Origin of the sequence: Pseudoalteromonas sp. SMS1, from assembly GCF_021530565.1 — a bacterium.
Lineage (GTDB): Bacteria > Pseudomonadota > Gammaproteobacteria > Enterobacterales > Alteromonadaceae > Pseudoalteromonas.
Window position 1 is genome coordinate 1 of sequence record NZ_JAKGBI010000013.1, and the last position, 57671, is coordinate 57671.

Annotated in this window: 40 protein-coding genes, 1 tRNA gene, 1 pseudogene and 1 riboswitch (1 of these 43 running past the window's edge); of the genes and pseudogenes, 34 read left to right on the forward strand and 8 right to left on the reverse strand. The window is 40.6% G+C overall.

The features are described 5' to 3' along the window. Window positions 1-137: 137 nt before the first annotated feature. Window positions 138-228 (forward strand) — tRNA-Ser (locus L1286_RS13965). Window positions 229-744: 516 nt separating this feature from the next. Here the strand turns inward: L1286_RS13965 and L1286_RS24300 are convergent. Then, window positions 745-1776 (reverse strand): annotated as a pseudogene (locus L1286_RS24300) (recombinase family protein); the annotation flags it as partial. A gap of 49 nt (window positions 1777-1825) precedes the next feature. Between L1286_RS24300 and L1286_RS13970 the strand changes: the two are divergent. The 23 genes from L1286_RS13970 (at window position 1826) to L1286_RS14080 (ending at window position 39217) form a co-directional block, all read left to right on the forward strand. Beyond that, on the forward strand, window positions 1826-2206 hold the full coding sequence (locus L1286_RS13970; RefSeq protein ID WP_235407671.1) for a nuclease-related domain-containing protein: 381 nt from the start codon (window positions 1826-1828) through the stop codon (window positions 2204-2206). 430 nt (window positions 2207-2636) lie between these two features. Further along, entirely contained in the window at window positions 2637-3860 is a 1224-nt protein-coding gene (avs1a, locus tag L1286_RS13975) for an AVAST type 1 anti-phage system MBL fold metallo-hydrolase Avs1a (RefSeq protein ID WP_235407672.1), read from the forward strand. Window positions 3861-3865: 5 nt separating this feature from the next. Then, window positions 3866-9670, forward strand: a complete 5805-nt coding sequence (locus L1286_RS13980; protein ID WP_235407674.1) for a serine protease — start codon at window positions 3866-3868, stop codon at window positions 9668-9670. Between the two features lie 9 nt (window positions 9671-9679). Beyond that, window positions 9680-9949 carry an AVAST type 1 anti-phage system protein Avs1c gene (gene avs1c / locus L1286_RS13985; RefSeq protein WP_235407675.1) on the forward strand — a complete coding sequence of 90 codons (270 nt, stop codon included), beginning with the start codon at window positions 9680-9682 and terminating at the stop codon, window positions 9947-9949. Between the two features lie 499 nt (window positions 9950-10448). Next, complete coding sequence (locus L1286_RS13990; protein WP_235407676.1) at window positions 10449-10820, forward strand: hypothetical protein; 372 nt, start codon at window positions 10449-10451, stop codon at window positions 10818-10820. A 127-nt stretch (window positions 10821-10947) separates the two neighbouring features. Then, window positions 10948-11406: a GAF domain-containing protein gene (locus L1286_RS13995; RefSeq protein WP_235407677.1), complete on the forward strand. Its 459-nt coding sequence runs from the start codon at window positions 10948-10950 to the stop codon at window positions 11404-11406. Beyond that, complete coding sequence (locus L1286_RS14000; protein ID WP_063356000.1) at window positions 11407-11685, forward strand: hypothetical protein; 279 nt, start codon at window positions 11407-11409, stop codon at window positions 11683-11685. Window positions 11686-11697: 12 nt separating this feature from the next. Further along, window positions 11698-12357 (forward strand): RNA chaperone ProQ, encoded by a 660-nt coding sequence (gene proQ / locus L1286_RS14005; RefSeq protein ID WP_235407678.1) that lies wholly within the window; start codon window positions 11698-11700, stop codon window positions 12355-12357. Between the two features lie 10 nt (window positions 12358-12367). Then, window positions 12368-14401 carry a carboxy terminal-processing peptidase gene (gene prc, locus L1286_RS14010; RefSeq protein ID WP_235407679.1) on the forward strand — a complete coding sequence of 678 codons (2034 nt, stop codon included), beginning with the start codon at window positions 12368-12370 and terminating at the stop codon, window positions 14399-14401. 298 nt (window positions 14402-14699) lie between these two features. After that, window positions 14700-16148: a Na+/H+ antiporter NhaC gene (gene nhaC, locus L1286_RS14015; protein ID WP_235407680.1), complete on the forward strand. Its 1449-nt coding sequence runs from the start codon at window positions 14700-14702 to the stop codon at window positions 16146-16148. Between the two features lie 236 nt (window positions 16149-16384). Beyond that, window positions 16385-18973, forward strand: coding sequence for an aminopeptidase N (gene pepN, locus L1286_RS14020; RefSeq protein ID WP_235407681.1), 2589 nt, complete (start codon window positions 16385-16387; stop codon window positions 18971-18973). Further along, window positions 18974-19195 carry a DUF2835 domain-containing protein gene (locus L1286_RS14025; RefSeq protein WP_235407682.1) on the forward strand — a complete coding sequence of 74 codons (222 nt, stop codon included), beginning with the start codon at window positions 18974-18976 and terminating at the stop codon, window positions 19193-19195. Between the two features lie 237 nt (window positions 19196-19432). After that, window positions 19433-21550: a DUF1302 domain-containing protein gene (locus tag L1286_RS14030; protein ID WP_235407683.1), complete on the forward strand. Its 2118-nt coding sequence runs from the start codon at window positions 19433-19435 to the stop codon at window positions 21548-21550. A gap of 11 nt (window positions 21551-21561) precedes the next feature. Next, window positions 21562-22929 carry a DUF1329 domain-containing protein gene (locus tag L1286_RS14035; protein ID WP_235407684.1) on the forward strand — a complete coding sequence of 456 codons (1368 nt, stop codon included), beginning with the start codon at window positions 21562-21564 and terminating at the stop codon, window positions 22927-22929. A gap of 124 nt (window positions 22930-23053) precedes the next feature. After that, window positions 23054-24046 carry a WD40/YVTN/BNR-like repeat-containing protein gene (locus tag L1286_RS14040; protein ID WP_442961736.1) on the forward strand — a complete coding sequence of 331 codons (993 nt, stop codon included), beginning with the start codon at window positions 23054-23056 and terminating at the stop codon, window positions 24044-24046. Then, window positions 24046-26376: an efflux RND transporter permease subunit gene (locus L1286_RS14045; RefSeq protein WP_235407687.1), complete on the forward strand. Its 2331-nt coding sequence runs from the start codon at window positions 24046-24048 to the stop codon at window positions 26374-26376. Before L1286_RS14040 ends, L1286_RS14045 begins: the two co-directional genes overlap by 1 nt. Before the next feature lie 202 nt (window positions 26377-26578). Continuing rightward, window positions 26579-31414, forward strand: coding sequence for an NAD-glutamate dehydrogenase (locus tag L1286_RS14050; protein ID WP_235407688.1), 4836 nt, complete (start codon window positions 26579-26581; stop codon window positions 31412-31414). 81 nt (window positions 31415-31495) lie between these two features. Next, window positions 31496-32506: a quinone-dependent dihydroorotate dehydrogenase gene (gene pyrD, locus L1286_RS14055; RefSeq protein WP_235407690.1), complete on the forward strand. Its 1011-nt coding sequence runs from the start codon at window positions 31496-31498 to the stop codon at window positions 32504-32506. A 121-nt stretch (window positions 32507-32627) separates the two neighbouring features. Next, window positions 32628-33158 (forward strand): cell division protein ZapC domain-containing protein, encoded by a 531-nt coding sequence (locus L1286_RS14060; protein ID WP_235407883.1) that lies wholly within the window; start codon window positions 32628-32630, stop codon window positions 33156-33158. Window positions 33159-33222: 64 nt separating this feature from the next. Further along, window positions 33223-35334: a bifunctional 23S rRNA (guanine(2069)-N(7))-methyltransferase RlmK/23S rRNA (guanine(2445)-N(2))-methyltransferase RlmL gene (gene rlmKL, locus L1286_RS14065; RefSeq protein ID WP_235407691.1), complete on the forward strand. Its 2112-nt coding sequence runs from the start codon at window positions 33223-33225 to the stop codon at window positions 35332-35334. Continuing rightward, window positions 35327-35572 (forward strand): glutaredoxin family protein, encoded by a 246-nt coding sequence (locus L1286_RS14070; RefSeq protein ID WP_235407692.1) that lies wholly within the window; start codon window positions 35327-35329, stop codon window positions 35570-35572. The genes rlmKL and L1286_RS14070 overlap by 8 nt, the downstream gene beginning before the upstream one ends. After that, window positions 35559-37475, forward strand: coding sequence for an ATP-binding cassette ATPase Uup (gene uup / locus L1286_RS14075; protein WP_235407694.1), 1917 nt, complete (start codon window positions 35559-35561; stop codon window positions 37473-37475). The genes L1286_RS14070 and uup overlap by 14 nt, the downstream gene beginning before the upstream one ends. An 8-nt stretch (window positions 37476-37483) precedes the next feature. After that, window positions 37484-39217, forward strand: a complete 1734-nt coding sequence (locus L1286_RS14080) for a DUF3466 family protein (RefSeq protein ID WP_235407696.1) — start codon at window positions 37484-37486, stop codon at window positions 39215-39217. Window positions 39218-39274: 57 nt separating this feature from the next. On the opposite strand, the gene L1286_RS14085 is transcribed toward L1286_RS14080, so the two are convergent. After that, complete coding sequence (locus L1286_RS14085; RefSeq protein ID WP_235407698.1) at window positions 39275-39787, reverse strand: DUF2062 domain-containing protein; 513 nt, start codon at window positions 39785-39787, stop codon at window positions 39275-39277. Between the two features lie 24 nt (window positions 39788-39811). Between L1286_RS14085 and L1286_RS14090 the strand changes: the two genes are divergently transcribed. The 7 genes from L1286_RS14090 to tcdA all read left to right on the forward strand — a co-directional run bounded on the left by L1286_RS14090 (window position 39812) and on the right by tcdA (window position 47201). Continuing rightward, on the forward strand, window positions 39812-42031 hold the full coding sequence (locus L1286_RS14090; protein ID WP_328284235.1) for a DNA internalization-related competence protein ComEC/Rec2: 2220 nt from the start codon (window positions 39812-39814) through the stop codon (window positions 42029-42031). A 63-nt stretch (window positions 42032-42094) separates the two neighbouring features. Then, a complete protein-coding gene (msbA, locus tag L1286_RS14095) occupies window positions 42095-43831 on the forward strand; it encodes a lipid A export permease/ATP-binding protein MsbA (protein WP_235407702.1) in 1737 nt (578 codons plus the stop codon). 2 nt (window positions 43832-43833) lie between these two features. Further along, window positions 43834-44817: a tetraacyldisaccharide 4'-kinase gene (lpxK, locus tag L1286_RS14100; protein ID WP_235407703.1), complete on the forward strand. Its 984-nt coding sequence runs from the start codon at window positions 43834-43836 to the stop codon at window positions 44815-44817. Next, the gene (locus tag L1286_RS14105; RefSeq protein WP_023399430.1) at window positions 44807-45004 is read left to right on the forward strand and encodes a Trm112 family protein; all 198 of its coding nucleotides are present in this window, start codon (window positions 44807-44809) and stop codon (window positions 45002-45004) included. Before lpxK ends, L1286_RS14105 begins: the two co-directional genes overlap by 11 nt. Further along, entirely contained in the window at window positions 44992-45747 is a 756-nt protein-coding gene (gene kdsB / locus L1286_RS14110; RefSeq protein WP_235407704.1) for a 3-deoxy-manno-octulosonate cytidylyltransferase, read from the forward strand. Before L1286_RS14105 ends, kdsB begins: the two co-directional genes overlap by 13 nt. Then, window positions 45740-46405, forward strand: coding sequence for a TIGR01621 family pseudouridine synthase (locus L1286_RS14115; protein ID WP_235407706.1), 666 nt, complete (start codon window positions 45740-45742; stop codon window positions 46403-46405). Before kdsB ends, L1286_RS14115 begins: the two co-directional genes overlap by 8 nt. Window position 46406: 1 nt before the next feature. After that, the gene (tcdA, locus tag L1286_RS14120) at window positions 46407-47201 is read left to right on the forward strand and encodes a tRNA cyclic N6-threonylcarbamoyladenosine(37) synthase TcdA (RefSeq protein WP_235407707.1); all 795 of its coding nucleotides are present in this window, start codon (window positions 46407-46409) and stop codon (window positions 47199-47201) included. Between the two features lie 22 nt (window positions 47202-47223). Here tcdA and L1286_RS14125 read toward each other — a convergent pair whose 3' ends face one another. From L1286_RS14125 to L1286_RS14150, 6 genes are all read right to left on the reverse strand, one after another. Further along, window positions 47224-47631: a SufE family protein gene (locus L1286_RS14125; RefSeq protein ID WP_235407708.1), complete on the reverse strand. Its 408-nt coding sequence runs from the start codon at window positions 47629-47631 to the stop codon at window positions 47224-47226. 2 nt (window positions 47632-47633) lie between these two features. Beyond that, window positions 47634-48845, reverse strand: a complete 1212-nt coding sequence (locus L1286_RS14130) for an aminotransferase class V-fold PLP-dependent enzyme (protein WP_235407709.1) — start codon at window positions 48843-48845, stop codon at window positions 47634-47636. Window positions 48846-48968: 123 nt separating this feature from the next. Next, window positions 48969-49520 (reverse strand): DUF4136 domain-containing protein, encoded by a 552-nt coding sequence (locus L1286_RS14135; protein WP_235407711.1) that lies wholly within the window; start codon window positions 49518-49520, stop codon window positions 48969-48971. A gap of 110 nt (window positions 49521-49630) precedes the next feature. Further along, window positions 49631-52411 (reverse strand): ATPase, encoded by a 2781-nt coding sequence (locus L1286_RS14140; protein ID WP_235407712.1) that lies wholly within the window; start codon window positions 52409-52411, stop codon window positions 49631-49633. Then, entirely contained in the window at window positions 52408-52959 is a 552-nt protein-coding gene (locus tag L1286_RS14145; RefSeq protein ID WP_235407714.1) for a condensin complex protein MksE, read from the reverse strand. Before L1286_RS14145 ends, L1286_RS14140 begins: the two co-directional genes overlap by 4 nt. 11 nt (window positions 52960-52970) lie before the next feature. Next, complete coding sequence (locus tag L1286_RS14150) at window positions 52971-54224, reverse strand: hypothetical protein (protein WP_235407715.1); 1254 nt, start codon at window positions 54222-54224, stop codon at window positions 52971-52973. Between the two features lie 158 nt (window positions 54225-54382). Between L1286_RS14150 and nhaD the strand changes: the two genes are divergently transcribed. The 3 genes from nhaD to L1286_RS14165 all read left to right on the forward strand — a co-directional run. Beyond that, window positions 54383-55630 (forward strand): sodium:proton antiporter NhaD, encoded by a 1248-nt coding sequence (nhaD, locus tag L1286_RS14155; protein ID WP_235407716.1) that lies wholly within the window; start codon window positions 54383-54385, stop codon window positions 55628-55630. A gap of 122 nt (window positions 55631-55752) precedes the next feature. Beyond that, a riboswitch (Lysine riboswitch) is annotated at window positions 55753-55926 on the forward strand. Window positions 55927-56014: 88 nt separating this feature from the next. Continuing rightward, window positions 56015-57361: a lysine-sensitive aspartokinase 3 gene (gene lysC / locus L1286_RS14160; protein ID WP_235407717.1), complete on the forward strand. Its 1347-nt coding sequence runs from the start codon at window positions 56015-56017 to the stop codon at window positions 57359-57361. Window positions 57362-57533: 172 nt separating this feature from the next. Next, window positions 57534-57671: the beginning of a DUF924 family protein gene (locus L1286_RS14165; RefSeq protein WP_235407718.1), read on the forward strand. 393 nt of this gene lie beyond the right edge of the window; the window shows 138 of its 531 coding nt (coding positions 1-138); it begins with the start codon at window positions 57534-57536; the stop codon falls past the right edge of the window.

A 57671-nucleotide genomic window follows, 5' to 3' on the forward strand; every position in this document is an offset into this window, starting at 1 on the left:
ATGGCTGAGTGGTTGAAAGCACCGGTCTTGAAAACCGGCATACGTTAATAGCGTATCTAGGGTTCAAATCCCTATCTCTCCGCCACTACAATAAATAGTGCATTGCTTCGATTCATTGCATTGTTTTAAAAAACTTAGGAGAGATGGCTGAGTGGTTGAAAGCACCGGTCTTGAAAACCGGCATACGTTAATAGCGTATCTAGGGTTCAAATCCCTATCTCTCCGCCATTTAGTGACGAAAACGGGCACTCCTGATGGAGTGCCCGTTTTTGCTTTTGAGGCTAGCTCAATTAATTGATATTTTGAGCCTTTTAGTTTTACCTCTCCAGTGCACACTTTTATTTCACGCACACAAGCTAGTAATAATGATTTTAGAACTTCATCATTAGCTTTTTTAAAATAGTCAGCGATAGTGTTGCAAAAGTGTTCTGCTTTATCTTTCCCAAATTTAAAAATTTTTTGTTCTAAACGCTTTTTAACATGCTTCAAGTCGGTTTCGATAGACTTTAGTTCAAGTCGCTGCTGTGAAAGGTGTTGCTTTAAACTAGAGTCCATTTCAATTACGCCATCACCGATTTGGTTATATAATGTTGAAAGTCTTTGCTTCAGCTTTATGCATTTCTTTTGTTTTTTGGACAGTTCATTTTTATCAGTTTTTGCTAGCTTTCTACAAATATCTTTTAGTTCGTCGTACGTACTAAAAATATGGTCAACCGTAAAAATTTTTTCTAGCAAAACAGATTTTATAGCTTCTTCTACTTTCTCTTTAGGTAAATTAGGGCATGTACAGGAATCGTGACCTCGATTTTTTTTGGAGGTGCATTTGTAATATTTGTATTGGCCACTTTTTCCGTGGTCAATGGCGAGATTTAATCCGCACTTTTCACACTTTAACAATCCCGTTAATAGAGTTTTAGAACGAACTCCTTTAGATTCCGTATTTTCCAACTGTCTGTCTGTTAACCCTTCCGCAATCTGATCAAATACTTCCTCTTTAATTAATGAAGGTACAGAGACCATTACTTCATTAGGTTTACCTTTTCTATAGAGAAATTGGCCAATGTAAGTAGTATTTCTTAAAATTCGATTTACTTTGTTTCGATCCCATTTTTTTCCCCTATTTAACAACCCTTCATTATTTAATTGAGATGCTATGGAGAGGACTCCCATAGGTTTACCATTTTGCCCCTTTGACGCTAGTTTAAAAATTTTTAGCAATGTGCTTTTTTCATCTTCATCAACTACAAGTTTTTTACGCGTTTTGTTTTGATCATCTTTTACTTCTATTGTTTGGTAGCCAAATGGTATTGCTCCACCAGTGTAATATCCTGCCATAGCAGTGTCAGTAAGTCTGTTTTTGACATCCTCTGATGTTTGTGCACTTTGATATTCGTTTGCGCAACCTAACATGTTCATTACAAAGATTGAGGTAGGGTCATTACTGTTCAAATTTTCACTAATCGTAATTGTGGAAATGTTATGTTGCTTGAGCTTATTGATCGTTGAAGCGGTGACAGCTACATTTCTACCCATTCGACTCGTAGTGTAAAATACAGCGCCTTCAGCATCTACATACCCATTGCATAGCTCTGTTACCATTAGATCATATTGAGAACGTTTACTGAGGGTTCCAGATTTAGAAGTACTACAAAGAATGAAGAAGCATTTGCACCAGCAAAGGTTAGATAATAGTAATGAATCTTTTTTAAGCCCATATTCAGGCGTGAAAGAGCGATTTAAGGGAAGTTTTATTGTATTGATGCACAGGATAAGGATGACAAGCCGATTTGCTTATCTGCCATGGAAATAAAGGAAACAATGTTAAATGGATTCATCAATTTACCTCAACATGATGATTAGTGCCGCTTGGTATTTGATACCGATCTTCATATTTGCTGTCATCATAAAATCTGCATGGTTCAAAGGTGTATTGGGTGAATGGCAAGTTAACTTGCTCATTAAGATTTTCTTAGACAAGAATAATTATCACCTAATTAAGGATGTAACACTACCAACTGAGGATGGAACCACTCAAAATGACCATATCATCGTTTCTAAATTTGGCATATTTGTGATTGAAACAAAGAATATGAAAGGTTGGATATTTGGTAGTGAGCGTCAAAACCAATGGACACAACAAATCTTTAAACACAAATCAAAATTTCAGAACCCACTTCATCAAAACTATAAACATGTAAAGCCTTAGAGTCTTGTTTGAACGCAAAGAAAGGTAGTATATTTTAGGTGATAATCTTTATTGGTGATAGTACCTTTAAAACTACAATGCCTGAGAATGTAAGGTCGGCTCGTCGAGGTATTGAATATATCAAGAACAAAACAGAAATTGTTTTAATTCAAAAGAGGTTGCGTGTGTTATTGAACAGATTGAAAGCGGTAGATTTGAGCGTAGCAATAAAACTAACCGACAACACATAAAGCATGTACGAAAACTTATAGAAGAAAAAACTGAACCTAAATCCTGTTATAAGTGTGGTGCTGAAATGGTGTTACGTAAAGTAAAGAAGTAGGTAATGAGTTTTGGGGATGCGCTTCATGTCCTACTTGTAGAAATGTGACAGAAATAACTAAATAAATTCATTATGGATTATTTAACTCATATGCTTCAAAGGTAAAAAATGACAATTAACTCTCATGTTAAAACTCTAGACATAACTATGTTTCCTGCATCTTTTGGCGATAGCTTTTGGGTTTCTGTAGAAGAAGATAATTTAGATATTTTGATCGATACTGGGTTTAAAAGTACTTATGAAGATCATATCAAACCAAAGTTAGCTGAACTTAAGAGAAAGAATAAATCTCTAGATTTCTTAATTGTTACCCATATCGATTCAGATCATATTTCTGGAGCATTATCCTTGCTAGAGGCTAATGAATTATCTAAAGAATTTGATATTAAAAACATTTGGCACAATAGTTATCGGCATATTCAAAATAGTCCCATTAAAGAAAGCGAACTCTCGTTAAAAGATCAAAGGATACTTCAGCAAATAAATGTTAACGGCTATAAAAAAGATGAAACAATTGTTCAAAACCATATTAAAAATATCAGTGGTAAACAAGGCTCATCTTTAGCTTCTCTTATTTTTAAAGGTTGTTATGACTGGAATGAACAATTCGACCATGACGCAGTTTGTGTCGAGAATGGTACAGATATAGAACTTTCAAAAAACGTTAAATTAATTCTTCTTTCTCCAAACAAGTCTAAACTGCAAAGACTAATGATATCTTGGAAAAAGGAGCTAAGAAAGCTAGGTGTTAGTAGTTCTGCAATAGATAATCGATTTTTCGACGATGCATTTGAGTTTTTAGTTTCACATGAAAAATCGATAAAAAAGAACATCAACAAAAATATATCTAGTAAAGGAATTACTATAGAAACATTGATGGCAGATGTATTTGAAGAAGATGAGAGCCCTTCAAACGGTAGTTCAATTTCGTTTGTTTTGGAGTATGGAAATAGAAAGATTCTTTTTTTAGGGGATTCACACCCATCAATAATAGAACGAGCGTTAAAAAATAGATATCAACAAGAACAATTGTGGTTTGATGCAATTAAAGTAGCTCACCATGGCTCACATAAAAATACCAGTCCAAGTTTATTAAGCCTCATAGATTCAGATACATACTTTATTTCAACTAACGGTTCTATGTTTGATCACCCTGACTTAGTCACTATTGCTAGAATTATAGGCCGAAAAACAAGTGTCAATCGAAAGGTGATTTTCAATTATGAAACTGACACATCCAATTATTTTGATAACGAAAATTTAAAAGAAACATACAATTACAGCGTCTATATTTCAGGTGCAGACGAAATATTTACTTTTATGAAGGACTAATTAAATTGCAAAATTATTTGGAAAAGTATGTAGGTAGAGTTTATTGCAATAACGATGTAGGAACAGCTTTTCTTGTTTCAAACAAAGAACTTTTGACAGCGCATCATACAGTCGAAAATATAGAAGAAAATGCTACTTCAATTTTCGTTGAGCTAGATGAAATATCTAGTGAACCATTAGAAGTCATATTAAAAGACTTCGATGAAAGCTTAGATATTGCCATTTTAGAGTTAATACAACCGTTAGATATAGAGTACTTTTTAAAATTATCCAATCAAGTCATTAGGAGTAACTCTACCTGGAGTACTTTTGGTTTTCCAAGGGGGAAATTGAATGCCGGCGCTAAACTTGATGGAACAGTTGCTAGGTCTAATGTGAATATTGAAAGGTCGAATTATGAGTTAGATTTAGAATACAACCAGAGTAATGAGTTCATAGAGGGTCTATCGGGTGCCCCTTTGATTGTTAGTGATACTGCCATTGGCATAATTACAAAAGAACTAGATGGTACGTTAGGAGCTATAAGCATTTGCAAAATAGCTACGTTACTAGATAAAAATGATATTACATATGAATCTCTAGAAGAAAGTTCGAAATATGAGAATGGCTTTGAATTAAATACCCCTGTTGTCGATGAGTTAACGGATAAAATCACTTCTTTAGATTCAGGCTATCTCTTTCTTAAGGGACATCCTGGTTCTGGCAAAACAACTCTTGTTGAGTCAGTAGATTACGCTCAAAGTGACATTGCAGTTCTTGGGAAGTATTTTTTACTTGAAAAAGGTAAAGAGAATCTTCTTTCGCTGAGAATGAGTCACTTAAATTTCCTAGAATGGCTAGAAGATTTAATTGTAGCGGATTTGTATAACGCTGTACCTCAAAAATCAGAGCGGGATATAAACCAGTGGATAACAACGATATTAGATTTATTACAAAAGCTGTCAGACAAATATGCTACAAAACAAACTAAATGCGTTATTTTCGTTGACGGTATAGATGAGCTATTCAAATCAAAAAAAATAGAAGAGTTTTTTTCTGCTTTACCAGTTGATTTACCTAAAAATATTATTTTCGTAATTGTCGGCCAAAATGAAAACACACTTCCTCCTAAGCATATAATTCAAGGAGGTAAAAACATAATATTTGTAACTCCATTACCTGAAAATACATGCTTAAGGCTAATTAACAAGGAACTACCAGAATTATCATATGAACTAAGTAATAAAATAGGTAAATGCTCTGAATATCATCCACTCTATCTTCGTTATTTAGTTGAGTATGTTAAAGCCAATATGCAAGTTGGTAAAGAACAAGAAATCAATGATTGGCTAGATCAGCTGCCTCAAGTTAGCGGAGAGATTGAGGTCTATTATGAAAGCCTCTGGAAAGACATTGTTAAGAAAGACGAACTTCTTTATTTAGTGTCATTAATCAGTCGTTTTAGGGAATCTATATCTTATCAATCGCTTCTTGATACCGTTCCATCGAGTATGAGGGTGTCTGTAGATAAAAACCTTGATTTAATCAGCCACTTTTTAACGAGCAAACAAGATATTTTTGCATATCATTCATCGCTTATATCCTTTGTTAGTAAAAAGACAGAAGCTCTTGAAGAAGATTTTCAATCGCAAATATCTCTTTTTTGTAAAAAGAATATCGATATATCCTATTCTCAAAGGAATATAGTTCATCACCTTTTAAGAGCAACAGCTGATGTCAGAAACGAAACCATAGACTTTTGTAATCAAAAATGGGCCGATAATTGCTCCCAGAACTTTGTTGAGCCTGATTTGATTCTAGCTGATCTAAAAGATGTACTTTCTTTTTATTTGCAAAAAGGTTGTTTTATATCTGTCATCAAATTGCTTTTGCTCTCACAACGGATCAAATTTCGATATAACAATGTATTCGCCTTAAATGCAATGGAATTAGCCGAATACTTAATAGCAATGAAAAAGCCTAAAGAAGCTCTACATCATATATTCCGAGAGTATATGCCGTTAGTTTCATTGAAAGATCTTATTTATCTGCAATATAAGCTGATTATTGAAAATAACGCTGAAGAAGCAGAGTTCATTCATTCGGCTATACATAGTTATTTCATGAGTGAATATGAAAAAGGCTCAATTGCATCTACGGATCTCGTGGATTTCTTTACTTCTGCTTCATTAAACAACTGCCTACTCTCCAATACACCAATGAAAAGCTCTTCGAAGGTCATAGAGTTTCTTTATAAATTCCTAATTAGTTCAAAAGATCAAAGTGAAGAACAACAAGAGCAGAATAGAAAAATATTTTTTTATATTCTTGGACATAACACTGCGCTATTATTACTCCATCACAATATATACTTAACTATAGAAGAGTTAGAAAAAAGAGAAATACCTGTTGATAATTCTATTACCATGGCACTAATTCAGGCGTATAGCCATGTAGGGTACTTCTCAGATATTTCAGGAGAGCAAGTGGATCTTGATAATATTGTTCAAGATATAGAGTACGGCCTAATAAAATATAAACCTGATGAAGAAGATTCAGCCACCGTTTTGCGATTATTAGATGGGATATCGATAAAATATGAACTATTGGAAGGCTTAATTAGTAAGTGTAATTCTAATGATATACCTATTTTTAGGGAAAGTAATGGGGTTGACCTAAATCACAACTGGTTTCTAAGTTTACTATCAAATTTTAAATATAAAGGTTTTCTAGATGAACTTTACTGTCCCCCAGATTTGAAATTTTTCTCCGAAACAGAATGGGAAAAGTCATTAGAAAGTATTGTTTCTTATATTGGTTACCTTTTAGGTTTCGCATGGAAATTAAAAGTTATTTCCCAAGAATCAGAACAATTGTCTGTAGACATGTTAGAAAAGGTTTTACCTCTTCTTAAGTTTGATTTGCTAACACGTTCACAATTTGAACGTTCATACATGCTAGTAGAGGAGGTTCTTCCTTTTATTTATAATTCTATCTTGGAGTTTTTCTCTTTATATTCAAAAGAAAATTTGAATAAGTATTTAAATTTTATATATGAACATTCAGATAAACAATTAGGAGTATATTCTGAAGGTTTTAGAGAAACTATTCACACAATAGCAAAGAGCTTGCTCCTCCGACAAGAGTATAAAAAGCAATTATTCCATTTACTAAAAAAACTTGAAGGGCATGTTTTATTAGGTGTTCAAAATCGTTGGGATAGATGTCGAGAATTACTCTTATTAGCCACGCATTATAGAGCATTAGGTAGTAGTCGTGCTGACGGGTGTTTTCAAGAGTTACTAAATTCTTCGATGGGGCCATCATGGTATAAAGAAGATCAGTTAGGATTAATTAATTCTTCTTTAAGTATGCTTAAACGCCACAACGCTTCATGGTCACCTAAAGAACTGGCTCCTATTTTAGATTTTTCCGCAGGTGAAATGACCTTCCAACGTTATATACGGATGGAAAAGGAAGAATTTATTGGCTCTTTATGTTCATCAGGAAAGTTATCTACAGCTATAAAGTACTTCCAAGATGAGACTATTCCTCTTAAGCCTAATTTAATTTTACATAGGGCTGAGTCGAATCAAATTGATAGTTTATATAAAGGAGCAAGTTACGATACTGGAGTAAGAAAGATTGATGAACAAAGTGGAATACTAAACATATTAGAAAATACAAAGGGCATTCAACCTAGCTTGCAATGGGCTATATGTGAACTATTCCTTATTGGAGATGTTAGGTATATCAATCGCTTCTCTGAAATTTTTGCTAAAACTATTAATAATAGCAACACAATCCATTCAAATTTCTATATGAATAGAATTATTCGAATTTTGAATACTGATATGGAATTCACTATAAGAAATCAATTTATTAGTGGGCTTAATGAGCATCTTGAACAGCGTTATTTTGATGAATTGATAGTACAAATCAATAAGAACAAAATTGATGTGGAATTTCCAACAATACCTGAATCTACAACTACAGAAATTGAGCATGAAGATGCGACTCTCGTTGACAGGGGAGAAGATGACATTGGTAATTCAATTTACCTACCCGGAACTTTTGGAACATCCCAAGGGTTAAAAGAGTTTGATATTCACTTTACGCTTGCCAAAGAAGCATCAGATATCGAAGACGAAAAAACAAGCAAGCAAGAATTACTATTGTCTTTAAGAGCGATACAGGACTCAGGGTGGGGTGTGTGGTCGAGAAACCTTGGTCAAAATGATCAAGCATTTTCAGAGCTTTCTAAATTATGTGATGAAAATGAATTATTGGAAATATTAACGCCTCTGATTATCGATGAACCACATGCAACAGACTGGCTAATAGTAGATAAACTAATTTCAAAGTTTAGCAATGTATTGTCTCATGAAAAGGTTAAAAAGTTACATGAGTGTATTATTGAACATATAAAAATTATGGTATCCCCACCAAACCATGTTGTTGAAGGTTTTGAGTGGATGGACCTTGAAGATTCAAAAACTATCTCTAATGATCAAGAATTAATGATTTTTTTGCTTAATTTCATCGATCATCCATCTCCATCCATATATTCAAGAGTACCTAGCATAATAAAATCTATTTCGAGATTTGACCCAGATATTTATCTACCTATTTTAGCTGAGCACTCATTAACTGGTAACCAAGCACTATCACCAGAGATTGCTGTTGGAATAATTTATTCATTAGTAATCGAAGATGTTAGCCTAATCAAATCTCATTTAAATATTCAGTCATTATTTAGCAAAATCGAAAACTGTAAACATTTAGTAATAAAACATACATGGTCTCTTATAGTGGCACGTATAAACAATCTTGATAGTTCTTTGTTGGATGAGGATGTATCTCTAGATAACGCAATCTTTAATAGTAAACCTGTAGATATAAATGGAAAAGTTGAAATTGGAATAGATATTAATGATTTAGGTGATTCTCTAGGTTATATCTTATCTAGATTAACAAAAATTGGAGTATGGAAAGATTCAGATCTTCTTTCGCTAAACAAGTTACTGATTCAATCTAATCCATGCTTAGGGTTCGATGAAATCTTCAGTATTAATGATAAAATTCAAAAGGGGTATAACTTAGGTGAAAATAAAAAATTTATAAATGATCAGTTAATGCCAGTAATAAACCAAATTGTTCAAGATAGAGTTACCGAAGAAAATATTAATTCTGTTGTCTCTGCATTAAGACAATTTAACCCTAACTTTCCAGATGAAAGCGTACAGAGTAATAGTCAAAGTAGCTTAAATGAAAAAATAATTGAATTTCTTTCTAGGTCTTCACAAAACCCCATGGACTTCCTTAAGGAAGGTGATAATGAATATTTGCATTATTTTGAGGTGATTGTGCCTCATGATAAAAGCCCTAAGATGATTGAAATATCAATTTTCCTCATAAAATCAAAGGTTTACCTTGAGCCTTCAGAATTTCAAGCAAATCAACACCCAATGATTAAAGATATTCACGATCTTAAAAAAAGAAAAAGCGAGTGTTTCTTATTTAATTGCGCTCCAGGAATAAATTATGCCGGAGGAAGGGTAAGCCCATCATTAATTAATTTAGGAGTTCAAGGTTTTGCAGGTAAAGTCAAACATAGTGATATTAGTGAGAACCATTGGATTGAAGGACGTAGTTGGGATTCAGAACAATTGGGCAGACCTATTCGGGAGGGGAATCGATTGATGATGACAAGTGAAAAATTGGATCTTTTATCTCAAAATGGTTGGGAAATATTTTGGCGTGTAGACTACAACTTTACGTCACAATTTGTCATTAACCGTAAAACCCTAGAAGTATCGATGATTAATTAGGAAGTAGAAATGAGTAAAATGACAGACATGAAGACGCCTAGAAATAGATTGGAATTTGAGCGTAATTTCAATTTACTTAAAGAACAAGGATATCAAGGAAAAATGCACTTTATGCAGGGTACATCACATGTAATTGATAGTTTAAACAAAGTAAAAATGCTTCCAAACGGGAGAATTGATCTTTTAACTATTAACGAAAGTGCTCGACTTCAAGCCAATATGATGAATAGTTTCGCTAATATGTTTGATGTTTCTTCCTCTGAAGTAGAAACAGAATAAACAATAAAAAGCTATTTTTTGGAGGAGTTACAGCAGTTACAACCTTATAGACACTCTAAAAAATAGTCGTAGATTAAAATTGCAGCTAAATAAATTAAAAATGGCTCGTATGAGAAGGTGACTTTTAATCCAAAGCCTTGTACTCGCTGACCTAAGGAAGCAGTGCATTGTTTAGCGGCCAAACTCCATTGGTATATCTTGAGAAATGTATGCGCTATTACTAAATTACTTTAGTGGTAAATTTATTGAATAAAACCAGTGCCCATATTCGTCCCATTCTGCCCGCCATATTTAAGGCCAAGCTAAATTTAGTTTGGCCTTTTTTGTGCTAGGCGCACTCTTAACATGTATACACACGAATATTTATTTGTGGTCTTGCGCTAATAAGTTGCTGACTTACGGGACATATATCGTTGCGATAGAGCGACTAAAGTCTCATTGACCAAAAGCCCCTTTACTCAAAAACTTAACGATGACTTAATTTTGTAAGGTGTTTGACATGAAGAATGTGGCTATCGCGATAGGGGTGTCATTGTTTTCCCCGGTGATTATCGGAAGTCTTTTAGGCATATACTTTTTTATTGCTTATGGCGAAAGTGAGTTGTTTTGGCAGTTATTGATGACCGCAGTAGCCAACGCGCATATTGTCGGCATTGCGATGGCAATTTGTGTTTTACCTACTTACCGTTTTCTTTATATGCGTAATAAAGTGAGTTATTCGGCAGTCATGACTAGCGCGATGCTAGGCGGTGCAGCTTTGACGTATTTATTCTCTGTGAGTGGCGGGCCTATAATTATTGCCAATTCAATTATGTGTTCTTTAGGCGCAGCCCTGTTTTTATACAGTTTAAGACGACATAGCGCAGCTTGATGAACGTTAATTGTACAGATATCTGCGGATTAATCGCAAATTCTTACTTTTTCATAGTAAAAGGTTTCATTTGTTAGCGCGAAAGAGTACCTTTACTGCTTATATGTAAGAATGTTCAGTATCGACAATGCAAAAGCAAAAATTTTATGATCTGTTAAATCAACAAGCCCAAGGGTTAATTGGCGGTGAAAGCAACTTTATTGCTAATATGGCGAATTTAAGCGCGCTTTTATTCACTAATATGGAAGACATTAACTGGGCGGGTTTTTATATTATGGACTCAGAACAAGAGCTAGTTCTAGGCCCATTTCAAGGCAATCCTGCTTGCATCCGAATTCCCGTTGGTAAAGGCGTATGCGGTACAGCTGTTTCAGAGTTAAAAACTCAGTTAGTAGAGGATGTACATGCATTTGCTGGACACATTGCCTGTGATGCTGCTTCTAATTCAGAGATAGTTATTCCTGTATACAAACAAGGCAAGATTTTTGCTGTTCTGGACATTGATAGCCCGAGTTTGGCAAGGTTTGATGAACAAGATAAAATTGGGCTTGAGGCCATTGTAAAAAGCTTCGAGGAAACACTTTAAATGAAAGATATGCTTAATGTACAAGACTACCTGTTTTCAACCTTTGATGTGGGAGACTGGGAGGGTGATGAAGAGCAAGTTGCTGAAACGCTTAATGAATTGATCCATTTTGCGTGGGAAAAATTACCAGAAGATCTTGGAAGTGAGCAAATCGACCACATTATTAATGGTATTTGGGAACATCTACGCGGAGATATGGCACTCATAGACACCGAATTAGATGAACTCTTAGACTGGGTTACACACTACATCAATTCATCATTAGATGAGAGTATTTAAATAGGTTTAGACATGGAAACCACAAACAAGCTAAAAGATATTAATGAGGTACTCGAGTTCCTATACTCTGAGTTTCCTCAGTGTTTTAAACAAAAGGACGGTATAAAGCCGCTTAAAGTTGGCATTTTCAAAGACATCGCTGAGAAGATCGAAGGCTCTGAAAAAGTAAGTAAAACGCAAGTAAGGCAAGCGCTGAGAAAGTACACCTCTAGCTGGCGTTACTTAGAAGCTGTAACCAAAAATGAATTCCGTGTGGATTTAGAAGGTGCTCAAGCTGAAAAAGTAGAACAAGAGCACGTTGAGCATGCTCAGAAAGCGCTTGAAGAAAGTCGCGCTAAAATGGCGAAACGTAAAAAGCCGCAAAGACCTCGTAACGACGGTGACACAAAATCTTACAAATCAAAAGGTCAAGGCCACCCTCGCCATGCTAATAAAAAGGCTAAAGTTAATAACAACAAGAAGCCTGCACCTCAGCAACAACAACGAAGAAGTTCAGGAAAAGTTGAACCTCTTCCAGCAAATGAGGTCAAGGTAAATAACAAAGTTAAAGTTAAACTTGGCCAAGCGCTGGTAAATGCAACGATTACTGAAGTTAATAAAGATGAAGTACACGTTGAACTCGTTACCGGTATGCAGGTTAAGACTAAGGCAGATAGCCTATTTATTTTATAAGGAGTAGTGTATGAGTAAGAATTTACCACTCATCGGGGCAGTTGCACTGTTTGTTTCCAGCACTTGTTTGGCGTCAAATGGAGCTGTAACAGAAAAAGACATACCAGTGCTTAAACCTGAAATACAGCACGCAACCGCTACAAAGAGAGTGACAAGTAAATTTACTCGTGAACACTACAAGCGTTTCAAATTAAACGAGACTCTTTCTGAAGAAATATTTGCACGATTTGTTGAAAATATCGATTACAACAAGTCTCTTTTCCTTCAGTCAGAAGTTGACGCGTTTGAGCGCCATAAGGCAAAGTTTGATGAAGCACTGGTCAGTGGTAAATTAAGCTTTGCCTTTGATATGTTTAATGAAAGCATGAAGAAGCGTTTTGAGCGTTTCGAATATGCAATTTCATTGCTCGACAACGAAATGAAATTCGACAAACCTGATGAGTTTTATTTTGACCGCGAAGAAGCCAGCTTCGCTAAGACCCAAGCTGAGTTAGATGAGTTTTGGAGACAAAGGGTTAAATCAGATGCTCTAAGACTCAAACTGACGGGTAAAGATTGGGCTGGGATCAAAGAAGTACTGACTAAGCGATACAAAAACGCGCAAAAACGTTTGGTTCAGACAAACAGTGAAGATGCATTCCAAATTGTGATGAATGCGTTTGCGCGTAGCATTGAAGCACATACGTCATATTTGTCGCCTCGCAGGGCAGAGCAATTCAAGATGGATATGGAACTTGAGCTTGAAGGCATTGGTGCTGTCCTCGGCTATGATGAGGATTACACAGTCATACGTAGTTTGGTGCCAGGCGGACCCGCTGATAAGTCTGAAAAAATCAAAGCAGATGACAAAATTATCGGTGTTGCACAAGATGGCGAAGAGTTTGTTGATGTGATTGGCTGGCGACTAGATGATGTTGTTGATTTAATTAAAGGCCCCAAAGGTACAAAAGTTCGCTTACAGTATTTAAAAGGCAGTGATTCACACGGGACGCCAAAGGTCGTCGAAATCACTCGGGACAAAATTAGACTTGAAGACAGAGCGGCCAAGTCAACTGTGTTTGAGGCAAATTACTCAACTTTGACAAGCAAGATCGGTGTCATTGAAATTCCAAGCTTCTACAACAACCTCTCTAAAGATGTGTTAAAAGAGATCAATAAACTGAAAGCTGAAAAAGTGGATGGTATTATTGTTGATTTGCGTCAGAACGGTGGTGGTTCGTTACATGAAGCAAGGAACTTAACGGGTCTATTTATTGATAAAGGACCGGTTGTTCAAATTCATACTGCAAATAATCGTGTTGATATTCTGAAAGATCTAGATGGTGTCACTCACTATGATGGTCCATTAACCGTATTGGTTGACCGTTACAGTGCATCCGCCTCGGAAATTTTCGCTGCGGCAATGCAAGACTATGGTAGGGGTGTCGTAATTGGTGAGCAGACGTTTGGTAAAGGCACTGTTCAGCAACACCGAGGGCTGAGAAAAACATATGACTTATTTGACAATCCGATTGGTAGCATTACGTACACAATTGCTAAGTTTTATCGAATCGATGGTGGTAGTACTCAAAACAAAGGTGTGATACCAGATATTTTACTACCTTCTTTTATCAACCCAGAAGATTGGGGTGAAAGCCAAGAAGATAATGCGTTGCCATGGGATAGTATTGTAAAAGCACAATACAGAGCGGTTGAAGATTTGACCCCTAAAATTAACTATCTCAATGAAATGCATGCGAAGCGCGTTAAATCAGAGCCTGAATTCAGCTATGTGATGAGTGATATTGCACGCTATAAAGAGCAAGAAAACGAAGTCTCTATCTCGCTTGTTGAAGCTGAGCGCAAAAAAGAACGCGAGGAGCGGGATGCACGATCGCTAGCCAGAACAAATGAAAGACTAGCACGGTTAGGGCTTGAAAAAATCGAGTCGTTGGATGATGTGCCTGAGATTATTTCTGATCTAGACCCCTATCTAGAAGAAGCGGCACTGATCACTCAAGATGTGATTAACTACGGCAGGTTAGTTAAAAATAACATCAAGTAAGCACCGCAAAACTTTGTAGGACTAAAAAGGCGCACAGGCGCCTTTTTTCGTTACTAGTGTGTGCAAATTTGTTATCATCGCCAGTCGCAACAAGACAACATTGACTAGTTTTATCAATCCGTATTAATAATAGGGACCAAGACTCACGCGTATCTTCCGTTGCCTAGGTGAGGCAATACAATGTTACGTTTAGCTCGTGAACCCAAGAATATTATTAAACCGGATTGGTATAAGAATCGTGTTTCGCACCTAGTCGAATAATAATACGCACTAAAATGAGTGCGAGGGGTACAGTGATTTGAAACAACCAAAAACGGCATCTTCATGGGATGCATTCATACCAATTATCGTATTAGTGAGCCTGCTTGGTGCGGCTGTCTATTTGTATGGCGATAATTCCTCTTCTGGACCAAACCAAATTGCATTGTTATTTGCTACGTTTACAGCGGCGCTAATTGGCCTTAAAAACGGCTTCACGTGGAAAACCCTTGAAGAGGCAATGATTAAAGGTATCACAATATCTTTGGGTGCCATCTTGATCTTACTCATGGTTGGTGCGCTTATAGGGACCTGGTTACTGTCCGGTACAGTGCCGACCCTCATCTACTATGGTTTGCAAATTATTAATCCGTCATGGTTTTATGCCGCGAGTTGCTTGATATGTGGCATTGTTGCCATGAGCATCGGAAGTTCTTGGACGACTGCGGCCACGATAGGTGTTGCTTTACTCGGTGTTGCTAACGGCCTTGGACTTGACCCTGTTGTTACTGCTGGCGCTGTTATTTCTGGCGCGTATTTTGGCGACAAATTGAGTCCTTTATCTGAAACAACGAACTTAGCCCCAGCCGTTGCTGGCAGTGATTTGTTTGATCACATTCAACATATGCTTTGGACGACAGTGCCAAGCTTTGTGATTGCATTGATTATTTTCATTGTGATGGGATTTAATGCAGATGTGTCAAGTGATGCAGGTAAGATCGACGCGATGAGCACCATTTTACAAGCCAACTTCAACATCAATATTTTAATGCTAGTACCGCTGATTATTTTGCTTGGTCTTGCAATTAAGAAAATGCCAGCGTTTCCTGCGATTTCAATTGGTGCAGTTGTAGGTGCCGTTTGGGCACTTTTATTTCAGGGTGATTTGATATCTAGCCAACTGGACGACAGTCAAGGGCACATTGTGGGTCAATTAAAGCTTATATGGGCCACCTTTTTTGATGGGTTCAGTGTGCAAACTGGAGACGCAAAAATGGATGACCTGCTAAGTGGCGGTGGCATGTCAAACATGTTAACGACGACATGGCTTATTATGACGGCTCTGATGTTTGGCGCGATTATGGAAAAGACGGGCCTATTAGAAGTGTTCGTTCGTAGCATTCTTAAAATAGCAAAAAACACGGGCTCTTTAATTGCCTCGACCATTGCGACTTGTTTTGGTACCAACTTAGTGGCGGCAGATCAGTATATCGCGATTGTTGTGCCTGGGCGTATGTTTAAAGAAGAGTATAAAAAGAGAGGCTTGCAAAGTGTAAACCTTTCTCGAACGCTTGAAGATGGTGGCACGATTACCAGTCCGTTGATCCCTTGGAACACGTGTGGTGCATATATGCACAGTGTTTTACACATCAACCCACTAGACTATGCAGTTTACGCGTTCTTCAATTTAATAAACCCACTTCTAGCCATCGTTTACGGCTATTTGGGCGTAAAGGTATTGCGCTTAAAACCACCCGTGCAAGAATAAGGCAAAAGCCCCGCTCTGGTGGGGCATTTTTATAGTTTAAACCGCAACTTATGTGGTCTAAACTTATTTACATGCAACTCAGCCCTAATTTAATATTATAAAATCCTGTCCAATAATATGACTGAGCAGTGAGATCTGGTTTCAGGGTTAACTTTACTCAGACACGAAAGGCTTCACAAGTGGGTGGAGCTTTCAGTTTTTCGCTCTGAGCACGCTTATGTTATGAAGGAATTTAAATGACGCATAAACCACAAGCAAAATACTTAAAAGATTATCAATCACCTAGCCATCAAGTTGAACACATTGATTTAAAATTCGACTTGTCACCTAAAAAAACGATTGTAACAGCAAAGTTTACCTTAACCTCAAACAGCCAAACTAGTTTTGTCGAGCTGGATGGGGTAGATCTCACGTTGCTTTCTTTGAAAGTTAATGGAGAAGTACATCACGATTATGAGGTGACAGAGTCAAAGCTTAAAATACAAGGCATTCCCGATTCATTTGAAGTCGAAATTCAGACGGAGATTGCGCCTGAACTAAACACTTCTCTTGAAGGCCTTTACCTGTCAGACGGCGCGTATTGCACGCAATGTGAAGCGGAAGGATTCAGGAAAATAACCTATTTCTTCGACAGACCAGATGTACTTGCTACCTATACGGTGACAGTCATTGGTGATGAACATTTTCCATATTTGCTATCAAATGGCAATAAGGTAGACAGTGGTAAACTAGATGGTGGAAGACACTTTGTTACATGGGAAGACCCTTTTAAAAAACCTGCTTACCTCTTTGCTTTAGTCGCAGGGGATTTTGATTTACTCGAAGACGCGTTCAAAACCAAAAGCGGTCGGGATGTAAAGCTACAGATTTTCGTAGATAAGGGGAATTTGTCCAAAGCACCTCATGCCATGGATTCGCTGAAAAAGGCAATGAAATGGGACGAAGAACGCTTCGACCTTGAATATGATTTAGATATTTATATGATTGTGGCAGTTGATTTCTTCAATATGGGCGCGATGGAAAATAAAGGCTTAAATGTCTTTAACAGTGCTTGCGTGTTAGCCAATCAAGAAACGGCTACCGATAGGGATTACCATGTTATAGAATCGATTGTTGGGCATGAATATTTTCATAATTGGACAGGTAATAGAGTCACTTGCAGAGATTGGTTTCAGTTAAGTTTAAAAGAAGGCCTAACCGTATTCAGAGACCAAGAGTTTAGCAGTGATTTAGGCTCAAGGGCGCTAAACCGTATTGATGCGGTTAATGCGATGAGAACGCATCAGTTTGCAGAAGATGCCGGACCTATGGCACACCCTATTAGACCTGAAAAAGTAATAGAGATGAATAACTTCTATACGGTCACAGTCTACAATAAAGGTGCTGAGGTGATCCGTATGATGCACACTTTGTTGGGTGAACAAGGGTTCCAGCAAGGAATGAAGTTGTACTTCGAGCGCCATGATGGGCAAGCAGTGACCTGTGATGATTTTGTTAACTCAATGGCTGATGCCACTAACACAGATTTAAGTCAGTTTAAATTGTGGTATAGCCAATTTGGTACACCTAAACTCAAAGTCAAAACGCAATATTTTGCTGACGACAGTTTATATCAGGTTGAAATAGAGCAGGTTCATGCTGAGCAAGACCCCGTTGAATCTGCATTACACATTCCTGTCGCAATTGAGTTGCTGACTCCGCAAGGTCAGCGTATGGAAGTCACGCATCCTGACATGCGTGATGGACGAGTAATAGAGTTAAAGACTAATAAGCAGACTTTCGACTTTAAAGGTATCACTGAAGCGCCAATTCCAGTCATATTGGAAGATTTTTCTGCCCCATGCCTACTCGAATTTGATTACACAGTATCTCAGCTCTGCCATATCGCCAAGTTTGCTTCAAGCGATTATGCCCGTTGGGAAGCCCTTCAACAGCTTTACGTAAAACAAATTAGGGCGCATGTCGAAAAGGGACATGCTGAATTTGAACTTACTCCAGAATTGACCGAAGTACTTCTGAGCCTTTTCAATAACAAGCCAGATGATTTAGCCATATTAGCAGAATACATCTCCATTCCGAATTTCGATACTTTGTCCTCTGGGTATCAGCAGGTGCCTGTTCAAGCGCTATGTGACGCAATTGATGGATTGGAGTTGCAATTAGCTCGTGTGCTCAAAAACAGTTTGAAGGCATTCTATTTCGATGCGCAAGAAGGTGGTAGCCTAAGTGCCGATGACGTTGCAATTCGTGCTCTGAAAAACAAAAGCTTGTACTATCTTGCCCTGACAGACGAGCCAGTAACGGACCTGCTAAGTACGCAACTTGCCTCAACTAATATGACCAATAAACTTGGTGCATTGAGAGGGGCTGTGAATGCTAACCTCGCTATCGCGGGTGAGCTGATGGCAGACTTTGACAAGCAGTGGAATCATGACTTACTGGTAATGGACAAGTGGTTTGCGCTTCAGGCATCCAATAAGTCGGACGCGTGTCTTGATACGATTCTGTCATTGTATGAGCACCCATGTTTTGATAAATCTAATCCAAACCGTGTTCGAGCCTTGGTCGGTACATTTGCAAGAGCAAACCCAAGACAATTCCATCGAGAGGATGGGGCTGGTTACACACTTCTGGCAGATCTAATTTGTGAATTAAACCAATTGAATCCACAAAATGCCGCTAGAATCATTACGCCATTGTTGTCCTACAAACGTTTTGATGAACAAAGGCAAAACTTGATGCGAGCTCAATTGGAGCGGCTTTCACAGATAGATAACTTGAGTGATGATCTGTTTGAGAAAATCGATAAAGCACTGAATTTATAGATGCAAGAGTATTACTTTTACTTACGGCTAACGCACGAACAGTGCTTAGCCTATTACGAAGGCAGCGTAGAATATATACAAATTGTTGAGGATGCTGGAAAGCGTATTCGCTTTCCAGCGCAGCACATCAGACGGTTCGTATCTGCCATTGGCGTAAGCGGCCGATTTAGACTGCAACTAGACGAAAATAATCGTTTTATTGCGTTAGAAAAGGTCAATTAGCATACACAATGTCGTTGTGGGATAAACTATTTTTGTTAATTCGGTTTGTTTTAAACTTAAATTACGTGTTATAACTATTCTGGTAAGACGTCTTACCAAGGTTAAAAGACGGGCTAAAAAGTTAAAAATGCACCGAACGAACGCGTAAAATTTGTAATTTTCAATTTTCGCTTCTATCGTTACGACAACAAAAAACAATAACTTGATTAGATTTACCCGCCATAAGGGGGAGAAATAATGATAAAAAAAGCGCGCTTTACTAAGAACAAGATTATGCTTGGACTTGGAGCAGCCATTTTTGGAACAGTTGGTTTGCCAGTGCACGCTGCCAACTTTCAGGTCGGTGATTTTGAAATAACATTCGACTCAACATTTTCATACGGTCAAAGTATTCGTGTAGAAGACAGAGATTTTGACATCATAGGTAAGAGTAACCATCCTCGTTTTGATTGGACTGGCTACAACGCTTCCACAGGCAATACGCTTTACTCATCTTCTCAAGTTTGGGCACAACCTGGTGCATATTCAAACAATGGTGATGCCGGTAACTTAAACTTCGACTCGGGCGATACATTTTCTCAATTGCTCAAAGGTACGCACGAATTTGCCGTTACGCATGATAATTTCGGGTTTTTCTCTCGTTTCATGTATTTCTATGACTTCGCAATGGAAGATGGTGATTTTGCATACCGTAACCCAGTCTCTGGAAAATCGGTAGATCCTTGCGATGACGACGAAACAAAAGAGCAGGTTTGTTCTGACATTCGTCTACTAGATGCTTTTGTTTGGGCTGATTTTGATTTGAATGGTGGTAATAACCCACTGTCAATTCGTTTGGGTCAGCAAGTAATCAACTGGGGTGAAAGTACACTGATCTCACATGGCATAAATGTCAATCCAGTAGATATCGACAGACTCAGAGCGCCAGGTTCAGAATTAAAAGAAGCCTTTATTCCTGTTGGTATGTTTTGGGCGTCATTAGGCATTACTGAAAACATTACATTAGAGGCATTTTACCAGTATGAGTGGCAAGAAACGCGTCTACCACCAGCTGGAAGTTATTTCTCTACAAATGATTTTGCGTCTGCAAATGGCTACGGACAAAATGTTCAGTTAGGGTTTACGTCTAACCCGGATATTGATCTTCAACACCTCACCGATGCGTTAAATGGCTTACAAGCAAATTGGTTAGGAGCCCTCACTGCGCAGGGTTTGGATGTAACAGATCCTAATGTATTGCAAAGTGCAGATGCACTTCAAATGCTGTCTTCAATGTACCTTGCTTACCCAACACGTGTTGCGTTGAAGGGCAAAGGTGATGCAGGTAAAACAGATGCAGACGATGGTGGTCAGTATGGTATTAGACTTGGGGTGTTTGTCCCTGAGTTAAACGATACTGAAATCGCGTTGTATCATATTAACTACCACAGCCGTAGGCCGCTTATTTCAGGTAAAGCTTCTGACTTTACACAGCAAGCGATTCAAAGTGACCTGCAGTTAATCACGACACAAGGCGTGACAGCCGACAACATCACCGACTTGAATGCATTTACTCAGGCTGTGCTTGTCTACCCTGAAGATATCAAACTATACGGCTTGAGCTTCAATACTGCGATAGGCGAAACAGCATTTTCTGGTGAGTTTGCATATCGCCAAGATGAACCTCTACAAATAGACGACGTTGAGTTGCTATATGCGGGTATGGTAGAGCAACTAGCAGCTGCGGGTATTCGCGATGACTTTGCTGGGTTTTCTCAATTGAGTCAAGGCAATGATGTTGCATTTGTTAGCCCTGGTGAAGTTGCCCAAGGTTACGTGTTGAAAGACACATTACAAGCTCAGTTTACAGCGACACATCTGTTCGGTCCTTCATTGGGCGCAGATAGCTGGGCAGTTGTCGGTGAAGTAGGCGCAGTCACTATCAAAGATATGCCTTCTTACGACGAACTACGATTAAACGTAGCGGGCACAGGACGTAGTGGCACTATTGAAGGCATCGAGGGTCGTAACTACGACTTAATACATCAAGCAGTCTCTAATGGCCCTGAAACAAATCCGTTCCCTACGGCATCCTCGTGGGGCTACCGCTTAATCGCAAAAGGTGAGTACAACAACTTATTCTCAGGGGTTAACTTCTCACCACGAATCGTTTTTTCTCATGATGTAAACGGAACAACGCCAGATCCTATGTATCTGTTTGTTGAAGATCGTAAGTCAATGGGCGTAACGCTTAATTTCAGTTATCAAAACGCTTGGTCCTTTGACCTTGGTTACAATACCTTCTGGGGTGGCGGTGCGACAAATACCTTCTCTGATCGCGATTTTGTATCATTTAATATTAAGTACTCAATTTAAGGGCTTTCGTTATGTTTAGAAAACCTACTATTTTAGCAGCATCTATAATGACAATAATGGCTGCACCTATCGCTGTTGCAAAAATGACAGCAGAAGAAGTTTCTCGTTTGGGGAAAGACCTGACACCAATTGGTGCAGAAGTCGCTGGCAATGCCGACGGTTCAATCCCTGCTTGGAATGGTGGCATTACAAAACCGCCAGCTAACTTTAAGCCTGGCATGCACCATCCTGACCCTTTTGCAGAAGATAAGATTCTGTTTACAATCGACAAAAGTAACTTGGACAAGTACAAAGACAATCTCAGTCCTGGTCAAATTGCGTTGTTTGAAACTTATCCTGATACATTCAAAATGAACGTATACCCAACACGCAGAAGTGCTTCTTATCCTCAGTTTGTTTACGATGCAACTAAAAAGTATGCGTCGACTGCTGAGCTGATAGAAGGGGGCAATGGGATCAAAGACACCGCGATTGGGATTCCTTTTCCTATTCCTAAAAACGGCTTAGAGGCTATTTGGAACCATTTGCTCAGGTATCGTGGCTTGTCAATTATCCGTAATGGCGGTCAGGCAATGCCAACTGCATCTGGCTCATATAATTTTATCGGGTTTGATGAAAAGTTATTAGTTAAATACTCCGACCCAAACGCGACACCAGAAGAGTTACAAAAGTCCAACGTGCTTTTTAAGTTTAAACAAAAAGTCACGGAACCTGCACGACTTGCTGGTACGGCGCTATTAGTTCATGAAACGATGGACCAAATTTTAACACCACGTCAGGCTTGGACTTACAATACCGGCCAGCGTCGTGTCCGTCGAGCACCAAATGTTGCCTACGATGCACCGGGAACAGCATCTGATAGCTTACGTACGACAGATGATTTTGATATGTTTAACGGTTCTCCAAATCGCTACAATTGGACGTTAAAAGGGAAAAAAGAACTCTATATCCCTTATAACAGCTATAAATTACACAGTGATTCACTGAAATATGACGACATATTAAAGCCGGGCCACATAAATCCTGAACATGTGCGTTATGAAAAACACCGTGTTTGGGTCGTTGAGGCAAACCTCAAAGAAGGGACGCGTCATATTTATAAAAAGCGTGTGTTCTTTATTGACGAAGATAGCTGGCAGATCCATGTAGCAGACCTATACGATAATAGAGATCAAATGTATCGTGTCGCGATGGCGCATGGAATTAATTATTACGAAGTGCCGACACATTGGAGTACGCTAGACGTATACCACGATTTAAATTCTCGTAGATACTTAGCAATTGGATTGGATAACGAAGAAAATATGTATGACTTCACTAAATCTTTCCAAGATAATGAGTTTACTCAAAGTGCACTACGTCGCGAGGGAAGACGTTAACCGGCGTCTTTCAAGATCAATTGATTTTGATCTATCAAGTATATACCACCAAGACTGAGCATGCTGATGCTCAGTCTTATCCCCCCAAGTCATTCACGACTTTTTTATTTGAGAATTCATAATGATTAAGAAGTTAATTGCAACCTCGCTTGCAGTTCTCGTTATGCAAAGTGAAGCCGTAAGTGGCCCTGCTGAGGCGCTGGTTGTGGAGCACCCTGAGACGACGCTACTCACCGATATAACATATAATGGCGAGCGTCTAGTTGCGGTAGGAAAGCATGGCAGTATTGTAGTAAGTAAAGATGGTAAACAGTGGCAACAAGCGCTCGTACCCATTCAGTCACTATTGACCGCTGTTGACTTTAGCTCGCCACGAAATGGTTGGGCATGTGGACATGATGCATCAATCATAAATACAACTGACGGCGGAAACTCTTGGCAGTTACAGCAATACTTACCAAAAGTTGAGAAACCTTGTTTGGATATCGAGTTCATCGATGATAGACGGGGGTTTGCGATTGGTGCATATGGCATGATGTATCAAACAAATGATGGCGGTAACACCTGGCACAAACGCTTTTTAAATGAATTCGTTCATCCTGATGATGTTGAATACCTTGAAGAACTAAAGCAGGATGACCCACAGGCATACGAAGAAGAAACCCAATTTATACTGCCTCACTTTAATCGTATGGTCATTTCAGGCAATACAATTTATCTTGCTGGCGAAATGGGCCTTTTTGCAGTCAGTGAAGACCTAGGTAATACGTGGCAGCGTTTTGATGAATTTTATTCCGGCTCTTTTTTTGCGATCAGTAAAACAAATAATCGACTTCTCGTTGCTGGCTTGAGAGGTAACGCCTTTTCAAAAGCCTCAACCAGCGACCAGTTTACGCCTATCCCAGTTGATAAGGCGTCAACAATAAACAGCATCGTCACCTATAACGATAAACAAATAATGTTGGCCAACAGCGGTGTAATTTTCACTGTTGTGCATGACAAAGTGACGACAACACAGTTAAAGAATGGTAAGTCCATCATGGCTGGTGTAATCCATGACAATAAATTAGTGCTTGCGACAGAGCAGGGCATTCAGATAATCGAGGTTGATCACTAATGCAGTCTATTCTAAATCAACTGGTCTATGTGGTATTTCGTCATCGTTTTGTGATGATTGCGTTGTTTGCACTGACAACTGTATTTTTGGGCTTTAAATCCACGCAAATTCAATTGGATGCATCGTTTAATAAGAATATTCCATTAAATCATGATTATATGAAGGTTTACCTGAAACATGAGAAGCAGTTTGGTGGGGCCAATAGTATTCTTATCTCAGTCTGTGATGCCGATGGAAATATATTTAACCCTGAATTTTTTACCCAATTAAAAGCCGTCCATGATCAGCTTTATTTCATACCGGGCGTTAATCGCCCCTTGGTGAACTCAATTTTTGCGCCCAGTGCCCGATTTGTCGAAGTGGTTGAAGATGGATTTGCTGGCGGACCAATTATCCCTGCTAATTTTACTGCTGACGAAGCTGGTCTTGCCGTAGTAAAACAAAATATTGAAAAAGCGAAAGTAGTTGGGCGCATGATTGCGAGCGACTACTCATGCGCAATGGTATCAGCGCAATTAATGGAAATTGATCCACAAACGCAAGAAAAGCTCGATACCTTGGCATTTGCCAAAAAACTCGAATCAGAGATCAGGGCGCCGCTGAGTACTGATAAAGTCTCGATTCACATTATCGGCTTTGCAAAAATGGCAGGTGATATTGCCGATGGCGCAAAAGATGTCGTTTTATTCTTCGCTATCGCTATTTTATTCACGTTTATTATGGTGTGGTTGTTCTGTAAGAGCTTTAAACTGACACTTTTACCAATCGCTTGCTCGCTAATTGCCGTGATTTGGCAACTCGGCTTACTGTCGGTGCTAGGCTTCGGCCTTGACCCAATGTCAATTTTGGTGCCATTTTTAGTCTTTGCGATTGGTGTAAGCCACGGTGTTCAAATGATTAACGCCATTGGTAAGAAAGTGTCAGAAGGGGTGACAAGTAAAGTCGCGGCAGAAGCCAGTTTCAAAGCGCTTTTAATCCCAGGTGGTATTGCACTGCTTTCAGATACCATCGGTTTTATGACGTTGCTTGCAATTGATATCGGTATCATCAGAGAACTTGCAATTACAGCCAGTCTAGGTGTCGCGGTTATCATCTTTACGAATCTGATCTTGCTTCCTGTTTTGGCGTCCTACTATACGTCTTCAAAGATTCGTCGTGTTGATGATGGCGACTCTTCTGCTAATAGTGTATTTACAAACCTTCGAGAGAGCTTAGTACTGGCTACCGATAAGCGTTATGCGGCTTTGATTTTATTAACTTCTGCTGCGCTATTCGCTTTTGGTTATTGGCAGTCAAAAGACATGCGAATTGGGGATTTACATGCAGGTGCGCCCGCACTTCATCAAGATGCAACATACAACCTTGATACCTTCCTTATTTCGGACCGCTATGAAATCTCATCAGATATCTTAAAGGTACTTGTTGAAGCCTACCCAGCAGCATGTACAGAGCACGACACGATGGACCGCATTAGTCGCTTCCAGTGGCGTGTTGAAAATTTACAAGGGGTACAGTCAGCTGTTTCGCTTAGTTCAGTCGCGCAGGCTGTTAATGCTGGGTACAACGAAGGAAACCTAAAATGGCAGACACTGCCAAGAAATGGCGCATCTTTGGTTCAAGCGACATCACGGGTAGAAACGAGTTCGGGTCTGTTAAATGGTGATTGTTCAGTGATGCCAATCATCATATTTATGGACGATCATAAGGCCGAGACGATAGACCATGTTGTTGCGCAAATTAAACTGTTTGCTGCAGAAGAGGGCACAGATAGAGTGAGCTTTAAGTTAGCCTCTGGCCCGATTGGTGTGATGGCTGCAACGAATGAATCGGTTGCCGCTGCACAATTGCCAATGATGATCTATGTTTATGGTGCAGTGATTATTTTGTGCTTGATAAGTTTTAGAAGTATCAGGGCAACCATTGCAGTGGTATTGCCGCTGTATATTGTGTCCACATTGGCTCAAGCGCTGATGGTGAAATTAGAAATCGGCCTAACGGTATCGACATTACCAGTGATTGCACTGGGTGTTGGTATTGGTGTTGATTATGGTATCTATATCTTGTCTTCAATGATGAATCAGTTGAAGCAAGGAGTCCCGTTAAGCAGCGCTTATCGCAATGCATTGGCTGAGCGCGGAAGCGCTGTATTGTTTACGGGGATCACGTTAGCGATTGGTGTGAGTACTTGGATTTTCTCTGCATTAAAGTTTCAAGTCGACATGGGTATCTTGCTGACCTTCATGTTCCTCGTGAATATGTTGGGCGCCGTACTATTATTACCTGCGATAGGGACTTTCATCTGGCCTGACCAGAAAAAAAAGTGTGAATAATTGTGCTCTTAAATGGCCTTAATTGGCCATTTATATCTACAATTTGTGAATATATGACCAACTGGCTGAAAAGCCTCGAATGTTTTTGTCAAAAAAGCTTTTTATTAGCGCCAGAAAGGTTAAAATCCTCTGGACTCCACGCTAATAATTGGCTGTACAAATAATCTACCGTTCAAAGGTGGTATAGATTAAGGAACACATAATGACACAAAGTGAAGGTCCAGCATCGGTTATCCTCGATAACGTTTGCAAGTTGATCCATAAAAAAGTTCATGCCGATAACGTGTCGCTCGTTGAAACATTTGCCAAAGCCTTGTACAGCAACATGTCTAAAGAGGACTTGGCTCATCGTAACGACAGCGACCTCTACGGTGCTGCTTTAAGTTTGTGGAATTCTCTAGAAAAGAATACCTCAGACAATGCAGTAATCCGTGTATTCAATCCTGAAGTTGCAAAAGATGGCTGGCAATCGTCTCATACGATTGTAGAAATCATTTCAGATGATATGCCATTTTTGGTTGATTCAGTGCGAATGGCACTTAGCCGTAAGAATATTGCATCGCATTTGCTTTTACACTGCCCTCTCAAAATCAACCGTGACAAACAAGATAAAATATCTGCTCTATCAGGTTTGAAAACCGAAAAAGAATCTTCCTCTACTAAAACCGTTTTTTTCATCGAAATCGATCGCCAGACTGACGAATCGGTAATTGCTGACTTTACCCAAGAACTAGAGTCGGTCCTTAAAGATGTATCGGTTGCGGTTGAAGACTGGCTACTTATCAGAGATAAGCTGGTTTCAGTTGGCGAAGATATTCCAAGCCGCAAACACGACGCTTCAAAAGAAGAACTAAATGAAGCTGTTGAGTTCTTAGATTGGCTAGCACGCGATAACTTCACTTTTATGGGCTATCGTCAGTATGACCTAGTACCAGTACAAGGTGACTATGAGTTAAAGCCAGTTGCTGGTTCAAGCCTTGGTTTGATGAAAAACTCGTCTGAAAGCAGTCGTCTACTTTCAGAGTTACCGGAAGTGGCCCGTTTAGAGGCTCGCAGTAAAAATTTACTGATTCTGACGAAAACGAATTCTCAGTCTCGAGTTCACCGTCCTGCGCACATCGACTATGTTGGTATCAAGCGTTTTGACAAAGATGGCAATGTAATTGGTGAAGATCGCTTCATAGGCTTATTCTCGTCAAGTTTTTACAACAACAGTGCCGCTGACGTTCCTGTTTTAAAAAATAAAATTGCGCGCATTATGGAGCAGTGCGATTTTGCAAAAGGCACACATGCTTACAAAGCAGTACTAAACATCTTAGAAACGTACCCACGTGATGAGCTCGTGCAGGCTCGTGAGTCTGAGTTGTTGGATGTTGCTATGGGTGTTTTACAGACCCAAGAACGTGACATGTGTCGTTTATTCATTCGTAGAGATGTATACGGAAGATTCTTCTCATGTATGGTTTATGTACCGCGCGAGCGCTACAACACTGCGCTTCGTCGTGAAACTCAAAAGTTGTTAGGTAATGCTTTTGGTTCTAACGAAAAAGTTGAGTTCACTACATTTTTCTCTGAGTCTACACTAGCAAGAACGCATTACATTGTTCGTGTAGCTGACAACAACATTAAGTATAACGTGAAAGAAATCGAAAATAACTTGGTAGAAGCTGCCCGTACATGGGAAGACAAGCTACAAACTGCTTTGCTTGCAAGCGATGGTGAAGCACGCGGTAACGACTTAAATCGTAAATATGCAACAGCATTCCCTAGAGCGTATAAAGACGAAGTGCTTCCAAGTGCTGCGGTAGTCGATATTGAAAAGCTTGAAAAACTGAGCGATGACAACAAATTAGAAATGTTGTTTTACCGTCCTCAAGAAGAAGCAAACTCACAAATCGTACGCTTGAGCTTGTTCCATAAAGACGAGCCGATCCACCTTTCTGATGTCATGCCAATGCTTGAAAACTTTGGTTTACGTGTGATTGGTGAGACTCCGTATGCTGTTAAGACAAGCGACGGACAAGTTAACTGGATCATGGACTTCTCAATGCTACTTGATAGCAAAGGTCTGGCTGATTTTGATAAAGTGTCTGCGCGATTCCGTGCCGCATTGATTAATGTCTGGAATAACCGCCTTGAGAACGACGGTTTTAACCGCTTAGTGCTTAAAGCAGGTTCAACAGGTCGTGAGGCTTCAATTCTGCGTGCATATGCGAAGTACATGCGTCAAATCGGTGTCACTTTCTCGCAGTCGTATATCGAGAATACTTTCGAGCATTATCCTCACATTGCTAATCAATTGGTTGAGTTGTTTGAGAAGAAATTTTGTCCACAAAAGAAAGTGGCGCAAAAGTCTCTTGATAAGTTAGTAGAAAAAATCTACCACGAATTAGAAAGCGTAGCGAACCTTGATGATGACCGTATCATCCGCCTTTATGTGGCAATGATCGACGCGACATTACGTACAAACTTCTATCAAAAAGAAGCGGACGGTACGAATAAACCTTACGTGTCGTTCAAGATTCAGCCAAGTGCAATTCCAGAGATGCCATTGCCACTGCCTGCGTTTGAAATCTTTGTATATTCTCCGCGTATAGAAGGTGTTCACTTGCGTGGTGGTAAGGTTGCGCGTGGTGGTTTGCGTTGGTCTGACCGTCGTGAAGACTTCCGTACAGAAGTACTTGGCTTAGTAAAAGCTCAGCAAGTTAAGAATACTGTAATTGTACCTGTTGGCTCTAAAGGTGGTTTTGTTTGTAAGCAGCTGCCAAACGATCGTGAAGGTTTCTTCCGCGAAGGCCAAGAGTGTTACAAAATCTTTATTCGTGGTTTGTTAGATATCACAGATAACATTGTCCATGGTGACATCGTCGCGCCTGTTGATGTTGTTCGTCATGATGAAGATGACCCATACCTAGTTGTTGCTGCAGATAAAGGCACCGCAACGTTCTCAGACATCGCCAATGGCATTGCAGAAGAATATAACTTCTGGTTAGGCGATGCATTTGCATCTGGTGGTTCTATTGGTTATGACCACAAGAAAATGGGTATCACTGCAAAAGGTGCTTGGGAGTCAGTTAAGCGTCATTTCCGCGAAATGGACATTGACTGTCAAACGACTGATTTTACAGCAGTCGCGATCGGTGATATGGCCGGTGACGTATTTGGTAACGGCATGTTACTTTCTGAGCATACACGCTTGGTTGCCGCATTTAACCACATGCACATCTTCATTGATCCAAACCCAGATGCAGCAAGTTCATACAAAGAGCGTGCTCGTATGTTTGAATTACCGCGCTCTTCATGGGAAGACTACGATGCAAACTTGATTTCTCAAGGCGGTGGCATATTCTCTCGTGCGGCTAAATCAATTACGCTCACACCTGAAATTAAAAAAATGCTTGGCACTAAGAAAGCCAGCATGACGCCAACCGAGCTAATTAAAGCACTATTAATGATGCCTGTTGATTTACTTTGGAACGGCGGTATCGGTACTTATATTAAAGCCGCGGGTGAAAGTGACGCTGATGTCGGTGATAGAGCAAATGATGCATTACGTATTAATGGCTCGCAACTCGGTGCAAAAATCTTTGGTGAAGGTGGTAACTTAGGTGCAACGCAACTTGGTCGTATCGAGTTTGCAGCCAAAGGTGGTCGTATCAACACAGACTTCATCGATAACGTAGGTGGTGTTGCGTGTTCAGATAATGAAGTGAACATCAAGATCTTACTTAACGGTCTTGTTGCTGAAGGTGACTTGACGAAGAAACAGCGTGACGAATTGCTTTATGCAATGACTGACGAAGTGTCAGAGCTGGTATTGGCGGACTGTTACCGTCAAACACATACATTGTCTGTAACTAAGTCTAAAGGCCCAGCAACGTTAAAAGAGAAGATCCGCTTTATTCACGCGCTTGAAAAAGACGGTAAACTTGATAGAAATATTGAGTTCTTACCAAGTGATGAAGAGCTTGCAGAGCGAGCAGCAGCAGGTCTTGATTTAACTCGCCCAGAGCTTTCTGTGCTTGTTTCTTACTCTAAGATGGTACTTAAAGAAACATTAGTGGTTGATGAAATCACTGAAAACCCTTACTACCGTCAGTTACTTGTGAACTCTTTCCCTGTGCCTCTACGCGATCGCTTTAACGCGGCAATGGACGAGCATCCACTGAGAAAAGAGATTATTGCGACTAAGCTTGCAAACAATATCGTTAATGATATGGGCTTAAACTTCATGATCCGTATGCATGAAGAAACCGGCGCAACAGAAGCTGAAATTGCACTTTGTTACTCAATTGCATGTGCAACATTCGATATGTCAGATACATGGGCTGAAATTTCAGCGCTTGATAATAAGATACCATCTGCTGTTCAAACAGAAATGTTGTATCAATTACGCCGTACAGTTCGCCGTGTAACACGTTGGTTCTTACGTCACCGTAACAAAGCACTTAGTATTGAAGAAACAATCGAGTTCTTTGCTCCGACATTTGCAGATTTAAGCGCGAACCTGACAACTTACATGGTTGATGAAGAAAGTGCGCGTCTTGCAGAAAAAGCAGCAGAGTTAACGTCAGAAGGTGTACCTGAAGCATTAGCAATTCGCATCGTGTCACTGTCTAGCTTGTTCTCCATCATGGATCTTGCAGAAGTTGCAAACAACGCGAAGCGTGATATTTCAGTTGTTTCGAATACTTACTTCAAGTTGGGTGCGAACATGGGACTACACTGGTTCCTAGACCAAATCACGGCACAACCAGTAGCAAATCACTGGCAAGCACTTGCACGTGCGTCATACCGCGAAGAGCTAGATTGGCAGCAACGTGCATTATCTGAAGTGGTATTAAATAGCTTTGAAGGTAATGATGACGATGTTGATACACTGATTGATCAGTGGATGGAAAATCAAGCTTCGTTGCTACATCGTTGGCAGCAGATGCTTGCAGAGTTCAAGACATCTCAAAACCATGACTTTGCGAAGTTCTCAGTCGCACTGAGAGAATTAATGTTACTCAGTCACAACTGTGATACTTCCAAATAAAAATTAACACGTTACAATACCCCGGCAATTGCTGGGGTATTTTTTTGCCTCAAACTGTTACCAGGAACTTAAGGAGTCACGATGTTTTACGATTTAGCACGTCGTTATATGTTTAATAAAGATGCGGAGTGGGCACACGATTTTGCACTAGGCAATCTACGTCGATTCAAAAATACCCCATTAAGTCTCGCATGGTCACAGTCACTCCCTAAGAAACCAGTTAATTTCCTAGGGCTAGAGTTCGATAATCCAGTTGGTTTAGCCGCTGGTTTGGACAAAAATGCAGAATGTATCGATGCATTTGGTCAAATGGGGTTTGGGTTTATTGAGGTGGGTACCGTTACGCCAAGACCACAGGTTGGGAATGATAAGCCGCGTATTTTCCGTCTTCCTGAAGCGCATGCTGTGATTAACAGAATGGGTTTCAACAATAAAGGCGTAGATAACCTTGTCGCCAATGTGAAAGCATCAAACTATTCTGGGATCCTTGGGATCAATATTGGTAAAAACAAAGATACGCCAAATGAACAGGGTAAAGATGACTATATTCACTGTATGCGAAAAGTGTTTGAATATGCGTCTTACATAACAGTAAATATTTCGTCGCCAAACACGCCGGGACTGCGTGATTTACAATATGGTGAAGCTTTGGATGACTTGCTTCAGAGTCTCAAAAATGAGCAAGTCGATTTAATCGAAAAGCACAACAAGTCAGTACCGATGCTTGTGAAAATTGCACCAGATGTAGATGCTGTTCAGTTAACGCAAATTGCTGAATCTCTTGTCAATAATCGCATTGATGGCGTGATTGCAACAAACACGACACTGGCAAGAGAAGCAGTACAAGGCCTAGAGCATGCCAATGAAGCGGGTGGGCTTTCGGGTAGACCAGTAAGAGAAAAATCAACTCATGTCGTGAGCGAATTAAAGCGCTTAACAGATGGTAAAATGCCTATTATTGGTGTGGGTGGTATTGACAGTGCTGAAGCAGCGCAAGAAAAGCTCGATGCTGGTGCTGATTTAGTACAAGTTTATACTGGCTTTATTTATGAAGGACCACAATTGATCAAAAGGATCGTAAATTCTTTATAAGGATCAAGCATATTACTAAATGATCCTAAAGAAAAAGTTATTATAAATATTTTTACACTTGCAAAAATCGCGATATACTACGTGTTACGATTAGGTTGGAGAAGTTGTAATTCGGAGGGCGATTTTGCAAGCATCAAAAGAGTGGCGTTGGTTACAGTGCCGCACACAGAACAGGTTGCTTGTTGATCTTGGTGATGAGCTTCAGCTCTGTACACCATTTCGTCTGCGTCAACTCACCGCTGATTCTGAATCCAGTCCTACATTCAGCGTTGAAGAGGCCGAGTTTTACCAGAATGTGTTCGATTATCTGTGCACTTATTCTGTTTGGTCTGAAGCTCAGTGTTGTCAAATATCGCTTAATGCTACTGCAACCAAATTTCATCTATTACCAATGCAAGCCAAGAGCTGGTTTTTTTGTCCTTATACAGGGTCGGAGCCGCTATGTAATGCTGTGGTAAGCTTACGCTCTAAAGAAATGCTAGGGGAGTGCTTAATTGTCGACCATGACAGTGAGGCAAGTCTTTGCGTTAATCTAACAGCGGATTTTAGGCTAGATGAAAATATCGTGCTGGAACAATTTCAGGCGATAAAAGTACTTAACAATCGCATCCACCCATTATTAGTCAGTAATAAACTAGCCAGAAGAGCGTAATCCAATCCCAGTCTGTCGACACCTGTGTTATACTCGCGTCAATTGAAATTATAGGGTTAGCACATTGCAGTTTATTGCACTTACATCGATTGGCATCGAAAATCTACTAGTCGAAGAACTTCAATCTTTCGAAATTAAAATTACTAAACAAAGCATTGGTTCAGTGCGTTTTGAAGCCGATAATTTAACGGCTCAAAAATTTTGCATGATGACGCGTTTCTCAACACGCGTAATGTTGCTGATTGACGAGCATGAAGACATCACCAACAAAGAAGACCTCTATAAATTCGCGCGTTTTCAGGGCTGGCAAGAGTGGTTTGGCCCTAAACAAACCTTCGCTGTTGAGTTTAATGGTACTAACAAAGAATTAAAAAATACGCAGTTTTCTGGGTTGGTTATTAAAGATGCGGTAGTTGATTACTTTCAAGACTTGTATGAGCAGCGCCCATCAGTAGACAAGCAAGACGCGAATGTGCGTATCATTGCTAAGTTGAACAAACAAAAACTAGCGTTGTATCTTGACTACTCTGGTCCTCGATTATCTGACCGTGGTTATAGAGTGAAACAAGGTAAAGCGCCCATTAGAGAACACCTGGCTGCGGCACTCGTGAGACGTAGTGGGTGGTTGGACGATACATCGAAACCACTTTTTGACCCTTGTTGTGGCTCTGGTACATTGCTGATTGAAGCTGCGAGCATGGCCCTAAAATTACCTACGAATTTACACAAAGCCTTTGCATTTAAGAGATTACCCAGCTTTAGAGAAGCGAAATTTAAAGAGATTCAACAGGCTCTTAAAGCAGAAAAAATTGAGCAGAATTTGTGGCTAATCGGTCATGATATCGATGGTAAAATTGTTGAGACAGCACAGTCCAATGCGAATCGCGCGGGAATTGGCGAGCACATTCAGTTTAAAGTTGCAGATGCTGGCAGATTACAGTCTGTGGCCAAACGTCCAGGCACGGTTTTGAGTAATTTACCGTATGGTGAGCGTTTAGGGTCAATGGCAGAATTAATTAGTTTGTATCGCAGTATGGGGGCGAGCTTTAAAAAGTATTTCCAAGACTGGAATGCCGCTTTGCTAGGTACGGATGATGAGCTGTTTAGGCTCCTTAAGCTTGCTTCTAAAAAGCGCTATAAATTTAAAAATGGACCAATTGACGTAACGCTTTACCTATATGAACTAAACGAAAAGCAGGTTGCACAGAACCAGCAAACTTCCGAGCTTCATTATGAGCAATCCAGAGCGTTTGCAAATCGATTGAAAAAGAACAAGCAGTCTCTAAAAAGCTGGCTAAAAAAAGAATCGGTTAAAGCGTATAGACTCTATGATGCTGACATTCCAGAATACAATGTTGCGGTTGATGTATATGATGATAACGCGGTGATCTTTGAGTATGCTGCACCCAAAGAAATCAATGCAGAAGTTGCCGATAAACGATTACAAGATGTAATTTCTCTAACCGCTGAAACTCTGCAAATTTCGCCCAGTAACTTGGCCGTTAAAGTGCGCAAAAAGCAACGTGGAGACGCACAATATACGTCTAATGAAAAGCAAAATCGCTATCAAATTATTGAAGAATTTGGTGCTAAATTTAAAGTAAACTTGTACGACTACCTCGACACGGGCTTATTTTTAGATCACCGTTTGGCACGCCGTTATATTCAGCAAAACGCCAAAGATAAACGCGTTTTAAACCTGTTCTCGTATACTGGTACAGCGTCAGTACATGCTGCATTAGGGGGAGCAAAAGCGGTCACGACAGTCGATATGTCAAAAACATATTTAAAGTGGGCTGAAGAAAATTTTGCGTTGAATAACCTCAAAAACCCTCGCTTTAGATTTGAGCAAGCTGATTGTCTTAAATGGTTGGAGCACGCAAGAGGACAATATGATTTGATCTTCTTAGATCCGCCAACCTTTTCAAATTCTAAGCGTATGAAAGATGTGTTTGATGTACAACGAGATCATATCCAATTACTCACTTGGGTGAAAAATATCCTTAGCCCAGATGGTGTGTTGCTATTTTCCAATAACAAGCGCGGCTTCAAAATGGACGAAGTGGCATTGATGGGCCTTGGATTGAAGGCGGAGAACATATCTGCTCAAACGTTGTCACCGGATTTCAAGCGCAACAAGCAAATTCACAATAGCTGGATAATTACCCATGGCTAAAGTCACTTTGTTTTATACAGAAGGGTGTCATTTGTGTGAAGACGCATTGTCTTTAGCCCTTCGCTGCGTGAACGAAGAAGACATTCATCATCAAGATATCTTGGAGAATGAAGCTTTGGTTAATGAGTTTCAAACTTCCATACCAGTCATAAAAAATATAACAACGGGTAAATTGCTATGTTGGCCATTTACCCAACAACAAATTCAAGAGTTAGTACAAGAAGATGGACTTAATTAGAATAGCTAAAGCGCAACTTGCTTTTGGTTCTCATCCGTTACTAGACAATGCTGATGCGTTGATAGAAGCTGGAGAGCGCGTGTGTATCGTAGGTAGAAATGGCGCAGGTAAGTCGACGTTACTCAAAGTATTAGATGGGCAGGTTGTGCTGGATGACGGAGAAATTAACCGTTTAACTGGCCTTAAAGTTTCGCGACTAGAGCAAGATCCGCCAAAGGGTGCGCAAGGCAGTGTATTTGATTACGTTGCAAATGGCCTTCCTGAGGTAGCAAGCCTGCTTATTGAATACAACCATGTTAGTGAAGCATTGCAAACCGACCAGTCTAGCGCTTTATTAAATCGTTTAGAGCGTTTGTCAGCTGAGATTGAAGCAGCGGACGCATGGCGATTTGAAAGTCGTATCAACCTTGTACTCAGTCAATTGCAGCTTACTGCACAGATGCGTTTAGAGAAGCTATCCGGAGGCTGGCTAAGAAAAGTAGCGCTTGCTAAAGCATTGGTCGGGGATCCAGACTTACTGTTACTAGACGAGCCGACAAACCACTTGGATATGGCCAGTGTTGAGTGGCTAGAGTCATTCTTGAAAGACTTTAAAGGCGGCATTGTATTTATTTCTCATGACCGTGCATTTATCCGGGCCGTTGCAACTCGTATTTTAGATTTAGACCGCGGTAAACTGATTTCGTACCCGGGCAATTATGGTAAATATCTAGAGCAAAAAGCCCATGATCTGAAAGTAGAAGAAACTCAAAATGCGCTGTTCGATAAAAAGCTTGCGGAAGAAGAGGCGTGGATCCGTCAGGGTATAAAAGCTAGAAGAACGCGTAACGAAGGACGCGTTAGAGCACTAAAAGCACTGAGGGTTGAGCGTAAACAACGCGTAGAACAGGTTGGCAAAGCAGACTTTAACATTGAGTCAGCAGAGCGCTCTGGAAAATTAGTGTTTGAAGCCAATTTTGTAAACCATGCATTTAAAGACAAAGCAATCGTGAAAGACTTCTCGACTTTGGTAATGCGTGGGGACAGAGTAGGGCTGGTTGGACCAAATGGAATAGGAAAGACGACACTATTAAAGCTATTGTTTGGCAAGCTTTCTGCGGATAGCGGAAAAATTAAGCAAGGCGTCAATCTTGAAGTTGCTTACTTTGATCAGTACAGAGAAAAGCTAGATGAAGAGATGACAGTGCAAGACAATGTCGCTGAAGGAAAACAAGAAGTATCCATTGGTGGGCGTAGTAGGCACGTGTTAGGTTATTTGCAGGACTTTTTGTTCCCACCAGCAAGAGCAAGAACGCCTGTCAAAGCGCTCTCTGGTGGTGAGAAAAACCGTCTCTTACTTGCGAAGTTATTTTTGAAGCCTTCTAATGTTTTGGTGTTAGATGAACCAACTAATGACTTAGATATTGAAACACTCGAACTACTAGAAGAGATCATTACTCAATATCAAGGCACTATTTTAATCGTCAGTCACGATCGTGAGTTTATTGATAATACCTGCAATAGCGTTTGGGCCTTTGAAGGAGACGGTGTAGTAACTGAAATAGTTGGGGGGTATAGTGATTTTGAGGCCTACAGAGACAATAAGCTTGCTCAGCAAAAGGCACTCGAAAAACTAGATAAGGAAAAGAAAGCGGCTCCTGCAGCCAAGAAAGAGACAAATAGGAACAAATCAAGTAAGTTAAGTTACAAATTAAAACTTGAATTAGAGGCTTTGCCAAGTAAAGTAGAGGAACTTGAGGCTGCACTAGAGAGTCAACAAGAAGTTGTAAACTCTCCAGAGTTTTTTAAGCAAGATTCCGATATTACACAAGAGGCATTGAACCAACTTGCCGAGTTGGAGTCCAAGCTCGAAGCCGCGTTTGAACGCTGGGAAGAATTAGAAGCTTTACAGAATCAGCAGTAAGGATTGAAATGAAATACTCACTTTTAGCCGCCAGTATTGGTTTGTGCTTTTCAGGGCAGCTTTTTGCTGTTACTTTCGAATTATCAGAATTACCGACAAACGACAATACAAAGCATACCTATGTAATGGATGCGAATGAGTCAGGTGTGATTGTTGGCCGTTCAACAGAGTTATTTAACTTACCAATTTACGTCGATTATATTGACTTTGAAGACAGTGGAATCAAAAACGCTTATGACTCATGGAAATTTAGCCTAGAACGTCGCGATGAGACAATCGACTTCACGTTGGATGACATTAAAAACAATAACGCTGCTGCAACAAACCCTGAAGCACATGCGTTTATGCGTAATTTTTTATCAACTAGATCGAATAATCCGGAGTTTCAAAAACTAAACTCTGGTATCGGTATTATGTTCAGTACAACGAGTGCGGATGAGAAAGTACTGTTTGACGCTGAGCGTACGTACACAAATGGATTATCTCGCTCAACAGTTCAGCTTTTAACAGCCGTCGCATCTGATGGCACTGCTGTGGGATGGGGAACTGCACCGTACGACGAAGTAGAGTTTCAAAAGAAAGATGAAAGTGACAACACCACATTTTTCCAAAGAGCTCACGCATCTAGAGCAATGTTAATTAAACCTAGCGGTGAAACAATGGCGTTGCCTGCTGGTTTTTCAGATGATTATGGCAGCTTTAGTATTGCGACAGACATTAAAAAAATGGATGATGGCGGGTACTTGGTTGTAGGTCAAAGCGCTATGAGCGTCGAAAAGGATTCGCAGGAGAGATTTGACGACAACTGTAAGGGTGAAGACGAGCCTGTGGCTGTGTGTGCTTGGCAACTTCAGAACAGTGGATACTATGACTTACGTGCATACCAATGGAAACTTGATGCTGACTTTAACATCCTCACTGAGGAGACTAAAGATTTAGGCATCGGGCTTGTAAGAGAAGACGATGAAGGAAGAATCCACGTCAGTTCAGCGCTTGCAGTTAATAAAGCGGGTATTCCAATTGGTCAATCTCAAACGCGAGAAGGTGACGACTTTATCATTCGTCAGCGCGCAGGTTATTTTCAAGATGACACGTTTAAGCCTGTAGTGGATCACGATAAAGGGTATGAAAGTAGTAGAGCGATAGCGATCAATGATAACAACGTTGTGATTGGTTATCGCATGGACGAGTTTTCACTTGGTTCTTTTGTTAACGTCAAAAGTTATTACTACGATATTGATAACTCTGAGTACAAAGAAATTGCTTCATTTTATGAAGGCTCAGATATGTACGTAAGAGATATTAATAATGCTGGTCAAATTATCGGTCAGGCAGAAGTAGAAAAAAACGTGTCTGTACCGAGAAGAGATGCATTTTTATTTGATATAACAACTGGCCAATTAAACAATATCAACGATTTGCTACCGTGCAGAAGTGCGGACTTTCCATATCAGGTGTCTGAGGCTATCAAGATTACCGAAAATGGTAATATCTATGCAATCGCGACTAAAACAGTCAAAAGAAAAGACTCTTTGGGTAACGTGATGAAAGATAGTGATGGCAATGATGAATTTGAGTCAGTGGCAATTCCGGTGCTATTGACACGAAACAGCGATGGTAAGCCAGCAGAGTGCGCTCCTGAAGAAGCTGAAACCTACGAGCGTGGGTCGGCATCCTTTGGTTTCTTAAGCCTATTAGCAGCCCCGCTGATGATGCTACGAAGACGAAGAAAAACGAAGTAATCTGAGATAATAAAAAAGGCCCTTAGGGCCTTTTTTATTTGCGATATAAATGTGTATTTAGTTCGCTTGATTACGTGCTTCCCAAGCTTTATTGACTGAACGTCTCCATAAATAATCAATACCGAAAAAGCCAATAATTGCTGCAATACATGCACAAATAAGTGAACCAACCATAAATGCAGGACCTATAGTCGAAATACTTTGGCTCAACCATGCCCACGTAGGTTCAAAGTGGAATGGCTGTAACTCTTGACCGAGGGCAAAAACACCGACAAGATACGAGCAATAGAAAATCGGTGGCATGGTGAGCGGGTTAGTTATCCAAACAAGTGCGATCGACAAGGGTAAGTTTACTCTAAATGGTATGGCAAGGGCTGCCGCAAGTACCATTTGAAAAGGAACAGGGATGAACGCAAAAAACAGTCCTACTGAAAAAGCGCCTCTGGCAGAGCGCCGATTTAAATGCCAAAGGTTTGCATCATGCAATAAATTACCAAATATCTTTAACGATTTTTGTTCTTTGATCTTGTTGTGATCAGGTAAAAAGCGTTGGATCGTTTTCTTCGCCATATAGAGCAACCATCTACTTCACTATTGATTTGCTTCGGCATCGTGTGCGGGTGCCTGATATCCGTTTTTTACCTGGATTCTTGGCAGTTACCCAGCAGCATTGCCATGCTCGTTTTTGTTAGTAGCTATTTTAAGCTTTTTTCGAATGTTTTGGCAGGTTTTATTTTAGGTATTTTTGTTACAGTTTTTCACTACTTCACTTTTTATCATATAAGTTGGGCAAGTGAAGTCGTAGATAAGCCGGTCAAAATACGCGGTTACGTATCCAAAGTTATCAATCGAAGTCGCTACTCGTACATCAAATTAGATGTGGTACAGCTTGATAAGTTTCATACATCACCGATAAAAACGGTCTATGCGAACCTTTCTGTCACAAAAAGCGCCCATGCATTGCAAGAGGGGGATGAGATCATTGGACGTGGCCGAGTGCGACTTTTTCGGTCTAGGAAAAATTTTGATGTGTTTGACAGTGAGTTATACGCCTTTCGTAATCACCTCTATTTTAAAGGACGTATCGAGGTTGACGAAGTCGTAGCAGGCAAATCAACTTGGCGAGCGTCCTATCAAGACTACTTGGCAACAATATTTGAAGGTTATCAGCTGGGCTGGCTTTATTACGTGTTACTCAGCGGCGATAGAACAAACGTGACAATCGCGCAAAAAAGAGATTTTAGACAAATAGGGCTGGGACACTTGCTGGCAATTTCTGGCTTGCACATAGGCATTATTTTTTCGTTGAGTTTCATCGTGTTTAAATGCCTTACATTTGCAATGTACCAGCGTTTAAAGCAAGGCATACACGTCAATTTTATCTGCTTGTTTGGCGCTTTGAGCGCAGCGGGATTGTATGTGGTGTTAAGTGGCATGCAGGTGTCGGCTCAACGTGCGTGGTTGATGGCATGTTTGGGGGTAGTCGGTTATGCCTTAGGTTTACAGCTCGGTTTCGTGAGAGTCGTGCTTTATACACTGACTGTGATTGTTCTCTTTTCTCCCTTTTCATTATTAAATATGGGGCTTTACTTTTCATTCAGTGCTGTGCTTGGCATCTTGTGGTGCTTGTCTCGGCGTCGTCATGTTATATCAGTTCATCGTGGGAGTATGTCTAAAATCAAGACGTTGATGAAAATACAAGTGGTCGTCTTTGTCTTTTTGTTGCCCTGGAGTGTTTATGTTTTTCAAGGGGTCAGTGCTTCGGGGGTTTTAATCAACTTAATCGTTATTCCACTTTTAGGTCTCATCGTATTTCCAGCTATCGCTGTGCAGGCATTCATTGGCACTTTTATGCATATAAAGCTCATTGGCACATTGGATTGGCTACTGTTTGAGGCATATCGACATGCGATACAGTTTGAATTTAATTGGATAACGCTTGGCAAGCTGACGTTTTCGGATTTAGGCTTAATATTACTGAGCATGGTGTTATTGCTCATTGTCCCCACAGCCCGATATGCCTCTGTGCCCGCCTTAATCTTGTCTGTTAGATGGCTTCTCTGGCAACCGCCAAATTGGCAAATCGATATTTTTGATGTTGGCCACGGGAGTGCCGTCTTAGTGTCAAAACATGGTAAAGGCTTTTTGTATGATTTGGGGGCGAATTACTTTGGCTCTTATTCTATATTTGAAAATGTTGTTTTACCCTATATGACGGCAAATAACATTGTGCTCGCCCACACAGTGATTAGTCATGATGATGGCGATCATGCTGGCGGATTAAATCACTTGATTGAGCACGGATTTGAGCGCACTTTAGATGCATTTCATGGCGCCCCATACCAGCAGCCTTGTCTAGCGCGGGCACTGAACTTTGAGGGGTTATTTATAAAAGTATTATGGCCTAATGAAATGCAAAACAATGACAACAATAATTCATGTGTTATCACCATCAATGATGGCAATATTCAATTGTTGTTGCCTGGAGACATTGAATTACGATCAGAGCGGACGCTTGTGCAATCGAATGACAATGCCCTTCGTTCGACGATATTGCTTGCCCCTCACCACGGCAGTAATACGTCTTCCAGTATGGGCTTTATTCAGGCTGTCAATGCTGAAGTGGTCGTGTTTTCTAGGGGGTATCATTCCCCTTGGCGGTTACCTCATCAGGATGTTGTTTCACGATATCATCAAGCAGGCTATAAAATGTTTGATACTGCGTTGCATGGCCATATTCAAATCCGTATATTTTCTAATCGTTATCAAGTTTTCTTGGCCCGAGAAGCGAAAAATCTATGGTTTTTAAGATAATGCATTCAGTTTTTTGTTTATGGCAGATACAATACAGGGGTTTTGAAGTTTTAGAGTAATACTATGCAACAGTCTGGAAAGCAAATTTACAAAAGGCTTTTGACTTACACTTACGAATTTAAAATTGCTGCATTCTTTGCGATATTCGGCATGTTAGGTTACGCAGCAATGGACGCGTTGTTCATCCAGCTAATGAAGCCATTTATGGATGACGGTTTAACGCAAGGTAACCAAGATGTGTTGGCAATGGCACCAATAGTGGTGATATTTCTCGTGTTAGGGAGGGGAATATTTAACTACATGTCATCATATTGTTTGAGTTATGTCGGCTCTCAAGTTGTCCGGAAGTTGCGCCAACAGCTGTATGAACACATGCTGTTTATGCCGGTATCATTCCATGATAAGCACTCGAACGGTGAATTGGTTTCAAAAATAACATTTGATACAGAGCAGGTGCAACAAGCTGTTACCAGGGCACTACAGGTCGCAATAAGAGAAGGGGCTTTTGTTGTTTTCTTACTATGGGGCATGTTTGCTATCAGCTGGAAGCTGTCTCTCCTGTTTTTGGTAATTGTCCCTTTCGTTGCGATTGTCGTCAGTATCGTGTCGAAACGCTTTCGGAAAATCTCTAAGAATATTCAAGATGCGATGGGTGCTGTTACGAGAGGCTCAGAGCAAATGTTGTCCGGTCATAAAGAAATTCATGGCTTTGGTGGTCAAGATAAAGAAATAGAACACTTTGCCACGGTTAACAATCATAATAGGCAACAGCGCGTAAAAATGGATGCCACAAGAGCACTCAGTGTTTCAGTGATTCAATTGATCGCCGCCAGTGCCATGGCTGTTGTATTAGCAATCATCGCAATGCCTGATGTGCATGAGACTCTGACCCCCGGTGTGGTTGCATCCCTGATCACTGCCATGGTGATGATGTTAAGGCCACTAAAACAATTGGCAAATGTGAACAGTGATTTTCAGCGTGGTATTACCGCTGCGAGAAGCATATTTGAAGTGTTGGACCAAGAAAAAGAAAAAGACACCGGCACGCATAAAGCTGACAGTATACGCGGTGAGATTTGCGTTGAGAATGTAACTTTTACTTATCCTACTAAAGATGAGCCTGTCATCGAAAATCTCACACTGAAGGTGCCAGCAGGAAAAAGCATTGCACTCGTTGGGCGCAGTGGTTCGGGTAAATCGACATTGTCGAATTTGTTACCGCGTTTTTACGAGTTAGATACTGGGAAAATTACGCTAGATGGCGTTGAGTTGACAGAGTACACCTTGACCTCTTTGCGCAAGCAATTCGCACTGGTATCGCAACATGTTACTTTGTTTAATGACACTATCGCAAACAACATCATGTATGGCCTTGATGAGCCCTTATCTGAAGAAGCGCTAATTAAAGTCGCCAAACAAGCGCATGTGTGGGAATTTGTAAAAGATCTGCCTGATGGCCTGAATACTGAGGTCGGTGAAAATGGAGTTATGCTCTCCGGTGGACAAAGGCAGCGCATCGCAATAGCGAGAGCCATTGTGAAAGATGCGCCTGTTCTGATTTTAGACGAAGCAACTTCTGCATTGGACACCGAGTCAGAAAGACTAATTCAAGAAGAGCTTGAAAAATTAATGGTGAACAAAACGTCGATTGTCATTGCCCATAGGCTATCAACCATTGAGAAGTCTGATCAGATTTATGTACTTGATAAAGGTAAAGTTTTAGAGCAAGGGAAACATGACGAACTGTTAGAAAAAGATGGCGCCTATGCGGCTCTGTGTAAAATGCAATATGGTGAATAACAGTGAACAAGATTGAGAAAAGCTGGTATCAGCCTATCGGCTTCTTAAATATTGCGTTGTTACCATTAAGTGGCGTTTTCTGGCTGGTTAGCAGCATCAGAAAAATGTTGTTTAGGCTCGGAATTAAGTCTGCCTACAAAGCACCTGTGCCGGTTTTAATTGTCGGCAATATTGGCATCGGTGGGAATGGGAAAACCCCCTTTGTGTTGTGGCTAGTGCCTTATTTACAATCCCTTGGATTAAAGGTTGCAGTCATCAGTCGAGGTTATGGTGCGAATCCGCCACACACACCTTATCAGGTCACAAAAAGTAGTACCGCTGTCCAAGCCGGTGACGAGCCTTTGTTGATTTTTAAACGCCTAGGATGTGATGTTGTTATTGGTGGCGATAGAAAAGCGAGTATAGAATATCTCGTAGCGCACAACGAACCAGATATTATTATTAGTGATGATGGATTGCAGCACTATCAACTTGCACGAGACATAGAAGTTTGCATCATTGACAACGAACGCCGATTTGGTAACGGGCTCTTGTTACCCTCAGGACCGTTGCGGGAGCTACCAAGCCGTTTAAAGTCGGTTGACTTAGCGGTATATAATGGGTCTGTTAAAGAAGATGGTTACTCTTTATGTACATCAGGCTTGTACAGTGTAAAAACGGGTAAAAAGGTTGAAGGTCATCCGTTAAAGGGCATTGCCGTTAGTGCGATAGGAAACCCCTTAAGATTTGAAAAATCCTTACGAGCAAACGGGATTGCAATTACACAAAATAAGCATTTCGCTGACCATCATATGTATCACGAATTAGACTTTGAATCATATTCGAAACAACCGGTGTTTATGACCGAAAAAGATGCAGTTAAGTGCCAATCTTTCGCAGAAGATAACTGGTACTTTTTGCGTGTAGACGCCGTTCCATCTGAAGCGCTTATTGAGAAGCTGCACTGTTTATTAGAAAAGAAGGGGATTATTGGCCATGGCATTTGATACAAAATTACTGGAAATCATCGCTTGCCCAGTATGTAAAGGTAAGCTGGCATATGACAAAGAAAATAAAGAGCTGATCAGTACCGCTGCGAAGCTGGCGTACCCTGTGAGAGACGACATTCCGGTGCTGCTCGAGAATGAAGCAAGAGAGTTGAGCTTGGAAGAGGTAGAGAAGTGGAATTCATAGTCGTTATTCCTGCTCGCTATGCTTCTACACGGTTACCTGGTAAGCCGTTGGTAGATATTTGCGGAAAAACCATGATACAGCGTGTTTTTGAACAAGCGGAAAAAGCGGGTGCAAAAGCGGTGTATGTGGCTACGGACCATCAATTGGTCTTTGATGAAGTCAAGACGTTTACTGACAATGTGCTCATGACGCGAGAAGATCATCAGTCGGGCACGGAGCGTTTGGCTGAAGTTGTTGATATGTTGAACTTAACCGACGATACGCTGATCGTTAATGTTCAAGGCGACGAGCCATTGCTTGAACCAGAAAATATTTCACAGGTTGCAAACCTTTTGTTCGGCTCTTCTGCACCAATGGCTACATTGAGTGTCGATGTTGAAAATGTCGAAGAGGTTTTGAACCCGAACGCTGTGAAAGTGGTTAGTGACGCGAATAATAACGCGCTCTATTTCTCTCGAGCACCTATTCCGTTTCAGCGAGCGAGCATGATGGAATTAGATGAGCAAAAAATACCGTTGGCACACTTTAAGCGCCATGTTGGTATATATGCCTATCGCGCTGGGTTTATAAAAACGTATCTTGAGTTAAGTGTTTCGCCTTTGGAAGTACAAGAATCCTTAGAGCAGCTTAGGGTGCTGTATCATGGTTATCCTATTAAAGTAACAAAAGCGAATAAACCAGTACATGCTGGGGTCGACACGCCGGAAGATTTAGCGCGTGTGATTGAGTACCTCAATGGATAAAATTGGCATTATTGCCCAACATGAAGATTTTGTTGTTGCTTACAAACCTTGTGGGATGAGCTTTCATAGCGAAACAGAGGCTGGGTTTGTAGCATTACTTGAGCAGCAACTTAATCTAAGTTTATACCCTGTTCACCGCCTAGATAAACCGACATCAGGCCTTCTTGTTCTGGCAACTTCAAGCGAAGCTGCCGCTAAACTGACGAATTTGTTTACTGAGAGGCAGGTGAACAAATTTTACTTTGCGTTGATAAAAGATAAACCAAAGAAGAAGCAAGGTTGGGTTAAGGGCGATATGGCGAAATCAAGAAGAGGCACATATAAGCTTCTTAAGAGCCAAACAAACCCTGCAATTACGAGATTTTATTCAGCAAGTTTAGGTGCCGGCTTAAGGGCATGTTTAATGAAACCGTTTAGTGGTAAAACACATCAGTTACGTGTTGCGCTAAAAAGTTTATCAGCACCTATACTGGGTGATGAAAGTTATGGTGGGAGTTCTGCAGATAGAGTCTATTTGCATGCTTTTTACTTAGCGTTTGATTGGTATGGTGAATATGTTAGTTTTAGTGCTGCACCTCGAGAGGGGGAGCATTTCATGCAGTTATTAGCGCATGATATTTACAATTCGTGGCAAAAGCCCGAGCAGTTAGAGTGGTAATATGACAGAGCAAGATACATCGCTTCGTTTTGGGGGGATTGGCAGGCTGTATGGTAATGAACAGCTTAAGTGGTTAAATGAGGCCAACTTTTGTGTGATTGGCATTGGTGGTGTCGGCAGTTGGGCGGCTGAAGCATTGGCTCGAACAGGTATCGGACATATCACACTTATCGATTTAGACGACATCTGTGTCACCAATATTAATCGTCAGTTGCATGCCGTAACCGACACCGTAGGTGATATCAAAGCAGAAGCCATGAAACTTCGCCTTGAAAACATTAACCCTGCATGCAATGTAACGGTAATTGATGATTTTATTACGCTTGAAAATATAAAAGAGTACATTCAAGACTTCGACTATGTTATCGATTGTATTGATGCGGTAAAAGAGAAGGCTGCGTTAATAGCCCATTGCAAGCGCAATAAGATCCCTGTCATAACAACAGGTGGGGCAGGCGGCCAAACAGATCCCAGCCAAATTTGTTTTGGTGATGTTGCAAAAACAACGCACGATCCGTTGCTCGCTAAGGTGCGTTATATATTACGTAAACAATATAATTTTACGTCAAATCCAAAGCGTAAATTTGCAGTCGATTGCGTGTATTCTACAGAACAGTTAGTTTACCCAACCGAGGAAGGCACTGTCTGCCAGGCAAAACAGCAAGCAGATGGCAGTAAAAACATGGATTGCGCAACAGGGTTTGGTTCCGCAACGATGGTAACAGGCAGTTTTGGTTTTTTTGCCGCTGCAAAGTCTATTCGTAAATATCTCGAAAGGTGTGAACGAAACCGTTAAGGTTGGGCGCATTCCAGTTGAGTTACTGGAATGCGTTTACTTGAGTTTGAATTCGTTCAACAATCGCTTTAACCCCATTTCCACGCGAAGGGCTTAAATGCTGTATCAACCCCATTTCTTCAAACAACGCGTAAGCGTCAATTTGTTTCGCTTCTTGTGGAAGTCGATTGTTGTAGCACGCAAGTATAATAGCCAATAGCCCTTTAACTATTCGCGTGTCTGAGTCAGCAATAATCACAAGACGCTCTTGGTTTTCATCTAAATCTAAATGCAGCCACACGCTACTCTCGCACCCTTGTACCTGTGCATCTTGTGTTTTGAGAGCTTCGGGTAATGATGGCAGCTTTTTACCAAGCAGCATGATTTCTCTGTACTTAGCTTGCCAGCCATTTAAATTGTTGAGTTGATTTTGGATTTGTTTGATGTCCATGATTATTCTTCCAACATATCAATTGTATTTTTTAAAGCGTCAATCAAGGTGTCGACGTCTTGGTAGGAGTTATAAAACGCTAAACTCACTCTAACCGTGCCCTGTAAAGATAAATGTGCCATCAAAGGTTGTGTGCAATGATGTCCACTTCTGACAGCTACACCGTATGTATTTAGAAAAGTGGCTATGTCAAAATGATGCTCATCTTTGTAGGTAAAACTGACAATACCAATATTGTGTATCGTGTCTCCCCAAATTTTAATACCATCAATTTTCTGCAATGCACTGACCAAATACTGATATAAATTTTGTTCATAGTCGGCTAGAGCGTTTGCGTCAATCGCATTTAAGTAATCAAGCGCCGCACCAAACCCAATAACCCCACTGATATTAGGTGTCCCCGGTTCAAATTTACCAGGCGCATCCCTAAAGGTGGTGCCGCCAAAACTAACCCGCTCTATCATTTCACCACCTGTTTGATAAACGGGCATATTATTAAGCAGTTCATAGCGCCCAAATAAGCCACCAAGACCAGTAGGCCCAAGTGTTTTGTGGGCTGAAAATACAAAAAAATCACAGCCCATTGCGCTTAAATCTGGTCTCAAATGGAGCAGTGATTGCGCGCCGTCTATGACCGTAATAGTATCGTGCTGTTTTGCAACTTCGATCAATGCTGCTACGTCATGAATATTACCAAGTGCGTTGGAAGCGTGACAAATGCTGAGTATTTTGGGTTTGACCTTGTGAATGAGGCGTTTGGCATTCTCGAGTTCAAGTATGCCTTGCTCATTGACGGGCAATACTTCCAGTTTTGCCCCCGTTTTCAGAGCTGCTTGCTGCCAAGGAACGATATTCGCGTGGTGTTCTAACGGTGACACCAGAATGACATCGTCTTGTGTTAGCTTTTCAGATAAGCCATAGGCTATCAAATTCAATGAATCGGTGGCGCCTTTTGTCCATACGATTTCTTCCGGCGTGACATTTAAAAATCGCGCGAGTTTACCTCTGATTGATTCGTAATGGGAGGTTGCCGCTGCACTGAGCGTGTGTGCTCCACGGTGTACGTTAGCGTTGTCTTGCTGATAAAATTTATTTACTGCATTTATCACACTTTGTGGCTTTTGTGTGGTTGCCGCTGAATCGAAATAACAAATGGGTTGTTCGTCAACGTGTGTGTGCAATAAGGGAAAATCTTTACGAAGTTGCTCAATCAATGTAGATGCTCTGCATGAACCATAAACGGCAGAATTCTACCTCATTGTAAGGGCCATGCAACCCTGTACTAATAATTACAAGCTGCAAATGCAAAAAAGGCAGCAAATGCTGCCTTTTCCAACTTAATGTTGTGGTTTAGGGGGGAAGTTAGCCAGGATTTCTTGAACCGTTTTATTGACCGATTCAGTTCGCTTTTCTGGTGACTGGTTCTTTCTTAAACGGCCTTCTTTTGCGCCGCGCCAGACAAGTTGATTGGAAGCCCGATCAACAATATCAATGACCAATGTACCTACTTCATATTCTCGTGCTTGCGTTTGAGTATGCCAACCAACACCCCAGTAATTCCACCTTGCTGTATAGCTTGTGTTAAAGGTATCCACATCGAGTTTGGTATCCACAGAAGCATGAAAATTCACCATCACGTCTGCCTGCTGCGCATCCACTAACTGAAAGCCATGTGAACGCATTTCATTATGGATGGCATTGCGTACACGTTTTTCCATTAATTCACTGATTTGATAGTTTTCAGCACCTTTATCAAAATCGGTTTCTGGCGACCAAGCAAAAGTTTTATAGTTTGCAAATTCGACTGACTTGTCGTAATCCCAATCGGGCGTATTAGTACAAGCGGTTAACACAAATAAACTCATAGCTACTAGCAAGTTGCGAGTCATTTTTTACTCCTTAACGAGGGCACATTGCCCTTTGAAACAAATTGGGACTAGTTTTATTAAATGTAATCACCTATTTAACGACAACTAGGCCCTAACTGTGAGACCAGAATTTATTCCGAATGTTCCACTTCAATCCAGTCTTTTTCATCTACCCAGTTTTGGCTTCCTTGGTTAACACTGCGAATAGGGACTAGGTAGTCACAGCTAATCTGTGGTTTAACCGATGCAAAAATAGGTACAAAACCAAAGCTGAGGGCAGTTTCAATTATCGCTTTTTGATTTTGTGGGTCAATGTCTGCTGCTTCATCAATGTAAATAGGTATACGATACAGTGCTTGTTCTTGATCAGACAGCAGGTACCTAATAAACAACATACCGCATAATAATTTAATTGTAATACGCGTACCATTTGAACCGGCTGAATCAATTTTGTCAAAGTGTTCCGTTTCTCCTGCGCGATTAACGACTTCAAAACGAATATCAAACAGATCGGTGAGCGTTAAGCCAGCTTTTTCACTTGCTAGCTTGATAATGTGGTCTTTTGCTTCGTTCACTGCTTTTTCATCGGCTGGGGCATCACTCAATAGATCAAAGCTTTCGCCTTGTTCGTAAGCTTCTGAAGTGCTGATGATGGTGTCGATGCTTTCAACCAACATTTTACGCGGGATAACATTGATTTTGAAAGCTTTTAAATTGGAGATGCGATGTTGACTGATCCCTCTGTTAAAGCTATTCATTTCTCTTCGTAATCGGTCTAAATCTTCGCGTAACCCTTTTATCGTCGCAGCAACTTCGGTTAGCGCCACGCGTGCTTGCCTTTCAACCGCATCTCTCTCATTATCAATATTATGATAAGCACTGATTAACTTTGCGTATTTAGTTGACTCATCGGTCTCGTTGTCAAACTTAGTGATCCCTGCATTGTAAATGTGCAGATAAGTATTGCGTACATTCACATCCAAGTTTCGAAGTTCTTGGCAATCTTTGTTAAATTGATGGACTATTTCAGATAAGTTGTCAAAATCTATTGTAACATCAATAGGGTAGGGGCTTTGCTTCCCTTCGTAAATTGCCAATGTGTGGTCAATACGTTCTGATTTTACCTGCTTTAACCTGTCACTTTGTCTTAAGATAAGATCTTGCTTACTTTTTATGATCGAGCGGCGATCAGAAATAGATCCTGCATTGCGTTGTACATCTTGTAAGTAGTCATCTACCTGCTCACGTTCTGCATTCAATTGATCTTTCAATGCCGTTTGCGCATCAACGGATTGCTGCATTGTGTGGAATTGCTCAAAACGTTTTAATGCATCTTCTGTGGCCATCAATTCTTGGTACAGGCTGTCGCGTTCCTGTTGCTTATCAGCCACATTTGCAGCAACTTCACGTTGCTGTTTTAGTTCCGTAAGAGAGCGTTGGAGGGCCTCCAATTGTGCTTGTAACTGAGCTTTGTTCTCACCACTTTGCATTTGTACTGGTGTAAGTTTCTTCAGTTTAATTGTCGCACCAGGCAATTGAAGTTCACCACCTTTAACCGCACTTGATAGCGTTGCTAAAAAGGCGGCAAACGCGTCTTCATCGTGAATACTGACTTCACCCTGAGCTGTGGTTGCGAATGACAATAGATCTGGATTTAAAATCCTTGAGATTTCTTCCACTTCCTTGAGTGATAAATCCTCACGCATGCGGGTAAACAAGTTAAACTCAAGGTTCTTAAGCTGTAGCTTCAAACTCTTAATTTGTTTCTGAGTTTCTGCGATTCGATAATCAAGTGTATGTAAGCTTTGGCCTTGTGCACTGTTGATCGAAAAGGACAGCTGCTCATACTCTTTTTTCAGCAGTGTTAAATTGGTTTTTAGCGTCGCGTGATTAGTGAGTTCAAATTCAGATTTTAATGCATGGTAGTCTGTAAACCATTGCTCTATCTGTGTTTGTTTGCGTTCGATATCTCGTGATTGTTGAACAAAAAGTTGCTGCTTTTGCTCAAACTCTCGTTTTTCTTGCTCAATGTTTTCTAACTGTTCGTTGAGTTCATCAATTTGCGATGTTTGATACTCATCAAATGCAATAATTGCTTGATCAATTTTTGGTGCGTATGCGACTAATTTGCCTTTAATTGTGGCTTCACTCTCTATCATCTGCTCTAGTGCACCGATAGGTTCTTGCATTGATTCAAGTGCGTTTAATTCACGTTTTGAGCGGTTCACTTTGTCAAAAGCACGTCGCCATACTTCGTAAAAATCCACTTTCGAGTTAGACATGTGGCGTTCAAATACACGCAACATAAATCGTTTTACGTCGTGGGCACCTAACTTATGTAAGTTTAAAATGCGTCTGAAGATTTCTTTGTAAATGGCCGCGTCTTGCACGTTGTTGAGCGGGATCATTTTTAAGTTGATATCGCCGTCATAAGGCGTCGCGCCACCAGTTAGTAAAGCGTTCAGTTCTGCGGCTTTAAGCTCGATGGCTTTGTAGCCTTTGCTATCTAAATGATTAAACAGCTTTGTGTATTTTATGATGCTTTTCCCTTCGGTAAAATCGTCTAAATTCAATTTCCCGTTGTAGCAAAAAAACTGATGTGCATAGCCTGCAATTTTTCCTAAGCCCGCTACGCCGATAACTACATCGCCATGAGGGAGGTTAGCTTCTAATAAGATATAAGATTGGTCGCTAGAGAAATAAAATTTGCGCGTTTCTTCTAAATCGTGACCATCCCACTCGGTAAGGCGTAAGTCATTGACCAAAGGAAATTGCAGGGCGTTTATAACGGAGCTTTTGCCCGTGTTGTTGGGGGCACAGATTGACGCGCTTTTATCTAATGGGATCACACACTTTGCATATCCAGCCGTGTTTAACAGTGCAAGTTTACTTAGACCGTACAGTTCGCTCATACTTCTTCCTCTAGCGCATCAAAATTTTCTTCATTTACTTCCATTAGGGCATCAATATATCGGTAGACAGGCGCGAGGAGTAAAAAACCTTGCTCGGTTTCTTTACAAAGCCCTAATCGGAGCATGCGTAAAAAGACGTCTTTGCGCAGATCTGAACCAGAGAAAATCTCAAGTTGATCAAATAAATGCTTGTTTAATTGGATAAGTATTTGCATCAATTCTAGGTCAATGTGTTCATCAAATAGCGCACGAAGAGGATCCTTACCTTGGTTAGCGTAATACTCGATCAAAATGAATACTGTGAGGGCTATTGCGCGACTGATTTTGCCCATATTTGGCGTACTTTCGTCGCTGGCAAGGTAGTAGAAGCCGCGTCCATCATGTTGTAGGTCATGACCAAGGGCAGCAAACAATGCTTGATAAGATTCAATCTGTTGATCAAGTTCTTGCCACAATGTCGTATCTTGCTCGCTAATGTGGTATCCGCCAGCAAGTTTTTTATTTATCGCTTGCAGCTGTGTGAGTTCGTTAAGGTTAATATTCGTCATGTGTTTCGTGCTTATTCTTTAGGGTGTTCAGCGCGCGTTGCGCTAAACGGATAAAGTTTGATTTTTGCGTTGGCCAATTGCATGCTCTCTTGTGATTCAGATTGAGCTACTTTTAATTCAGGATCACTAATGAGCTTTTGATAGAGGAACAGCATTTCATCCGCCTCCAAGTTTGGATAAACGTCACTCAAAAAGCTGAGTAAAGCGGTTCGTTTGTTACCACTAGAAGCGAAAGCTTTTCTGACATCGCCATAATCAGGGATATTCGGACTTTGATATGCTGGCACATCTTGATGATCAGGCAGCTGGTATTCTTCGTGTTCAAACTCTGCCAAGCTTGCCATATAAGCCACCATATGTCGCTTTTGCCCCAAATTAAAACGTTGGATATCAGATACAAAGTCAGGCTGAACAGGGCTGAGCATTCGATCTACGCCATTCTTTCTAATCAGGCCCAGAACTTTGGCTGCTTGCCTGGTGATCAATGTGTTTCGCCTTAATTCTTCACGCAGTGGCATCAGCATATCTGCACTTTTTCCAAGGCTTTCTCGGCCGACTAAATGCATGTCGAGAATACGCGTTCTCAATTGTTCTAACATACGCTTATCTTGGGCCCCACGACCTAATTGCTCAATTTGATCGATTTGCTCACTGATAGTTGCTTCTATTTTGCTAAAACAGGCGTGAAATGGGCCGTGAATATCTACCATTTCAAGCATAGGTTCGATATATTCATCGAATGCTTCAATTACAGCTTGATAACGACGTTTGAGCGACAAATTACTATGGTCAGATTTCGCTTGTTCAACGAGGTTAAGAATCGCACTTTCATTGTGTTGATATAGCTTTACAATTTTTCTTACTCGTTCATCCATGATCCTACTGAATCGTCTCAGCTCACTGTGGTCACCCTCGTTACCCGCTTGAGATAACCTTTCTCCTAAGCGTTGCAAATCTTTGACTAATACAGTGATCTCTTCAGCAAGACCTAAGTGTTCTTCTTGTAATAAAAAGCTCGCAAAATCAGCAACAGCACGGTTAATTTCAAGCTGTGACGACTTTGCAAGTGGAATGATTATTTCTTGATTTAATAACCGATTTGTTTCTCTAAAAACCCGTTCACTTGACCAGTTAGGGTTTTTGAGTTTTATTATGTTTTGTACATCTTTTATACTAAAATCAGCCATTTTAAAGCGCTTAAATAGCAACTCCAAAACGCTCCAGTGCTCATTTAGCGTACTCAGTACTTTTTTAGCTGGGATCATAACTTTCCAGTTTGTATCATTTTTGTGACAGGCTGCCATCACTATTTTTTCATAATGCGCAATTACTGATAGCAGTCACTCGCTCTTAGTGTTAGACTCCGCGCCGATTTACATCACCCTTTACAAAAATTACATTTGATTACAGGTTGTTTACGCGTATGGTCACTTCCATAATCCTAACCCTGATAGCGTTAGCTTTTGTGCTTATCGTTATAGAGGATATTATCCATGTAAACAAGGCCAAAACGACCCTTTTTTTTGGCACTTTATGTTGGATTATCGCTTTTATATCTCCAATTCATGGCGAAAGCTCAGAAACTATACAACATCAGCTAGATCATAACATTCTAGAAATCGCTACCTTATGGCTATTTTTGATGGCGGCTATGACTTTTGTTGCGTACCTAAATTCGAAAGGGTTTATACAAAACATCGTGCATAGGATTATGCCAGAGCAAATCAGTGAGCGAAAACTCATGTTCCTAGTTGGTGCATTTGCTTTTGTTTTTTCTTCGATTTCAGACAATATTACGGCAACATTAATATCGCTCGCTGTGGTCATGTCATTGAAATTGGACACGAAGAAACTAGTTAAGTATGCCACACTTATTATCTTTAGCGTTAACTCCGGTGGTGTATCGCTTATTACTGGTGATGTGACGACTTTAATGATTTTCTTAGCCGGTAAAGTGACTATTCCAGACTTACTACTGCTCGTGGTCCCTGCAATGGTGAGTGTGTTTGCTCTAGCTGCAATGCTGTCAATTGGGATGAATGAACAATTACACTTTACACGCCAAGAGGCACGTCGTATTGAAAAAACGGATATTACAATTGCGGTTATCTTCATGTCCACCGTGCTAGCGACCTTGTATTTAAGTGTTCAATATCAAGTCCCTCCCATGCTGACCTTCTTATTTGGTCTTTCTTTGATGTTTCTAGTTGCGCAATTTTTAATGCGCAAAAAAGATGTTAACAAAAAGATTATTGATTACATCAGAGAAATTGAATACGACACACTGCTATTCTTCGTAGGTGTTTTGCTACTGGTGGGGGCACTAAAGGAAGTCGGGGTGCTAAACATGTTTACAGAATTATACCTGTTTTTAGCGCCTGAATATGCAAATTACTTGGTCGGACTATTAAGTGCAGCTGTCGATAATGTGCCATTAACCGCAGCACTTTTAAAAGCTCAGATTGAGATGACGCCTCAGCAGTGGTTAACGTTTACCTATGCCACGGGAGTGGGGGGCTCGATGCTAATTATTGGTTCTGCGGCGGGTATTATCGCGATGAGCAAAGTGAAAGCGTTGACTTTCACCAGCTATTTGAAAATGTCACTGTACTTATTGGTTGCATATACCATTGGCTATGCCGGTTCATTTTACATGGGTCAGATGATTTAACGTTTTTTAATGTTTAGGGTACAAAAAACACTTGACACCTAGACGTCTAAAAGATAATTTTTAAAAGCCTGCTCTTAGAAGCAGGTTTTTATTTTGCGCATGTTCATGTTCGGACACGCAAAATAAACAGAAGAGGTGCGATGCTTAGGTAGCTTGTTTGAGGACACGAGATCCAAAGAGAACAAGTGAGGGAAGTATTCGCCGAGGAAAGTGATTGATTCGTGGCAATGACTTTTCGGTTTAGGAGGTTGAATCCTCTGAACTGTCACCGTTTTTGGTGGAGAGCTTCTGGCAGTGGTCTTACAGTGTATCAATTCTTCCTCTTGCCAAGTTAGTTCTCCTTATATTAAAGGATAGTCGTTTGGACTGTCGAAAGGAGATAAAATGAATTCCCAGTATGTTGTTGCAAAGTTTGGTGGTACCAGTGTGGCCGACTTTACAGCCATGCATCGTTGTGCCCAGATTATCAATGATGACCCGAGCGTTAGAGTGGTCGTTGTGAGCGCCAGTGCTGGTGTTACAAATCACTTAGTTACCCTTGTTCAACAGAAGTCTGACGAAGCACAAAGACTTGAACTCGTTGAGTCAGTGATGAGTATTCAACGAAATATCCTGACGCACGTCACACTGGATAAAGACCTACAAACAGGGTTTGACAGCACCGCTGAAAAATTCAAGCAACTCGCACTATTGCCTGCCTTGGACCCACAGCAGTGTGATGAAGTATTAAGTTTTGGTGAGCGTTTTTCCTCGTATATTTTTTCGCAAGTCTTACGCGATTTGGGGGTGAGTGCGCAACGCTTTGATGTTCGAGATGTGTTAAAAACAGACAGTAGTTTTTCCAAAGCAACGCCAGATGTGGCTGCGACAGAGAAGGCTGCAAACGCATGTTTGCTTCCGTTACTTGACGACCATGTCGTAGTGACGCAAGGGTTCATCGGCAGTGACAAATATGGCCAAACGACCACTTTAGGGCGCGGCGGGTCTGATTACAGTGCAGCGTTACTAGCTGAAGCTATTGGCGCTCAAAGTGTTCATATTTGGACTGATGTTGTCGGTATTTTTAGTACGGATCCGCGTTTATGTAACAAAGCAAAACCAATTCCAAGGTTGAGCTTTGATGAAGCAGCTGAAATGGCAACCTTTGGTGCAAAGGTCTTACACCCTGCAACCATTCTCCCAGCCAGTCGAAAAGGTATTTCGGTGTTTGTTGGATCCAGCAAAGCGCCTGAACAAGGCGGTACTTGGATTGAAAAAGAAACCCAGTCTCAATCTGGTATCAGAGCCGTGACACAACGCAAAAATCAAATTTTGCTGACGCTTAAAAGCCCTGAAATGTTACTTGCGAGCGGTTTTTTAGCGAGAATATTTACGATATTGAGTAATTACAACATCTCAGTTGACCTCGTCACAACGTCAGAGATAAGTGTGGCGCTGACACTAGACAATGCACCCAATGCAACTCGCCCAGAGCTGGAACAGGCCTGCTTGGATGAATTGGGCGCTTTTTGTCACGTAACCGTAGAAAATAATCTCACGTTAGTTGCGATGATTGGGTCAGAAATTCAGCTGCATGGCGGTGAAGACTGCTTGGTTGATGTCCTTTCTGCGTTCGACATTCGCTTAATTTGTCACGGTGCTAGCCGCCATAACTTATGCTTTTTAGTGGAGCAGAGTAAATCGGATTTTGTCGTTCAATCTATCCATCAAAAATTGTTAGAAGCCGCTTAGTTATTCTAGGCACCGCCTTTCCTAGGGCCAAATACAGTTCCTTTGTATTTGGCCTATTTAAATCCCGAAGTATTAAGACATGAATTTCTAACAAAAATTAGTGATAAAGTTGCAATAAATTTGGTGTGATGGCAATCTAGATAACAGTGCAATAGGAGTGAGGAAACGGGCAATGCAGTATCAACAAGTATATGAATTTTGGTTTGTGACCTGTTCTGAAACTGACTGGTGGCAAAAGTCGGTCGCATTCGACCAGCGTGTGTCACAAGAGTTTTCTACATTGCATACTAAAGCACATCATGGTGAGCTA

Coding starts and splice junctions, on each gene's coding strand:
- avs1a (WP_235407672.1), top strand. CDS start 2,637: ATGACAATTAACTCTCATGTTAAAACTCTAGACATAACTATGTTTCCT.
- L1286_RS13995 (WP_235407677.1), top strand. CDS start 10,948: ATGCAAAAGCAAAAATTTTATGATCTGTTAAATCAACAAGCCCAAGGG.
- L1286_RS14085 (WP_235407698.1), bottom strand. CDS start 39,787: ATGGCGAAGAAAACGATCCAACGCTTTTTACCTGATCACAACAAGATC.
- avs1c (WP_235407675.1), top strand. CDS start 9,680: ATGAGTAAAATGACAGACATGAAGACGCCTAGAAATAGATTGGAATTT.
- L1286_RS13970 (WP_235407671.1), top strand. CDS start 1,826: ATGGATTCATCAATTTACCTCAACATGATGATTAGTGCCGCTTGGTAT.
- proQ (WP_235407678.1), top strand. CDS start 11,698: ATGGAAACCACAAACAAGCTAAAAGATATTAATGAGGTACTCGAGTTC.
- L1286_RS14045 (WP_235407687.1), top strand. CDS start 24,046: ATGCAGTCTATTCTAAATCAACTGGTCTATGTGGTATTTCGTCATCGT.
- L1286_RS13990 (WP_235407676.1), top strand. CDS start 10,449: ATGAAGAATGTGGCTATCGCGATAGGGGTGTCATTGTTTTCCCCGGTG.
- L1286_RS14115 (WP_235407706.1), top strand. CDS start 45,740: ATGGATAAAATTGGCATTATTGCCCAACATGAAGATTTTGTTGTTGCT.
- pyrD (WP_235407690.1), top strand. CDS start 31,496: ATGTTTTACGATTTAGCACGTCGTTATATGTTTAATAAAGATGCGGAG.
- L1286_RS14140 (WP_235407712.1), bottom strand. CDS start 52,411: ATGAGCGAACTGTACGGTCTAAGTAAACTTGCACTGTTAAACACGGCT.
- pepN (WP_235407681.1), top strand. CDS start 16,385: ATGACGCATAAACCACAAGCAAAATACTTAAAAGATTATCAATCACCT.
- L1286_RS14070 (WP_235407692.1), top strand. CDS start 35,327: ATGGCTAAAGTCACTTTGTTTTATACAGAAGGGTGTCATTTGTGTGAA.
- lysC (WP_235407717.1), top strand. CDS start 56,015: ATGAATTCCCAGTATGTTGTTGCAAAGTTTGGTGGTACCAGTGTGGCC.
- L1286_RS14145 (WP_235407714.1), bottom strand. CDS start 52,959: ATGACGAATATTAACCTTAACGAACTCACACAGCTGCAAGCGATAAAT.
- L1286_RS14125 (WP_235407708.1), bottom strand. CDS start 47,631: ATGGACATCAAACAAATCCAAAATCAACTCAACAATTTAAATGGCTGG.
- uup (WP_235407694.1), top strand. CDS start 35,559: ATGGACTTAATTAGAATAGCTAAAGCGCAACTTGCTTTTGGTTCTCAT.
- L1286_RS14035 (WP_235407684.1), top strand. CDS start 21,562: ATGTTTAGAAAACCTACTATTTTAGCAGCATCTATAATGACAATAATG.
- nhaD (WP_235407716.1), top strand. CDS start 54,383: ATGGTCACTTCCATAATCCTAACCCTGATAGCGTTAGCTTTTGTGCTT.
- L1286_RS14135 (WP_235407711.1), bottom strand. CDS start 49,520: ATGACTCGCAACTTGCTAGTAGCTATGAGTTTATTTGTGTTAACCGCT.
- L1286_RS14105 (WP_023399430.1), top strand. CDS start 44,807: ATGGCATTTGATACAAAATTACTGGAAATCATCGCTTGCCCAGTATGT.
- msbA (WP_235407702.1), top strand. CDS start 42,095: ATGCAACAGTCTGGAAAGCAAATTTACAAAAGGCTTTTGACTTACACT.
- prc (WP_235407679.1), top strand. CDS start 12,368: ATGAGTAAGAATTTACCACTCATCGGGGCAGTTGCACTGTTTGTTTCC.
- tcdA (WP_235407707.1), top strand. CDS start 46,407: ATGACAGAGCAAGATACATCGCTTCGTTTTGGGGGGATTGGCAGGCTG.
- L1286_RS14000 (WP_063356000.1), top strand. CDS start 11,407: ATGAAAGATATGCTTAATGTACAAGACTACCTGTTTTCAACCTTTGAT.
- L1286_RS14050 (WP_235407688.1), top strand. CDS start 26,579: ATGACACAAAGTGAAGGTCCAGCATCGGTTATCCTCGATAACGTTTGC.
- L1286_RS14025 (WP_235407682.1), top strand. CDS start 18,974: ATGCAAGAGTATTACTTTTACTTACGGCTAACGCACGAACAGTGCTTA.
- L1286_RS14150 (WP_235407715.1), bottom strand. CDS start 54,224: ATGATCCCAGCTAAAAAAGTACTGAGTACGCTAAATGAGCACTGGAGC.
- L1286_RS14080 (WP_235407696.1), top strand. CDS start 37,484: ATGAAATACTCACTTTTAGCCGCCAGTATTGGTTTGTGCTTTTCAGGG.
- L1286_RS14030 (WP_235407683.1), top strand. CDS start 19,433: ATGATAAAAAAAGCGCGCTTTACTAAGAACAAGATTATGCTTGGACTT.